The organism is Kangiella aquimarina DSM 16071 (assembly GCF_000374105.1).
Lineage (GTDB): Bacteria > Pseudomonadota > Gammaproteobacteria > Enterobacterales > Kangiellaceae > Kangiella > Kangiella aquimarina.
In genome coordinates this window covers 459,915-517,585 of the sequence record NZ_KB893651.1, presented here as the reverse complement: position 1 = coordinate 517,585, position 57,671 = coordinate 459,915, and the positions used below count along the sequence as shown (strand labels likewise).

Genomic DNA, 57,671 nt, shown 5'->3' with positions numbered 1-57,671 from the left:
TTTCATGAATCTTTGAACCGTCTACACCTTCCTTAAGAAGGTTTTCGATTGATGTTTTTGTTGGAGCAAAATGCAGGTCTGCAATAGCTCCTGTGAGTTTACGGTTGCCTTCTTCAGGCCAGGGTGAGTAAATGTTCCCAGTTCTCAAGCCAGCCTCAACATGCCCAACTTTAATTTGTTGATAATATGCAGCCAATGATGCCGACAGTGTTGTTGCTGTGTCTCCGTGAACTAATACGTAATCAGGTTTAAAATCCTTGAGAATACTCTGCATACCAGAGAGTATTCCGCATGTAACACCGGTAAGGTCTTGCCCTGGTTTCATAAGATCCAAATCGTAATCTGGATTAATTTCAAATAGCTCAAGAACCTGATCAAGCATTTCTCTGTGCTGAGCTGTCACACATACTTTTGATTCAAACTTTGTTGAACTTTCAAGTAATTTGACTAGTGGTGCCATTTTTATTGCTTCAGGTCTAGTCCCAAATACTACTAAAACTTTCTTATTCATATTAACCTAATTCATTATTAATGATTGTATGAGATCATTTACTTATTTCGTGTATTGTTGAATAAATTATTTTTCCAATCCCGAAAAGCATTAATAGAACCACTGCTAAAAGGGCTAAGTTATATAATACTTTGGGGTAGGTTTTTTCTTCTGCAAGAGTAGGGCTCTCAACGACTACTAAGTACTTGATCTGTCTATAAGCTTCCACTCTTGATTTTTCAAGAGAAATTTGAGACGAAGCATAAGCTTTCAGGGCAAGCTCCATATCGACTTTAAAATCTACAAACTTAGATAGAATCTCACTAACCGATTGACCGCTTTCAGAGTCTGTCAACCGACTTCTCTCAGATTTCAGCTGTTCCTCTAGTGCATTAATTTCATTAACAATTGATGTGACCTGAGGTGCAGTATCGCTCATAACACCTTTTAAAGCTTTGAGCTCGGCTTGTCTTTGCGCAATCAGGCTCTCTATCGAGTAGGCGATTTTCTGTATTGCCATTCCTTCAGCCTCAGGGTCAAGAAGGCCATACTTATTCTGAAACTCCAACAATTGTTTTTTTGTAGACCTGATTCTTTCTTCAACTAACGCATGCTCATTTTGTATGAATTTTAGTTGCTCTTTTGCTAACTTGTTACCAATCTGATTAATGTACCACTCTGCTCTCTCAACTATTAACTTATTAAGAGCTTGAGCAAACTCAGGTGTGAACCCTTGCGATTTAACACTAATCACCTGTGATTTTTGGTCCACATTCACTTCAACATGATTTTCAAAGTACGCATAGAATGATTCTTTAGAGCTATCTCTAGACAACCTCGAAATATAATCAGCATCAGACGATGAGTAATGCTTTTTTAAATCTAACTGTTCATCTAGATAGTTAATTAAATCTGCGGAGTATATAAATGCTTTGACCAACTCTGCATCGGTTCCAGTTGGTTTAACACCAAGACCGGAGAGTAGAGCCATGCCTGTATCCATAGTAGCCATACTGTCAGGTTGCTCTACAATTATTTGTGACTCACTAACATATCTTGGAGAAGCGATTATGGTTTGATAGATGAAGAACACTAACCAAGGCAGTAAAACTATCATAAAGAAGGGTTTCTTATGTAACTCCATGCCCAGCAATATTCTTATTATAGATTTGTCACTAGATGCTTGTTGTTTAGTTTCACTACTCTTATTCTGAAACTTAAAAGAACCCTCAGCCCTGTCACTCATAATAGCTTTATTAGAGTCACCTTCTTTAATATTTTGTTTATTAGCGCTAGAGTTACCATTATTTACCTTTTCCAACCTTCGTTCGACGCTTTTAGCATATTTATTATTAAGATTTTTGACTCTTTGCAATATCCTTAATGATAAAGCAGGATGGTTATCCTCATAGTCATTTGCTAGCTTAAGTAAATGTTGAGCATCATTCCATTGCTGTTCATTCATTGAAGCTTTTAACTCAAGAAATTCTTTTTCTATTTGTTTTCGATCATTAGTATTCATTAAAGCTTCCTATATACGGATATTGCATCTTCAAGATCTTCATAAAACTTTAATTGACCTTTCTCAATTATCACAGCGCTGTCACAAAATTGCTTTATTTCTTTGATATCATGACTAACCATAATGATATTCGCATTTTTACTCTTATTCATAAGTGATTGCTTTGCTTTTTTCTTGAATCGTTGGTCTCCAACAGATGTTGCCTCATCAATTAGGTAAATATCAAAATCAATGGCTATACAACATGCAAATGCTAACCTTGCTCGCATACCACTTGAATAAGATCTAACCGGTAAATCATATTTATGTTTAAGCTCAGTAAAGTGCTGTACTTTCCTTTCGTACTCTTCTAAATCTAGAACTCCATTCACTCTTCCAATAAAACGTGTATTTTCCCTACCAGTCATTTGGGGATGAATACCAGTTGCTAAAGCTACCGGCCATGATATCGATGCGGAAGAGGTTATAGTGCCACTATTTGGATATTCACTTCCCGCTAACATTCTAAAAAGAGTAGACTTACCAGCTCCATTTGCTCCTAAGATTGCTAAGTTTCGATTTTCTGGAAATGAAAATGAAATATTCTTAAGGATGTACTGATTCCCTAAAGAGGACGGGTAATATTTGGTAACGTTATTAAGCTGAATCATACGCTTATTGCTTGCTTCCAGTAGCGCTTATATATGACCAGTGATAGAAAACAAATAACTAAAGTGCAACCATAAAGATATGACTGGCTAACACCAACAGCCCCAAAGCTAGGATAAGCAGCTTGTCGGGAAAGTTCTATTGCATGCAAAAGCGGATTCCAGTCCAAATAATGCCAATATTCCTGTGGTACGTCCTGTAAGCTAAAAAATACGGCTGAGATAAAAAGCATTGGCCTTTGAGCCATTTCTCTAAACTTATCAACTTCTGGAAAAAAAGCAGTCGAAATCGCAAAAATTATTCCAATACTTAATGCAAGCAACCAGAGTAAAGTAAAGTTAATAATCACTGTTAAGGGATCTTTTAAAACAAGTTCAATTCCTAAAAACCACATAATTATAACTAAAACAATAATAACAACGAGCTTAACTATGTATTCAAATAATGCAGTAGCTATAAACGAACTAATTGGAACGACTTGCCTGAATGCAAAAAGAGGCTTATCTTTTTTTAGAGCTTTTGAGGATGAGCTTAAAGTGGTTATAAAAAACTGAAGAGAAACAATTCCGTACACCATAAAAACGAATGTTGGCATTGTATGTGTTTCAGAGCCATTCATCACACCTCTAATAAATGACAAAATAAAAATAAACGAAACTGGTTGAATTATTGCCCAGCTAATTCCAAATTTATCATTGAATCTGCTTTGCATTCCACGGATAAACAGAGCAAAGATAACATCAAGCCATATTCCAAGCCTACTTCTATGCTGTACTTGTGCCATATCTAGTCTATTGCTACGTTTGCAGCTACGGCAATCTGGTAAATGATTTGCGTCATGTCTTTAACTGCTTGCATGATTTTCGCATCAACTTTAGGTAGCACTAAGACTTGATCGCCCGGTTTAATTTTATTTTCGTTTTGCGAGTGGATCATCCAGCTAGATGATGACTGCTCAAAATAGCTGACTAAACCATTTGCGTGAACAACTATAATTCTCTCATGGTTGGCTCTTTCAGTATAACCACCCGCCCAAGCGATATAATCCTCAATGCTTGCATTAGGATTAAAGACAACTGATTGCGGTAGTAACACTTCACCACCAACATGAACAAGGTCTGATTTTTGCGGGATAACAATTTCATCACCCTGCTCCAGAAGAATATTTGCAATGTTGCCATTTTCAGAAACTATGACTTTACCAAGTGGCTTAATTTGCTTTGCTCTGCGTACAAAATCGGAAACCAACCTAGCTTCCTGGGTTCTGATTGCACCTTCTCCACTAGATTGGACAGGAGCGGTATAAACACTTCGTTCTAATCGATCGAGTGCTTGGTCTATCATTTCTTTTTGTTTTTCGGCGACACTTTTTCTTAATAGATAAATATTTTCAAAGTCCGCTAATTCGGGATCGATTTCTACATGGCTCAAAAGATCATGCAGTCTGGTTCGTTTTTTGACAGTGTAATGTGATGGTCCTAAATGACTGCCACTGACCTTGATGTCATATATTTGTGCATGCCAGTCATCATTAAATAATAATTTATCGCCATCCATCAGTTCAAAATCTGAAAACTGTTCGAATGGTAAGTAGACAGAGAAAGGACCATCTGGACGTGTGCCTGCAACCCCGACATGGCTTATGCTGGATAAAGGTCTTGCGTAATGAGATAACTCCTTACCTTTTGCACTATCATCTTTAAACTCGAAGCGGAAAGAGTTTCTTGCTCCAGCCATTACGGTAACTGTTGATCCTTGTTGGGAGACCAGGATCACATCTTTATCTTTAAAACTAAATTCTGGTAATACGCCATTTCGTAGGAACTCGTAGAGATCAAACTTAATAACTTCTTTTTCATCTCTGATTACAGAAATTTCTCGATAGCTACCACGATCAGCATCGATTCCCCCTGCACGCTTTAAATAGTATAGGATGCTGTCGGATGCCATCCCTGCATACTGACCTGGTCTTATAACCGGCCCCGTAACATATACGCTAACAGGTGTTGGACTCAGCAGATTGACGTACACCTCTACGTTTGATTTATAAACTTTTCTGATATGCGAAGTTACCAAAGAATTAACTTTGCTGGCTGGTGTATTACTTAACTTGATAGGTCCAATTTCAGGTAGAAAGATATTACCTTGATTATCAACGGTTACCACTTGTGACAAGTTTACCGCACCCCACATCCATATAGATATCTTGTCTCCTGGTGCTACTAGATAGTCTTCGTTTAAACCATCAACTCGCTCACTTTCATAGCCACCAGCAAATAGATTTGCACCATATGGTGCTGGAAGCCCTGCTTCAGATGGTGGAAGTAATTTTTCTATTCGTTGTTCACCAGGAAGCAATTGACCGTTTCTATTTTGGTCTAAATATGTCTTAGGGTTAACTTGTTGTACTGAGTTAGCGTTATCAGTCTGGTTCGAGTTAAGTATAGAGCTTCTTAATTCGAACTCATCGAGGAGCATAGCCTCTTCCTGGCTTGCTGAATGGCCAATACTGCCAGTAAGAGCAATTGCTAATAAGAAAAGCAATCGGATGTGGAGTTGTTTTGTATCCAAAAGATAACTATTCATTATTATTGCCCTCCCACAGTTGAGGTGTCGGGCTTTTTACAGTTAGTGAAGAGGCCATAAACCAGCCACTGGTCGTCATACAAACAGTACTATCGTATCCAGTATAATTTTTTTCGAAAACTCTTACGGACTTGCAATTCAACCCAAGTGCTGAAGTATATTCTTTGCCAACTAATATGGTGTCGCCCTGATATTGCAGCGTATCTCCTTCAGTGGCACCTTGAATAATGCGAGAGAAATCTTCCGATAAGTAATTTCCAGAATAAACTTTCTGATCTTGAATAAGTGGTATAGATGCAGATACTTCCGGAGGAGCACTAACGCACCCCTGGAGAGCAAGCAGTGTACCTATTAGCAAGAGACCTTTACGCACTGAGTTTTTCATATTATTTGTCTTCATTAACAACAATCTTTATAAATATTTATTGAGCAACTCTAAAGATTAAAATGTCATTTCCCAAGAGAGCCCGACGTTGTAACGTTCCTTCTGATAGCCAAAGGAATCGATCACTTTATCCTTAATGTCAATTTCAAAACCAATCACACTATCGCCAATTGGATACTGATATTGTAGCTCCAGCTGACGAAAGTTAACGGCGTTACTAGAAATGCTATGATTTCCGTCAACGCCATCACTATTCATGTCGACTCTAGCAAACCGAACCTTGTACCGATGACCGTTTTTGTGTGATGCCAAAATACCCAAAGCAATGCTTTGAGTATCATTATCATAAGTAGAACCAATACTGCGCCCCTCGGTACGGTATCCCGTTTGATAGATACCATGGTTATAGGTCAGGTTTGGTCTGTACTCATTTTCGGTATCAGAATACTCGATATATCCGAGTACGGCAAAGTCGCCAGAATACAGATTGTTCTTATAGCCTAGTTGGTGAAACTTTCTAGAAGGAGCATAACCAGCCTCATCTTCACCTACAAGCTGACCATAAATTGAACCCAACTTTGCTTCTGTAGGTATTGTCCAATTAAAATCTATGCCTGCTAGCTGATTACCAGCTTCATTAGAATTCAGACGATCATCACAGCCATCATCAATTTCGTCGCAATTCGTTCTTCCTAGCAGTAAGTCTGTGAAGCTTGAAAGTGACTCTGGGCGACCTTCTCCACCCCACTGAGCCGTTCTGCGGAGCCCTATTTCCAATGAGTCGAAAGGTTTAAAGGTCACACTCATTCCCAGTAATTTAGTGTGCGGGATAAAGCGATCGCTTTCCAATTGCCCTGCAAACGCATTCAAACTCCAAGGGCCTATCCAGGATAACCATGGACTTTCAAAAGGATCGCTATAATTTCTTTGTATAGAAATACTGGGGACTGGCCTTGCATTGTTACTTAAAATCAAAGACGTTTCCCAACCTGGGCCATACCAACGCTCCTGCGCCCCAGCCGAAATTATCCAGTTACCTGCGATGGCTGCAACATAAGAATGGTCTAGCCTATCTTCTTCACCATCAATAGGGTCTAGAACTTTGGTTGCCTCGACATTCCAGGCGAGTGTTTTGCCAAGTCCTGAAGTCCGGACTGAAAGCTCTGCTTCTTCACGTCTTTCATCTCCAAACTGGCGCAAGACTTTATTTTGATTGCCGGCTCTTAAAGATATGGACGTTTGTCCGTTACTACCCATCTCAATGCCAGCTTTACGCTTCAACCTTAAAAAGGCGGGAACCATATCCGGGTCCATATCTTCCTCAGAGGCAGCCTCTAAATCTTTAATAATAGAAGCCCAAGGTAATGGCCAGGTAGTAATTGGTGCTTTAATTATGCCTTCGCTTGCCAATTGCTCAATATCCGCGCGCAACCAGACATCACGAGTATCTAGCCATGGCTCGGCTAAGGCATTAGCAGAAAAAAATAACAATAATAATATTGAATATACCTTCATTTGTTTCTTATTCCCTTGTTTTTCTAATTTATATACAGTCTCATTTTTAAGATGGTGTAAATAGACACCAAAGAACTACTTCTGCTCAATAACAGAGCACCTAAATAGTAATTTCAGGACCTTTAACGATAAAATAAGGATTCAATAAGGATTCTTTGGTGTTGTAAGCAAGAGTCTCTAGCTCAGTATTTTTGTCTATATCGAATACGACACAAGCTCCACCAGCTGCATTGACCACCGAATGAGCAGCAGCAGTATCCCATTCGCTGGTAGGGCCTAAGCGAGGATATAAGTCTGCCTTTCCTTCAGCAACCAGGCAAAGTTTAAGTGAGCTACCCATAGGGATCATGTCATAGCTAGGGTACTGATTTAAGTAGCCAACCATGGCATCTGATTGATGCGAGCGGCTACCAACCACTCTAAGTGGAGTTTCTGCCTTATCTGATACCCTTATTTGCTTAGTCTCACCAGCTTCTTCTTTCCAGGCACCAATTTCTTCTGATGCAAAGTATAAAACATCTATTGCTGGTGCATAAACCACTCCCAATACAGGTTTATTTTGGTGTATAAGAGCTATGTTAACTGTAAACTCACCATTCTTTTTAATGAATTCTTTGGTGCCGTCGAGGGGATCAATCAGCCAATAAGTTGACCAGGACTGCCGCTCCTTCCAGTCAATATCAGCAGACTCTTCAGATAATACCGGAAATCCAGTTTTTAATGCTGCAAGCTCATTGATAATGTGGTGATGTGAAGCAAGATCGGCTTCAGTGAGAGCGGATTCATCCATCTTTTCGTAAATATCGAAGTCCTTCTCATAAATTGCCATGATTTCATTTCCTGCATCGATGGCTATCTTATTAATTTTATTAACAAATTCTTGATTTAAAAAATTATTAGTATCCATATTATCTATATCTCTCAGGTACGCTACCGCCCGTGGGTTTTCGGTTCCCAAAGCACCTTCCTGTTCGGTAAAGCTCGAACTATTTGTCCAAAATTTTTACAATTTCTAAAAGCGCGCGCCATTATAGTGGGATAGCGCAAACAATGTAACCTGCCGTTTTAATTAATTTTGCCTTTTAACACCTAGGCTTTTCTTAGCTTGTTATTTTCAAGCTCCATCTCTGTAGCTTTGCCCAAAATAGTCAATAAGACGATAGAGCGCTCTTCACCGTTACTTATTTTGAAAACCCCTTCTAAATCCTTGAAAGGACCATCGGTTATTACTACTTTATCACCAGCTTTTGGAGCATTAGTTTCAATAGCTGCATCCCTTATTTCCAGTATCTTCAAATGCTCCAGAACGGACTCTGGGACTCTGCCAGGAACTCCACCAAATCGCACAAAATCACGAACGCCTCGCGTCGAACGAATCTTGGACCAGTCCTGTCCATTGGTCTGTAACTCTACAAATAAATATCCAGGGAAAAGTGGTTCGGAAATTAATTGCCTTTTACCACGGATAATCTTTTCAATCTCTATCAAAGGTAAAACACAATTAATCGCTTGATTTTTAAGATGTTCTTCAGCTCTAAGCTCTTGTCTAGGCTTTGAATGAACTAAGTACCAGCCCTTATTGTTGTCAATCACTTCTTGGCAACCTTCAGTTTTTCATTAAATTCCTGATTTTTTCTATTAAGATCGGCCAACACACCCTCAAATCCTTTTTCATCAAAGGTTGACTGGAAGTAGTTTTGCTTCATTTTGACGAAGCTAATTCCTTGAAAACTAAAGTCATATATAGTCCAAGCGCTGTCTTCTTTGTATATTTTCAAGTCTATGGACAGATCAGGCAAAGATGGGCTATCAAGCACCACTCTTAACCAGCCCTTATTCTGCTTGTCGTTCAAGCGTATAGAGTCAACCGTGGCGGTTTGCCCCTGATATTGGCGCATGACCTCATACAGATAACGACGCATGGTCTGTTCGTATGCAGCAATCAGTTGTGATTCTTGTTCAATTGTAAGTTCAGACCATCGCTGAGCTCCAAACATGGCGCGAATGGTATTTTTAGCAGACCATACGGTAAGCAAATCAGTGTTAACGAAAGTCATTAAAATAGAGGGGTTTTGCAGGGCATTGTTATGGTTTTCCTGCATGAAGTAATTAATGCGGTCTAACTTAGCCTGGAAAAACTGCTTCAGCTCCTGATTATCGACACTCGCATTCGCAAGTTGAGAAAATAACCATAGCAACACAAGCAAGCTGTATTTGACTGTCTTTGTCATTTCTTCTCCCAGACCTTCACCTATAAAATCAATAACTTAAACAATATTCTAAACTTCTCAAACGACCTTAACCGTTTTTGCCTTAATCTTGGCTTAATACTCTATTATGCGGTTGTTAAACAACCTTGAGCTAAGCGGCATATTGTAGCATCTGAACACCGACTGAAACAAAGGTTCAATTGCTGATTCCAAGGTGTTCTGCTAATGTGAAATGGCTCTCTTTGGGCTGGTTATGTGGTTAGCAAAGCACTGTGTATAAGTCGCTTCACTAGTATAGAATTGATGATAAGCAGGTGGGACAGGACCCACCTATATGAGCGTAAGTTGCAGTATTCTCAGGTCGCCAAACTGGCATCACGTAGCTTTTCGATTTCATCTCTAAGTTTTGCAGCTTTTTCGAACTCGAGGTTTTTAGCGTATTCAAGCATCTGCTTTTCCATTTGAGCAATCTCTTTAACCGCATCGGCCAGAGATTTAACCTTATACTGATCCAGCTTTTCTGCAACTTTACGGCTTTTCTTGCTATGGCCTGTATCCATGACATCAGTGATTTTCTTGCTGACGCCAATAGGAGTAATACCATGCTTTTCATTGAATTCCTGCTGAATCGCGCGACGACGGTTCGTTTCGCCAATGGCCCTTTCCATGGAACCTGTGATTCTATCGGCGTATAAGATTGCTTTACCACTAAGATTACGTGCAGCACGACCAATGGTCTGAATCAATGAACGTTCCGAGCGCAGGAAGCCCTCTTTATCCGCATCAAGAATAGCCACCAATGAAACCTCGGGCATGTCCAGACCTTCTCTTAACAGGTTGATGCCGACTAGCACATCGAACTCACCAAGACGCAAGTCACGAATAATCTCCATTCGTTCTACCGTGTCGATATCCGAGTGCAGATATCGCACGCGGACCCCATGTTCCGATAAATAGTCAGTCAGATCTTCAGCCATCTTTTTAGTTAGAGTGGTCACCAGCACGCGCTCATTCTTTTCCACACGAAGGTGAATCTCAGACAGCAAATCATCTACCTGCGTACCTACTGGGCGAACTTCCACTTCTGGATCTATCAGTCCAGTTGGGCGCACCACCTGCTCTACAACCTGGCCAGAATGCTCTTCTTCATACTTGCCTGGCGTTGCTGAGACAAAAACAGTTTGCGGTGATATGCGCTCGAATTCTTCAAATCTTAATGGACGATTGTCTAATGCTGCAGGCAGTCGGAATCCATAATTCACCAGCGTTTCCTTACGCGAGCGGTCGCCTTTATACATTGCTCCAATTTGAGAGACAGTGACGTGAGATTCGTCGATTATCATCAAAGCGTCGGGTGGCAAATAGTCCAGTAAACAAGGTGGCGGTTCGCCAGGCTGTGCACCAGACAGGTAGCGCGAGTAGTTTTCGATACCTGAGCAATAACCCAGTTCCTGCATCATCTCAATATCGAACTTGACTCGCTGCTCAAGGCGCTGCGCCTCAACCAACTTGTTCTGCTCGTAAAACTGAGCGAGCCGTTCTTTCAGGTCAACCTTGATCTGCTCAATAGCGTCTAGAATCGTCTGACGGGATGTCACATAGTGGCTTTTCGGGAATACAGTCACACGGGTCAGCCGCTTCAATACCTCACCGGTCAGCGGATCAAATGTTTGAATGGTTTCTACTTCATCATCAAATAACTCGATGCGAATGGCATGCTTTTCTGACTCGGCAGGGTAAATATCAATCAAATCCCCACGTACACGATAAGTTGCACGCTGCAGATCGAATTCATTTCGGGTGTATTGAAGTTCAGCCAGTCGTCTGAGAATGAATCGCTGGTCTACCGCATCCCCTACTTTCAGGTGCATAACCATGCTGTGGAAAGCTTTGGGGTCACCCAGACCATAAATTGCGGATACAGAAGCAACAATAATGGTATCGCGGCGCTCTAACAGAGCTCTGGTGGCGGACAGTCTCATCTGCTCAATATGCTCATTGATCGATGAGTCCTTTTCAATAAAGGTGTCTGATGCTGCAACATAGGCTTCTGGTTGGTAATAGTCATAATAGGAAACAAAATACTCAACCGCATTATTGGGGAAAAATTCCTTCATCTCGCCATAGAGTTGCGCCGCCAGCGTTTTATTCGGCGCCATGATAATGGCTGGTCGCCCACTTTGCGCAATGACATTAGCCATAGTGTAGGTCTTGCCCGAGCCAGTTACGCCAAGCAGAGTCTGGTGCGATAAACCGTCTTCCAGGCCTTCCAGCAATTGCTTGATTGCTTTCGGCTGGTCTCCAGCAGGCGGGAACGGTGATTGAATATCAAATTGTTGGCTCATGACTTTTACTTATACACTCTTGTAAAACTACGCTGCTAAAACTTGGGTGGGCGAAAAAGTTGGAGTATCATTGCCAGATATTCTCGCACACTCATCATCGATCAAACAAATTAAGGGGATACGGTGGCTATTCAACTTTCCGAACGTGTAAAACTTGTTAAACCATCACCAACGCTTGCGGTGGCAGCCAAAGCCAAGGAGCTTAAGGCTCAAGGGCGTCCAATTGTTGGATTAGGTACCGGTGAACCGGATTTCGATACACCAGACCATATTAAGCAAGCTGCAATAGAAGCCATTAAAGGCGGTGCAACCAAATACACGCCTGTCGACGGTACTCCTGAACTCAAGCAAGCCGTTATCGACAAGTTCAAGCGCGATAACAACTTGGACTATCAAGCCAACCAGATCCTTGTATCATGTGGGGGCAAACAAAGTTTTTACAACCTTTGTCAGGCTCTGCTGAATGATGGCGATGAAGTGATTATCCCTGCTCCATACTGGGTATCTTATCCTGATATGGCAATCTTAGCAGGCGCAAAACCCGTTATTATTGAAACGACCATTGAACAACATCTGAAAATCACACCTGAGCAATTACGCAGCGCGATTACTGACAAGACAAAGCTCTTTGTCATCAACAGCCCAAGTAACCCGACGGGTGTTGCCTACAGCAAAGATGAGTTAAAAGCACTGGCTGATGTGTTAGTGGAATATCCGGATATCGTGGTCGCTACAGACGATATGTACGAGCATATCCTGTGGACTGAAGAGCCATTCGTAAACATCCTTAATGTCTGCCCTGAACTGTATGACAGAACCGTTGTGTTAAATGGCGTGTCAAAAGCTTATGCCATGACTGGATGGCGTATTGGCTATGCTGGTGGCCCTGCAGATTTAATTGGCGCCATGAAGAAGATTCAGTCGCAGAGCACTTCTAACCCAGCAGCACCCAGCCAGGCTGCAGCTACAGCTGCTCTTGCTGGCGACCAGTCCTGCATCAAGCCAATGCTTGAAGCTTTCAAGAAGCGTCACGATTATCTGGTTCATGCTCTAAATAGCATTGAAGGAGTCACCTGCTTACCGAGTGACGGCACTTTCTACGCGTTCCCCAATATGCAAGGCTTAATAGAAAAGCATGACTGTGAATCTGATCTGGATTTTGCTGAACTGCTAATCGAAAAAGTTGACCTGGCACTGGTCCCTGGTTCAGCGTTCGGCGCACCTGGCCACTTACGTCTATCCTATGCTGCAAGTATGGAAACGCTAGAGGAAGCTATCCTAAGACTCAGAAAAATGGCTTAAATTTAAAAAAATTATCACTTGGGTGTTGACCGTTAAGAGAAATATGTCTATTATCTCGCCCCGTTCAGCACACAAAGTGATGAACGCAAAATTCCCCCTTAGTTCAGTTGGTAGAACGGTGGACTGTTAATCCATATGTCGCTGGTTCAAGTCCAGCAGGGGGAGCCATATTCGAAAGGCCTTACAGCAATGTAAGGCCTTTTTTGTTGCTTGGGATAAAAGCCATGTAGTCACTGTGTAGGCAAGCAAAGATGCCAATCATATGCAGTTAAGTTTATTTAAAAGAACGCTATCCACGAAAGTAGATAGCGTTGGGAATGGAGTTTTATCGAAGCAATATTAGTGGGATGTTGCTGTTGCTGATCATGGTTTGGGTATTGCTTCCGAGGAAGAACTGTCGAACTCGAGAGTGACCATAAGCACCCATGATCATCATTTCGATACCAGCCTTTTGTCTGTAAGCCTTTAGTGATTCTATGACCTCCCCCTGTATCAGAGCGGGTTGAACCGTATGGTCATGCCTGGTCAAAATATCTGTGGCTCGACTAAGCGCATTCTTATTGGTTTCATTATCATCACCCACCATCACAATATGCCCTTCTAAACCTTTCAGTAATGGGCTTGCTGCCACACGATCAATGGCTTTATTTGCCGTTTCACTGCCGTCATAGGCAATCATGTAATTTTTAGGGGGCTGGAACTCACCTACCGTGACTAATATTGGAACATGCATGGCTCGAACGACGCTTTCCAACTGCGAACCTATAGTATGTGCAGCAACATCATGATCTTCACCCAACCGCCCTAATACCAATAACCGCATATCGGATTCCATCTCGGTTAATGATTCAAGCAGACTGCCATGTCTCTGTTGCATAAAGATATCATTAATACCTTTTTCTGCTACTCGTTGACGCGCATCTTCTAGCATGTGTTTACCGTGCTCTAAAGCAATTCGACTTCGCTTCTCATCAAGTTCAGTCAACTGTTCCAGTAAAGATTCACGAGCACCAAGTCCAATAGTTCCCGATAAGTTTTCATTTTCAGGACTGATGGCTTTTTCAAGTACATGCAACAAGCTTAAAGGTGCTTGCAATTTACTGCTCGCCCAGGCTGCTGCATCGCATACAGAAGCTGACATGGCTGAACCATCAATACAGGCAATGATATTTTTCATCTCGCTCTCCTTATACATTCAGACTAATGCCCAGACATCAGCTTTTCAACTTCTTCAGGATTATCGTAAATACTAAACTTATCGACCACAGTCTTTGAGGCTTCGTTCAGCCCGACGACATTCACATGAGTGCCCTCTCGACGGAACTTAATTACTACATTATCTAATGCTCCAACCGCTGTAATATCCCAGAAGTGTGCATGGCTTAAATCAATGGTCACTTCATCTATAGCCTCTTTGAAATCAAATGAACCAATGAATTTTTCCGCTGAGGCAAAGAATACCTGACCAATAACTTCATAGTAGCGTGTTAAATCAGTTTGTTCCGCTTTACGCTTGATAACCATAAAACGGCTGATTTTATTCGCAAAGAACAAGGCAGCCATTAAAACACCTACGAACACACCAATAGCCAGGTTATGAGTAGCCACAACAACCGCAACCGTTGTCACCATAACTAAGTTAGTCGACATTGGATGCTTGCGTAAGTCTCTGATAGATGACCAGGAAAAAGTACCTATTGAAACCATTGTCATAACGGCAACCAAAGCAGCCATCGGAATCAAACTAATCCACTCATCAAGAAACACCACTAATATAATTAGCACTATACCTGCAACAAAAGTGGACAAACGTCCGCGTCCACCGGATTTAACATTGATCACAGATTGTCCGATCATCGCACAACCTGCCATCCCGCCCATCAAACCAGCACCGATATTGGCAATTCCCTGCCCTTTACATTCACGATTCTTGTTGCTCGTAGTATCGGTTAAGTCATCAACGATTCCTGCGGTCATTAATGATTCCAATAAGCCAACTACCGCCAAAGCAGCAGAATAAGGGAAGATAATTATCAATGTATCTAAATTAAGAGGGACATCTGGCCATAAGAACACTGGTAAGGTATCCGGTAGCTCCCCTTTCCCGCCCACATTTGGAATCTCCCAGCCCAATGCAACAACGATAATTGTAAGACCTACAATACAAACCAATGGTGAAGGAATGACTTTTCCTATTACAGGGATTAATGGAAATAAATAAATGATGCATAGACCGGCAATAGCAACTGCATAAACATGCCAGGTTACATTAATAAGCTCAGGTACTTGTGCCATGAAAATTAATATTGCCAAGGCATTAACAAAACCGGTAACAACGGATCGAGATACAAAGCGCATCAAATTATCCAATCGTAAAAATCCTGCAATGATTTGCAAGACACCTGTTAAGACTGTAGCTGCTAATAGATATTGCAACCCATGTTCTTTCACTAAAGTAACCATTAGCAAAGCCATGGCGCCTGTAGCAGCAGAAATCATACCTGGGCGACCACCGACAAAGGCAATAATAACTGCAATGCAGAAGGAAGCATAAAGACCAACCTTAGGGTCAACTTCTGCAATAATAGAGAATGCAATGGCTTCTGGTATTAAGGCCAGAGCAACCACTAAACCGGCGAGCAGATCGCCTCTGATGTTAGAGAACCAATCTCTTTTTATAGTTTGAAGCATTGTAATAACCGTAAATAAGAATCGCGACAGTAAAGCCGCATTTAACCAACAGGAAATCTCGCAGCCAGCGGCGAGCAAAGTGACAACAAGAAATGTTATCTTAGAGAAATATGCGCTATGGCGGACTAATGAGCATGAAAACTCTATATCTGACTAAAAAGAGCGCGGAGTTTACCAGCGAGTGTGATTGATTACAAATCAACCTACATAATGAATATCGCATGGTAACCAGCAACACACTTGAGTAGACAGGACAGGCAAAAAAAAGCCGAGATAAGAATCTCGGCCAAATCCCACCATATAGCTGAAGGAAAACTAATTGGGGCTGTACCCCTTTTCTGAAATGGAAACTTTGTTTCGATACAATTCAATACTTTATTTGTCTTTCACTCTGTGATACAAATAGCTATCGAATGCATTTCAGAACTTGGTTTAAATAATAATGCAAATATGCATACAAATCAAACCGAATTTGCATCTTTTTTAGGAAATCTGAATGAGCGAAATAATTGATCAACTAAAACAACTTATGCAAAGCCTAGGTGAGACGGATTACTCCATGCAGCATAAGGCTCACATTAGTCAGTCGACCATTTATCGAATTTTGGAGGGGAAAACATCTGATCCAGGTGTTCACAAAATTGATGGTTTGGCTAGAGCACTAGGTTATCGACTGTCCCTGGTACCGATGAGTGAGTATTACACTCAGGTAGACTACGGTGCTGAAGTTGATACCCTCGGTAAAATTATTGCGTTGGTGGAGTCTTTATCTACCACACGTGGTATAAACCTAAGTCCTGAAGAAAAAGCTGAACTTATTCTCCAAAATTACCGCGCCAATAGTAGTAAAGAAGAGTTAGGCGTAAGAATTGCAAATTTGAAATAATCTATTTTCATTCTTTTTGCATCCTAGTAACACTTTTTCTTGATAGAAGTTTTATCTAATCAGTAACAAAAAGGCCTGCAACTGCAGGCCTTTTTTGTATTTAATAGAAAATGACTCTAGGTACGAGTGAACTCAGTAGGAGCTGGCGACTTTGCACCTTGCAACTGAACAGGCTTTAAAAAACCACGGGATTGAATAATTCGTCTATTGTTAACTTCAAACTCTTGAAGTTTCTGGTTCCACAATAGGATCTCTCTCAACTTGTCTTTCTCGGGCAAGTTGCTCGACTCAATTTGTGAATATTCCTGAAGCAAACGCAAACCAATCATATCAGCTCTTTGAAAAGCTGATAAATCAATCACGTTGCCATTTGACTCGTATTCGCTATCTAGCGAGTACTCATCATAAGGAACGTCTATTCGTCCGCGATAGGCTTTCAGGATTAGCCAGAACAGCGCTGCTGCGAACGCTGCTAACACTAAACCGTAGGCCAAAAATAGTAATGCCATTGATTTTTCTTCCTAAAGTTACCACCAGTTGCTTAGCTACTGGTGTTAATAACGCTAATATGATGCAGATGTTAACGGCAGGCATAGCATATGCCTGAAGCTCTTTAATTATTGTAAGGTCAGTAAAATGTCTTTCAATGAACCTGATTATGTTAATACTTATTGCAATTGTTGTTACTACACAAACGGCAAACTCTTCCTTTAGTACTCTTCCACTGGTAACAGCTCTGAAGGCAACGTAAAGTAAAATCAATATATCAGTTACCATCCAAGTAATGTACCAAATATATTTGGCATTAGAGTCATGCCACAAAATGGGCGACAAATTCCAGTTTAAGAACTGTATGACTAGTATCACTACACTGAACGCAACTAGTCTGGAGTTCTTAGTAAGTAACAAATGAATAAAAACGCAACCTACTAGCGACATAATAAATATGTCGCTTAATAGATTTTGTATGCTGAAGTTATTAATTAGCGTTTCTATCAATTCTCTTTCTCTTTCTTAGGGTCATCTCCCGGCTCTCCACCCATACCGCCAGTGTAAATACTGGTTATTGGTGGTTGCTCGAACTCAGGAGCTTCTAAAAATTGTGGTTCTGAGATAGATAAATAGCAGATCATAGCGATAGTTTCAAACATAATATTTTCCTCTTAAGTGGATGATTTACTAAAAAAAAGCCTATAAACTTTACTTACATAGCATTAAGAAAAACAAATTGCCTAGGGAGCTTTCCGTAACTCATTGCTTTTTAAAGGAATTCCTTACGGTTCTCATTTTCGCAATCCGTTTAGCCTGTACAAATTTTAGCCACAGTTGATTATTAAAAGTGTGAACTAAATTTTACATTTGATAAAAATATTTTATGACGCAATTTTTAAAAAAATACGTATTTGCATTACTTCTAAGTCACATTTGCATTATCAGCTATTTACTTTTGCCCCAATCTAACTTATGGATGGCATATGATCGAGTATTAGTTGATAGTGGTCAGTGGTGGAGATTTATTACCGCCAATCTCGTACACCTGGGAGGCTGGCACACCGTTATGAACTTGGCGAGTCTCTGGTTAATCAGTTTCATCTTTCAACCACTGCTACGGCCATCCTATTGGATTAGCTGGGTACTTTTGCTCTACTGCGTCAACATTTTAGCGATGCACCTTTGGACGCCGCATATCACCCATTATGTCGGAATGTCAGGCGCACTGTATGGTTTGATTGCTGCTTGTGCTACTGCAGAACTAAGACTTGGGGTAAAGATTAGTGGCGTGCTACTACTCATAGTTGGCATTAAGATATTTTTGCCTCAAATAATTGGAGTCGAAGCAGAATATGATGACTTTCTAGGCGGTGCCGTTATAGAGGAGTCACACATTATTGGCTTTATTCAGGGTATAATTCTCGGCCTACTATGGCCTAAGCAATTGCTTAATGGACCAGCACTTAAAACCATTCTTAAATCAAAAAGGTCCGATCCTTAATTTGCAAACATATTTTAAAGCCTATAAATACAACAAAGCCCAAATTACATTGGGCTTTGTTTATTGGTATCTGACTACAGCTTAATTTTGCTTTTGTTTTTCTCTACCGTTTTCTCGCCAATTCCTTTAACAGCAGTAAGCTCGTTAGCAGATTTAAATGGCCCAAACTTCTCACGATATTCGATTATGGCTTCAGCTTTTTTCAAACCTACACCAGTCAATACTCTGGAAAGTTCCTTTGCATCCGCACTGTTAATATTAACAGTTAGTACCTGCTCGGTAGCTCCTTTACCGTTTGCTGCGGACAATCCGCCTCGTTCCTTTGCAATTAGTGTTTGAGAAGTTACAGCTAATAATAGTGAAAGTATTAAAGCGATTTTTTTCATGATTATCTCCTTGTTTTTAATATCCTTTTTTGCCGCTGTCATGCGACAGGATGGAGAATATTATTTGGAGATAATGAAAACAACTAGCTCACAATGCTTTCAGAAATGTCGTACAGTGCTTTTAGTGGATCGCTAGCTTTTGTGATTGGACGACCAATGACCAGGAAGTCAGAGCCAGCGACAACAGCCTGCTCAGGCGTCATGATTCGACTTTGATCGCCTATTTCACTGCCAGGTGGACGAATCCCTGGTGTTACTAATTTAAACTCGTCTCCTAGCTGAGTTTTTAGTCGTCTCGCTTCCCAAGCGGAGCAAACAACACCATCAAGTCCGGCGGACTTAGCAATACCGGCAAGATGCTCAACCTGTTCGGGCAGGTCTCGTTTGAAACCGATTTCACTATAAGCAACTTCATCCATACTGGTTAATAATGTCACAGCGATCAATAAAGGACGATTATCATATCCCTCTAGCGCCTCACGAGCTGCGTGCATCATTTTACTGCCTCCGGAGGCATGAACGTTAACCATCCACACTCCAAGCTCAGCAGCGGCCTTACAGGCCTTTGCGACAGTATTAGGTATATCGTGAAATTTCAGGTCTAGAAAGACTTTGAAGCCTTTGTTTACGAGTGTCTTAACGAACTCAGGGCCAAACAGGGTAAACATTTCCTTACCCACTTTGAGCCCACACAGTTCTGGCTTTAATTTATCAACCAGCTGCAACGCTTGCTGCTGGTTATCGTAATCAAGTGCTACAAGAATTTTGGGGTCAGACATTACATTACTCGCCTTCTATGCCTTTTATGGGTTTAACAGAACTCCACTCTTTACAACTTGGGCACTGCCAATAAATTGCTTTGGTGTGGAATCCGCAATTTTGGCACTCATAACGTGGCTTTCTTTGTAATAACTTTTCGACAATGCCATCAAGTAACTGCAAGCTTGGTTTTGCAGATTCCTGAGCGTGCTCAATATGGAGTGAGATTAATCGGTGTAAGCCTTTTAGAGAAGGCTTATCCTGAAGATATTCGCCTATCAGTAATGCAGCAGCCTTGTCACCGCTCTCTTTCTGAATAATCTTTGACAGTTCAATGAGCAAGGAGACGCCAGCATCATGCTGCAAACTCTCATTCAGAAATTGCTTATAACCTTTCAGGTCGTGTTGAGCATTATACGCTTCTGCGATTTTTGGCAATGCTTCTGGCAAAAAAGCGATATCCTGCTTGAGAATTCGCTGATAGGCCTTAATTGCCTGCTTAAAATTACTTTGTTGTAAGTAAATATCACCTTGCAAGATACTGGCTCTAACCGAGTCAGGATTGATCGATAGAGCTTTTTTTAAGTTTGCTAATGCTGCTTTAATATCACCTTCAATTTGCTTCTGATCGGCTAATTCGCAATAAAAATGAGCTAAAGGCTTAGATTGCTCCTCCCCTAATGATGACTGGAGCTGCTCGGCTATTTTTGCTGCCTGATCCCAGTCTTTTGTGAGCTGATAGATATTAAGGAGCTGATGCAAAGACTCAGACTTATGTTCAGGATCGGAAAGAAGTTCATTAAACAGGCTTACAGCACGGTCATACATACCAACTGCGTTATAATCTAGACCCAGTTGATATAGGGCAGTATTACGATCCTCTGTTTTAAGCTGGGGACGTGCGATAAGATTTTGGTGAAGTCTAATCGCGCGGTCTACTTCACCTCGTTTGCGGAATAAATTGCCTAGGGCAAGATGCGTCTCAACAGTATCGGTATCTACGGTAAGAAGATCGATAAAGGTATCAACCGCCTTATCTGCCTGTTCATTCAGCAGATAGTTTAATCCCTTAATATAGTTGCTAGATAAGCTGCCATTGGAAGATTTCTGTTCTTTTCGTTGTTTACGGCCCAGGCGATAACCAGAATAAGCTGCAATGGGAAGCAACGCTAGCACCCCATACAAAAACCAATCATTCATTTCAAACCGTATCCTTGACCGGCGCAGTCCTCAAATTCTTCAATTCCTGTTCAGCTTTACTTAGCCTGTTTTGACAGCGCTTAAGCTGCACTCTAAGTTTCAATAGTGCAATGGTCATAGCCAAAATTCCAAGTAACAGTCCAATTAATGCTACCCAAAATATCAGGGTCGATAATGCCAGCTCAGATTCCCCAAAAAGGTAGTCCACCACAATCGGTTGATTGTTATTCAAGGCAAATACAGTACTGAGAATCAGTAAGGCAATAAATAGTATGATCGCGAAAAGTTGTCGCAAGGTAATCTCCGCTATTGGTCAGAGTTTAATTATTTAGAGCACCTATGGCTTGATAGGTTTATCCTGTCCGTCGTTTACCCGCTCTCTTAACTCTTTACCTGGTTTGAAGTGCGGAACGTATTTACCATCTAGCTTAACCGATTCTCCAGTTTTAGGATTACGGCCTACGCGTGGCGCTCTGTAGTGTAGCGAGAAGCTACCAAAGCCACGGATCTCAATGCGGTCTCCATCTGCCAGAGACTCCGACATTTGATCTAACATGGATTTTACTACCAGTTCGACATCACGTACTGATAGCTGTGGATTCTTCTCCACTAAGCGCTCTATCAATTGCGATTTTGTCATGGGCATTATCCTTACGTCGTTAAACCTTGTGGTTACAGTATGGTGGATTTTAACTGAAAATGCACCTAACTGTTTTAATTATATGATCTTTTTTACACTTTTTCTAAGCACAAAAAAGCCCGACCTGAGTCGGGCTTGATTTGGATCATGATGCTAAAAGCAATTATTATGCGATTATTCGTCGCCTAATTGCTCTTTCAACAAGTCACCTAATGTTGCTGGAGCAGAAGCGTCGTTGCTGAATTCTTTAATTGCAGCAGCTTCTTCAGCAGCGTCTTTCGCCTTAATAGAAAGGTTCAAGTTGCGGTTTTTCTTGTCAACACCCATAAATTTAGCTTCTACTTCATCGCCAACGTTAAGGTGTTTGCTTGCATCTTCAACACGGTCAGTGCTGATATCTGAAGCACGAACGTAGCCGTCAATGTTATCAGCTAATTCAATCAATGCACCTTTTGCATCAACTTCTTTAACTTTACCTTTAACAACGCTACCTTTTGGATGCTCAGATAGGTATTCAGCTAATGGGTCTGAATCAACTTGCTTGATACCTAGAGAGATACGCTCACGCTCAGCGTCAACTGCTAGAACAACAGCTTCAACTTCGTCGCCTTTCTTGTAATCACGTACGGCTTCTTCACCTGGAACTGTCCAAGAAATGTCAGACAAGTGAACAAGACCGTCGATACCACCGTCAAGACCAATGAAGATACCAAAGTCAGTGATAGACTTGATGCTACCAGATACCTTGTCGCCTTTGTTATGAGTTGCAGCGAATTCGTTCCAAGGATTTGGTACGCATTGCTTGATACCTAGAGAGATACGACGACGCTCTTCATCGATATCAAGAACCATAACTTCAACTTCATCACCCAAGTTAACCACTTTAGATGGGTGGATGTTTTTGTTAGTCCAGTCCATTTCAGAAACGTGAACCAAACCTTCAACACCGTCTTCGATTTCTACGAAACAACCGTAGTCAGTCAGGTTAGTTACACGACCTTGTAGACGTGCACCTTCTGGGTAACGGTCATTGATATCAACCCATGGGTCTGAACCCAATTGCTTGATACCTAGTGATACACGGTTACGCTCACGGTCGAATTTAAGAACCTTAACGTCGATTTCGTCACCAACTTGTACCACTTCGCTTGGGTGCTTAATGCGTTTCCAAGCCATGTCAGTGATGTGTAGTAAGCCATCAATACCACCCAAGTCAACGAACGCACCGTAATCGGTAAGGTTCTTAACGATACCTTTAAGCTCTGAACCTTCTTCCAGATTCTCAAGAAGCTCTTCACGCTCAGCACTGTTTTCTGACTCGATAACAGCACGACGAGAAACCACTACGTTGTTACGCTTTTGGTCTAGTTTGATAACTTTAAAGTCAAGCTCAACACCTTCCAGGTGTGTTGTATCACGTACAGGACGAACGTCTACTAATGAACCCGGCAAGAAGGCACGGATTGATTGTACGTCAACAGTGAAACCACCTTTAACTTTACCAGTGATAACACCTTTGATTGTTTCGTTCGCTTCATGAGCAGCTTCCAAAACACCCCAAGCCGCAAAACGCTTAGCGCGCTCACGTGATAGGCGTGTTTCACCAAAACCATCTTCTACAGCGTCCAAAGCTACTTCAACTTCATCGCCAACAGAAACTTCAAGCTCACCCGAATCATTTAAGAATTGATTACGTGGGATAACGCCTTCTGATTTCAAACCAGCGTTTACAACAACAACTTCGTTGTCAATATCAACCACCACACCAGTGATGATTGCACCTGGACGCATTTCTACGTTTGCTAAACTTTCTTCAAAAAGTTGTGCGAAATTTTCGCTCATTCGTTAGTACCTGATATTCTTTGCCGGCTGATCGAGTATTGATCTACCAAACAAAGGCTTGTTTAAATCACCACACTATGGTCCTATAGTCATGGGTCAGTTAGTTAAGCCAACTCATTCATCCATGTGAGCCAGCAATAAAAAATTATTCAGAAAACCCTATAAAATCAAGAATTTGCTGAACCACTTCATCAATAGATAAATGCGAGCTATCAATAACAAAAGCACCCTCTGCTGGCACCAAAGGAGCCACAGTTCGAGTGCGATCACGCTCATCTCTATCGATGATGCTTTTTAAAAGGTGCGAAATATTAGCATCTACGCCCTTTTCGATCAACTGTTTATGCCGTCTTTCAGCCCGTATTTCGGGGCTTGCAGTCAAGAAAACCTTGTAATCAGCATCGGTAAAAACAACGGTTCCCATGTCTCTGCCATCTGCTACCAGTCCCGGCTTTTCTCTGAACTTTCGCTGACGAGTCAACAAAGCTTCTCTAACCGCTGGTATTGCCGCGACTTTTGAAGCCATTGCACTAGTCTCGTCCAGACGCAGTTTTACTCCCACATCCTGAGCATTTAGCAGCACTTTTTGCTCGCCATCTAATTGAGGCTCAAATACTACATCTAGATTAAGAGCTGCCTTAGCAACAGCCTCAGTATTATCAGGATCGATACCCTGCTCAATGACTGACAGAGCAGTTAAGCGGTATAAGGCACCACTATCCAGCAAATGATAGCCGAGTTTTGTTGCAAGAATTTGACTGATAGTACCCTTGCCTGAGCCACTAGGACCGTCAATGGCAATAACCGGTATATGTTCATGGGTTTCTGTCATAGGATCACTACTTGGTCATTTCGCGCAAGACACGAATAAACTTGGCGTTTTCTTCTTCAAGCCCAATACTGATACGCAAGTGATTTGGCATTTCATAATTGGCAACTGGACGAACAATAACGCCCTGCTCCAGCATCTGTTGGTACAAAGGACCTGCAGCCTGTTTCATGTCTACAGTAATAAAGTTTGTGACCGAAGGAATGTATTCATAACCCAATTCATTAAACGCGCTGATAAGCTGCTGCATACCGGATTTATTGACATCTAGGGCTTTTTGCAAATATGCATGATCATCAAGAACGGCTTCTGCAGCTGCCAACGCCAATGAATTCATATTGAATGGCTGACGTGGACGATTAATAAGGCCAGTAACTTCTTCATTGGCTACGGCATAACCAGCACGAACACCCGCTAAACCGTACGCTTTAGAGAAGGTGCGGGTCACGATAAGATTCGGATATTCTTTGATCCAAGGAATCGTTTGCGGGTATTCCGAGTCTTCAACATACTCATAATACGCCTCATCAACCACCACGATGACATCTTGCGGGACTTTATCCATAAAGGCTTTCAGGTCGGTCTTATTGACCCAAGTTCCAGTTGGGTTGTTAGGGTTAGCGATGAAAATCATACGCGTGTTTGGCGTTATGGCAGCTGCGGTCGCTTCCAGGTCGTGGCCCCAGTCTTTTGCAGGGATAACTACTTTCTTGGCCCCAATCGCCTGGGTCACAATTGGGTAAACCACAAACGCGTGCTGTGAAAAAATCACCTCATGCTCAGGAGCGACAAAGACACGGGCTATTAGCTCAAGAACATCATTTGAGCCATTACCAAGCGTAATCTGATTAATACCAACGCCCGTACGCTCTGCCAGCTTGGCCTTCAAATAATAGCCGTTTGCGTCAGGGTAACGTGCTAAATCAGCAAATTCCTTCTCCATAGCTGCCTTCGCTTTGGCACTGATACCGATAGGGTTTTCATTACTTGCCAATTTAACGATATTGGTAATGCCGAGCTCTCTTTCCAGCTCGGAAATTGGCTTTCCAGGCTGATAGGGGTGTAACTCCTGAACACCTTTATTGGCCAAAGCGATAAAATCACAACTCATAACTTACTCCACTCTAATGACTTTTTAGCAGCATCATTTCAATCGATGCCATTCAATTCTTGAAATGGCCGACATTATCCTTGAAACGCGTCCGATTTTCACCCCTTAACCTGCAAATGCTGCTCTAGAGTCTCAAAGCTGGATTTTCATGATTTTATTGGTATATAGTGAGTGCCTCAAAAATCACATCTAAAAAACGAAACCAAGGAAGACTTAGCATGAAGTACCTTCTGGCCTTAGTTAGCATTGTTTTGATTGGTGTAGGTGTCTATTTCGCTACCAGCGACAAAAACACTACGCCTCAACCGACAACTCAAGAGGTTGGCATGACAGAGTCTCAGTCAGATTCTCAACCAGATACAAGCCCACAACCACCGGTTGCCAAGAAACTCGCTCATGAGATGACCATTCATGGCGATACACGCGTCGATCACTACTATTGGATGCGCGATGACAGCCGCACTGACCCAGAGATTCTTGCTCATCTGGAAGCGGAGAACACCTACAAAGAAACCATGCTTGCAGATACCAAGAGTCTGCAAGAAAAGCTGTATAACGAAATGGTTAGCCGGCTTGAAAAGGATAAGTCTACTGTGCCTTATCGCCAGGGAGACTATTTCTACTATGTTCGTTTTGAGGAAGACGGTGAGTACCCGATTTATGCACGAAAAAAAGGCTCACTGGATGCAGAAGAAGAAGTATTACTTAACGTTAATGAGCTTGCTAAAGGGCATGATTACTTTAATGTAGCTGATACAGAAGTAAGCACGAATCAGCAAATATTAGCCTACTCCGATGATACCGTAGGTCGCCGTATTTACACCCTACGCTTTAAGGACTTAGCCACCGGTAAACTGCTAGACGACACACTCGAAAATACTAATGGCGGTGTAGTTTGGGCTAACGATAATCAGCACCTCTTTTATATTCGCAAAGACCCACAAACCTTATTGGGATACCAGGTTTTCCGCCATAAGCTAGGCACAGCCCAAGGCGAAGATGTTCTGGTATATGAAGAAACTGACCCGACTTTTTACACTGGTCTGGGTAAAAGTCTGGATGGCTCTCTCATTAAAATAGGCCATTACAGTACTGAAACAAAAGGCGAAAGATTGCTGGATGCAAACTCCCCTACTGAAGGTGATTTCCAACTGTTTTACCCTCTTGAGGAAGGACACGAGTATTCAACCGTTAAATCCGGTGATTATTTCTATGTCCTTACCAATAAAGATGCGAAGAACTTCCGCTTAATGAAAGTACACCAGGATAAGCATCAGGATATGTCAGCCTGGCAGGAAGTTATCCCTCATCGAGACGATACCCAAATTACCGGAGTGGTTGCATTTAAAGACTTTATTGCTGTTACCGAACGCAGTAATGGATTAACCAGTATTCGCGTGATGGAGCTTTCAGATAGTTCTTTTAAATCGGTCAGCTTTGACGATCCTGCCTATGCAGCCCGCTTTTCTACCAATAAGAATTTCACTAGCAACACGCTAAGATATACTTATTCAAGTATGACGACTCCTGACTCTATCTATGATTTTGATATGGTCACTGGCGAAAGTACGCTACTTAAACAGGACAAAGTTTTAGGCGATTTTGATCCAAATAACTATCAGAGTGAAAGACTGTTTATTGAAGCAAAAGATGGAGCAAAAGTGCCCGTATCCTTGGTTTACCGTAAAGATATGTTCAAGAAAGATGGTACAAATCCATTGTACCAATATGGGTATGGTTCTTATGGAGCAACCATGGATGCAAACTTCCGCTCCAACTGGTTATCACTGGTAGATCGAGGCTTCGTTGTTGCCATTGCTCACATACGAGGTAGTCAGATGTTAGGACGCCAATGGTATGAAGATGGAAAAATGTTCAATAAAATCAATACATTCACTGACTTTATTGACGTTACTGATGGTTTGGTAAATCAAAAATATGCCGCCAAAGATAAAGTCTTCATTGCAGGTGGTAGCGCTGGTGGATTGCTAATGGGTGCCGTGATAAATATGGCTCCTGAAAAATACCGTGGAGTTGCTGCCCATGTACCATTTGTCGATGTTGTAACCACGATGTTGGATGAATCAATACCGTTAACCACCAACGAGTACGACGAGTGGGGTAACCCGAATAACAAAGACTCCTACGAGTACATGCTATCTTATTCACCTTATGACAATGTCAAAGCTCAGGACTATCCCAATATGTTGGTAACTACGGGGCTTCATGACTCGCAGGTGCAATACTTTGAACCAATGAAGTGGGTTGCGAAACTTCGTGAATACAAAACGGATAACAATAAGCTGCTGTTCCATACCAACATGGAAGCTGGTCATGGTGGAGCGTCAGGTCGATTTAAAAGACTTGAACAAACTGCAATGGAGTACGCGTTTTTCTTAGATTTACTGGGAAGAAACGACTGAAATGATTTGTGATTGTAAGGGCGACAATCTGTCGCCCTTTTTTATTAGAGGAGATCTTTAGTGCTGGAATTAAGACCAACTTGCGAGAACTGTAGAAAGTCTTTACCCCCAAATTCGACGGAGGCCATGATATGCACTTATGAATGTACTTTTTGTCGAGATTGTGTCGAAAAAATATTACACAATGTTTGCCCGAATTGTGGCGGAGGTTTTGTTCCACGTCCGATTAGACCAAAATCAGCTTATTTAGATGGCGTCTCACTTGAATATCAACCTGCGACTCATAAAGAGGTTTACGCGCCAATTGATAACGAGTCACAAGCAAAATTAATAGAGAAACTTGCTCATATTCCGCCAGAAAAACGCTAAGAATATACATCATAGCAATAAAAAAAGGCAGTCAATCGACTGCCTTTTCTAGATTTATCACCAATTTGATACTAAACCTTTCGCTCAAATTCCTGCATAAAATCAACCAATGTCTGCACTCCTTCCAACGGCATTGCGTTGTATATACTGGCTCGCATACCACCAAAATCACGATGCCCTTTTAAAGCCAGAAGTCCCTGCTCTTTTGCCTGTTGAAGAAACATTGAATCAAGCTCCGGATTGCTGAGGGTGAAAGCTACATTCATCACTGAGCGAGAGTTTTTGGCTACAGGACAGTGAAAAAAGTTTGAAGCATCAATCGCATCATAGAGCAGCTGCGCTTTCTGTTGATTAACCTGTTCAATGGCTTCCACTCCCCCCTGCTCTAACAACCATTCAAACACCAGGCTGGCAAGATAAATGCCAAAACTAGGGGGCGTGTTGTACATGGATTTATGCTCTGCCATTAATGGATACTGGAATAATGATGGCACACGATGAGTTTGCATTTGCTCGAACAGATCTTCACGTACGACAACGACCGTCATCCCCGATGGACCGATATTTTTCTGTGCTCCAGCATAGATTAAAGCGTACTGCTCAATATCAATCGGACGCGACAAAATATCAGAACACATATCGCAAACCAGCTTACCGGCAAAAGCTTTTGGCTCTGATTTGAACTGCACACCGACAATGGTTTCATTAGATGTGAAGTGTAGGTATTTTCCAGCATCATCAAGCTGCCATTCTGATTCAGGAACTATTGCCAGCCCTTCTTCAGTCTGATGAAAGCCTTTCTGCACATGGATATTGGCGAAGTTCTGTGCTTCTTTAATCGCTTTTTTAGACCAGTGCGCCTGCTCAAGATAATTAGCTGTATCATGGGCAGCCAAAAAATTCATCGGCACCATGGCGAACTGATGGGAAGCACTACCATGCATGAATAAAACACGATAGTGGTCCGGTATATTGAGAAGCTTTCTAAAATCGGCTTCCGTTTGCTCAAGCAGCTCAGTGAACTCTGGCGTTCGATGACCAAACTCCATAACCGAACAGCCATTGCCATTCCAATTAAGCAACTCTTCCTGCGCTCGCTCTAACACTTCTGTCGGCATCGCCGCAGGGCCAGCGCTAAAATTAAAACCACGGTTCATGTCGTAGCCTGTTCTCTCACCTGTTAAGAAAACAAAGGAGCAAGCTTAACGCTTACTCCTCATCACCTGCTTCGTCAGTCTCACTCTCAGTATGAGCCTCAGACTCATTCGACTCAGCTACATCAGTTGCTTCGTTATCAAGCTCTTCACCATCAAGGATTTCATCTTCATCATCCTCAATTTCAACAATGCGCTGCAAGCCAACTAAAGTTTCACCGTCGTCCAACTTGATTAGACGAACACCTTGCGTGTTACGCCCCATCACTCGGATATCATCAACTCCAGTACGGATTAGAGTACCACCTTTGCTGATCAGCATAACTTCATCGCCATCAATAACCGGAACAGCACTGACAACAGCACCGTTACGATCACTCATTTGGATAGAAATCACACCCTGGCCGCCACGACCACGTAATGGATGGTCTTCCATCGATGTGCGCTTACCGTAACCATTTTCAGTAGCCGTTAAAACTGAGCCATTTTCTTCGGCAACGATCATCTGTATGACTTTAGCACCTTCAGGCAATTTCATGCCTCTTACACCACGAGCGGTACGGCCCATTGGGCGAACATTGGCTTCATCAAAACGAATCACTTTACCGGCATCACTGAACATCATAATGTGACTTGAGCCATCTGTTTCAACAACACTGATCAACTCGTCATCATCTGCAATAGTTAAGGCGATAATGCCGTTTGAACGTGGGCGCGAGAACTGTTCAAGCGATGTTTTCTTAACGGTACCGTTCGCTGTGGCCATGAATACAAACTTGTCTTCAGAGAACTCGCGGATCGGTAGAATTGCATTAATTTTTTCGTTCTCTTCAAGTGGCAATACATTGACGATAGGTTTACCACGAGAACCACGACCAGCATTTGGTAATTCAAACACTTTTAGCCAATAAACTTTACCTGTAGAAGAGAAACAGAGAATCGTGTCATGGGTTGAAGCAACCAATAGTTTTTCGATGAAATCTTCATCCTTCATTTTGGTTGCAGACTTACCACGACCACCACGTCGTTGCGCTTTGTATTCTGACAATGCCTGATATTTCACGTAGCCTTCATGAGATAAAGTAACTACCACATCTTCTTCTGTGATCAGATCGGCAATGGTCAAATCCAGCTTGCTTTCAAGAATCTCAGAACGACGTGCATCACCAAAGTTTTCTTTCACTTCCTCTAGCTCTTCGCGAATCACTTCAAGCAATCGCTCAGTGCTCATCAAAATGCGTAACAACTCTTCTATAAGACCTAATAAGTCTTTATATTCACCAAGAATTTTATCGTGCTCAAGACCTGTTAATTTATGTAAACGCAAATCAAGAATGGCTTGTGCCTGGGCATCAGAAAGCTTGTAGTAACCATCATGGAAGCCGAATTCCGCAGCAAGCTCTTCTGGGCGACAGGCTTCGGTGCCGGCACGCGCCAGCATGGTGCTTACCTGGCCAGGTTCCCAGCTGCGATTCATCAACTCTTCTTTAGCTTCTTTTGGTGTTGGCGACTGCTTAATGAGCTCAATGACTTCATCAATATTTGCAAGGGCAATCGCCAGACCTTCTAAAACGTGTGCTTTTTCGCGTGCTTTACGTAACTCAAAAATGGTACGGCGAGTAACGACTTCACGGCGGTGAGTCACGAAGGCATCAATCGCTTCTTTCAAGTTAAATAAGCGTGGCTGGTTGTTATCCAACGCCACCATGTTGATACCGAAAACATTCTGCATTTGAGACTGGGCATATAGGTTATTCAGCACCACTTCTGGCACTTCACCTTTGCGTAACTCAATCACCATACGCATACCGTCCTTATCGGACTCATCGCGCAGACCGGTAATGCCTTCAATCTTTTTATCTTTGACAAGCTCTGCAATTTTCTCAATCAATCGAGCCTTGTTCACCTGATAAGGAAGCTCTGTAACTACGATTGATTGCTTGCCTGATTTCTCATCCGTTTCAACATGACTACGGGCACGCAGATAAATTTTACCGCGGCCAGTATTATAGGCATCTATAATGCCTGCTCGACCGTTAATGATTGCCGCCGTTGGGAAATCAGGACCTTTGATGTATTCCATCAACTCAGAAATAGTGATGTCTGGGTTATCAATTAAGGCCAAACAGCCATCAATCACTTCTGTTAAGTTATGAGGTGGGATGTTAGTCGCCATACCCACCGCAATACCGGACGAACCATTAATTAACAGGTTCGGTACGCGAGTAGGAAGTACCGTGGGTTCTGATTCGGAGCCGTCGTAGTTGTCTTCAAAATCGACCGTTTCCTTTTCCAGATCAGCCAACAACTGATGAGCCAGTTTGTCCATTCTGACTTCGGTGTAACGCATCGCAGCCGCAGAGTCGCCATCAATCGAACCGAAGTTACCCTGACCATCGACCAGCATGTAGCGTAATGAGAAAGGTTGCGCCATACGAACGATGGTGTCGTATACCGCGGTATCACCGTGAGGGTGGTATTTACCGATAACGTCACCGACAACACGGGCGGATTTTTTATAGGGCTTGTTATAGTCGTTTCCAAGCACGTTCATGGCGTATAAAACACGGCGGTGAACCGGTTTTAAACCATCTCGGACATCCGGTAATGCACGTCCGACGATAACACTCATTGCATAATCAAGATAGGAAGTTTTCAGTTCATCTTCAATATTGATCGGGAGGATCTCTTTGGCAAGTTCACCCATTGTAAAAACCCTTTAAAATCTGATAGTTATAATTAATTATCACAAACGGTATGGTTTATGTTTTTAAGCGCAAAATTGTAACACAACGCCCTCTTTCAAGCTAATTTTATTCCACTAAATATCACGCTATAAGCCCCGCCATGACAGCATTTTGACGCGCTTTTCACTCTGACTGAAACAAACTGACTAAAAGGTGAGCTTTTAGCACTTGTTAGGTATAATCCTGAACCCTAAGTCATTGAAATATTGAAGAGCTGGCTGTGAGTCAAACTGTTGAACAAATAATAAGCGCCAAGTGGGTCATCCCGGTAAGCAAGGATGGCAAAAAGTCGGATAAGGTTCTGAACGATTACTCCGTGGTTATCGACAAAGGACAGATTCTGGAGCTGCTGCCTACCTCGGATGTACTCGTCAAATACAATACTGACCAGCACTTTCAGCTAACCGATCACGCCCTGATTCCGGGTCTTGTCAATATCCATACTCATGCAGCCATGAGCCTGTTCAAAGGGCTGGCTGATGACCTACCACTCATGATCTGGCTGGAAAATCACATTTGGCCCGCTGAACGCCAATGGGTCAGCGATGAGTTCTGTGAAGATGGCTTAACATTGGCGATAGCGGAAATGCTTCGCTGCGGTACCACCAATTTCAATGACATGTATTTCCAGCCCAATATGACCGCGAAAGTTGCCCATAAATTAGGCATGCGTGCAACTGTCGGCATGTTGATGTTTGACTTTCCGTCGGTATGGGGTAACGGTCCTGAAGACTACCTCAAAAAAGGTCTTCAGTTGCGTGATGATTATAAACATCATGACATGATTCAGTTTGCTTTTGCCCCTCATGCGCCTTACACCGTTTCTGATGAACCGTTGAAAAAGATTGCCACGCTGAGCAATGAGCTTGCTATTCCGGTTCACATGCATGTCCATGAAACGGCACATGAGGTTAAAGAAGCTCTGAAAGCCACCGGCAAACGTCCTATTAAGCGCCTGGAAGAACTTGGGCTGATCACTCCAAACCTGATTGCAGTACATATGACCCAACTGCAGCGCGGAGAAATGGAGCTGCTTGCACAAAACGGTGTTTCGGTGGCTCACTGTCCTCAATCAAATATGAAACTGGCCAGCGGAATTTGTCCGGTACAGGAGTTAATGACCGCTGGCGTCAATATTGCCATAGGAACGGACGGCAACGCCAGTAACAATGATCTCAATATGCTGGCCGAAATGAAATCTGCAGCCCTGCTAGGAAAAGTCTTTACTGGCTCGGCGCAAGCTTGTTCAGCCCATGATATTTTGCATGCTGCAACTTATGGTGGCGCCAAAGCATTAGGACAGGAGGATATTGTTGGTTCAATCGAAGTTGGCAAGGCTGCTGACTTGACTGCCATCAACCTCAATACCATCGAATCGCAACCTGTCTATGACCCGGTATCACAAATCGTTTATACTGCAGGCCGCGAACAGGTCAGCCATGTCTGGATTAATGGTGCGATTAAACTCAACAACCAGCAATTGGTCGGCATCGACATTGATGAAGTCATTAACCGAGCCAACCACTGGAAAAATGCAATTCAAGGTCAAACCAAGTCATGAGTAATACTACAGAAAATCAAGCCAACGTCGATCAACACGAGATCAACAAGTTCGAACAGATGGCTTCCCGCTGGTGGGATAAAGAAGGTGACTTTAAACCGTTACATGACATTAATCCTTTGCGTCTGCAATTTATTCTAGACCAGGCAAATGGCCTGCAGGGGAAAAAAGTTTTAGACATAGGCTGCGGCGGCGGAATCTTAACTGAATCGATGGCCAAAGAAGGCGCTCAGGTTAGCGGCATTGATATGGGCGAAATGCCGCTTGAAGTTGCCAAACTGCATATGCTCGAATCTGGGCTAGATATCGATTATCAGAAAATTACCGCAGAAGAGTTTGCAGAAAAACATGCAGGGGAATTTGATGTCGTGACCTGTTTGGAAATGCTGGAGCATGTCCCCGACCCGTCCTCAATAATCCAAGCCTGTCGCAAATTAGTTAAACCTGATGGTCATGTATTCTTTTCAACCATCAACCGCAATCCCAAAAGCTTTTTATTCGCCATCGTTGGTGCCGAGTATATTCTGCAAATGCTGCCCAAAGGCACGCATGACTTTAAAAAGTTCATACGCCCATCGGAACTTGAAGCCTGGAGTCGTCCAGCCGGGCTACCGTTTCAAAGCATTATTGGCATGCACTACAACCCATTAACCAAAAAATACTGGTTAAGTGACAATGTGGATGTGAATTATCTGGTGCATACCAGACCGGAATAAACTGAACTTGAGACCTATATGTTAAACAATTTGCGCGCTGTTTTTTTCGATCTGGATGGTACTTTACTGGATACGGCTCCGGATATGGCTTTGGCCCTGAACATTCAGCGCGAAGTTCACGGCAAGGAGCCATTACCCTTCTCGGACATTCGCCCTTACGTTTCCCATGGCGCAGCTGCCATGCTCAGAATTGGTTTTGGGCTAGAACCAGGACACAAAGACTTCGACGAGTTTCGTAAACAATATTTGAATATTTACGCCGACAACATTGCCGTTCATACAGAACTGTTTGCGGGATTAAAAGAATTACTTAATACTCTGACTGAATCTGATATTGCATGGGGTATAGCAACCAATAAACCTGAGTTTTTAACCATTCCACTGTTAGAAGCTTTAAACTTACGAGAGTCCTGTAGCGGCCTGGTATGTGGCGATACCGTAAAGCCAACTAAGCCACACCCGAAACCACTTTTCTTTGCTGCGCAGCAGGCGGGTGTAAAGCCAGTCCAATCGGTTTATGTTGGCGATGCCTGGCGTGATATTGCAGCGGGACGCGCGGCGGGAATGAAAACGGTCGTTGCTGAATATGGCTATATTCAGCCTGAGGATAAAATTCTTGAATGGAAAGCAGATGCAGTTGCAAAGGAATCTACAGACTTGATTAAAATGCTGCTTAATCGTTAACGCTGGGTTTGGCAATTTTGAAAATGTCCATATCGATATAGCCTTTTCGCAGTAGTGGCTCAATATCTTTTGCTGATTTTGGTTTGCTGAACAGATATCCCTGGCCAAGATCACAATTGTATTTTTGTAATAAACGACATTGCTCAATCGTTTCGATACCCTCAACTAATGACACTAGTTTAAAACTCTCAGCCAGACGAATGATATTCTTTATGATTAGCTGATTGTCTTTGACCGCCTGTTCCGATGCCTGCTTTAACCCTTGAATAAAGGTCTGATCAATTTTAACCAGATCCACGGGCAGACTTGCCAAATAACTAATTGAAGAGTACCCCGTCCCAAAGTCATCCAGACTTATGCCAATCCCTAAGTCCGACAATTGGCGAAGTGTGTGAACTGAGTGCTCCATATTTGCCATCGCTGCACTTTCAGTTATCTCGATATCAAGAAGCGTACTGTCGACCTGATACTTTTCAAGCGAGCTTCTGATGTCAGCTTCAAATCCTTCTCGTTGGATATCTCTCGCTGATAAATTAACAGCGATTCGAGTATTTAAACCTTTTTCTGCCCAATCCTTAATTTGCTTAACAGCATTCTCTACAACCCAACTGGTCAGTTTGTAGATAAGGCTATTGGCCTCTGCAATGTTAACGATGGTTTGCGGTGAAACATATCCATTTTGCGGATGATTCCAGCGCAATAAAGCTTCTACCGACTCGATGACTCCCGTTCTTAAACAGACCTTTGGCTGGTAAAACAACTCCAGTGCTTCATCATCTATCGCCTGAACAAGCTCTCTCTCAAGGTTTATTCTATAGCGGATGCTCTCGCTATCCTGCGGTTGGAAGAAGGTATACTGTGTACTCAGGTTTTTAACTCGACCTACTGCTACTTCCGCCCTGCTCAACAAGTCTTCAGCGTTATCAGCATCCTCAGGATATCTTGCAATGCCTGCTCGTAAAGATACTTTAAGATCCAGATCTCCTATCCGAATAATGTTGTCAAATGAATCTAAAATTCGTTCTACCAACTGTGAAATTTCAAAGGGGTTCTGCTCGGTCAACACTACTGCAAACTCATCGTTACCGGAACGTGCAATCAAATCAAACTCATCCAGGTTCTCACGAATGATTCGCGCCACATAATGCAATACCTGATCACCAACCCAGTGCCCCATAGCATTATTAATACTATTCAATTGCACAATATCAAAATAAACTAGGCTTATTGATAATGGTCCATTTTTGGATTTTTTAATTTGTCGCTCAATCTGTTGTCGCAAAAAATTACGGTTCGGCAACTCGGTTAGTGAGTCATAATTTGATATTTTATAAATCGATTGTTCTGCGCTTTTTTTGTGGCTGATATCTCTGAAATTACTGATAATGCCATTAACCACTGGATCACCCAGCAGGTTTATTAGAGTGTTTTCAACCCAGATTACATCACCATCTTTTTTTACCAGACGATAATCAGGAATCCGGTAAATCTGATTGGGATGAGCTATAACCCAATGCCATGCTTTACGCACCAGCTCAACGTCACTTGGAAAGATAAAGTCAATCCCAGTTTTGTGTTTCACGTCTTCTGACTTATAACCCAGTAGCTTCTCTACGCTGTTAGAGAGAAACTGAACCTTGCCCTTTTCATCATAAAGCACAATACCATCAAAAGCATTTTCAACCAGAGCCCGGTAATATTCTTCTTTATTTATGAGTTCGCGTTCCATGGCTTTACGATGGGTGATGTCACTGATTGTTCCAACCTCAATCAATGGCAACCCCTGTTCGGTACGCTTAACAATTTTACAATGATTTTTTAACCAGACCCATTCGCCATTAGCATTCTTAAACCGACCCTCTGACTTAATCACTTCATCAGAGTTTGAGTTCATGATTTTATCACTACGAGTTTCCAAGGTATGAGAATCGTCAGGGTGAATAATTTCCAGTATAGAACTCCAGCTTTCGAATCTGTCCTCTTCATAGCCAAGGTATCGGGCAAAGCGATCGGCACCATCAATGATTAGATCTCTCTCAAAATCATAAACATAGATGACGTCCGGTGAAGTATTGATAATATCCTGCATGAAGCGTTTTGAAGTATCCAATTCATTCAGAACTTGCTGACGCTTTGACACATCTCGCGCTACCGCAATAATATTGTCATCGGTAAGTAAACCTACCTTTACCTCGACAGGGAAAACGCTGCCATCTTTTCTCTGATGTTTACATTCCACCACGACAGGCTCACCGGGTCGCAAGCGTTTGTAAAATTCAGTCCCACTGTTGATTCCCTGGCCACTTTCAATATCGATATCTTTTACCCGCATCTGCAGTAATTTTTCTCGTGAATAACCGAGAGATAAAACTGCTTGCTGATTTACATCAAGAAATCGACCGGATTGATCATGTATAAAAATACTGTCACTGGCCTGCTCCATTAAATTACGATAAAAAACCTCTTTGTCGCGCAGTTTTTTCTCGTCAAATTTTAGCTTCTCGATAGTTAGATGGAGTTTTTCTTCAGTCTTGTGTTGTTTAATGAGGTAGGAAACCATTGATGCGATTGTTTCGACATACTGGGCATCTTCTTCACTAAAAAAGGATTTGTCTGGATGCTCCAGATCGATAACACCAATCAGCTCGTCTGCCAAAAGAATAGGAACACAAAGTTCTGAATAATTCTTTTGAAGATCCTGCACGAAAATACTGCTCTGATCGGTGTCATCTACTTTCGTAGTGCGCTGAGTCTGTGCAGTATGACCAATAATGCCAGCACCAAGCTTTACGGGTTTGAGTTTAAAGGATTCTTTTTCGCTGACACCCTGTTTACGGTAGGAATAACAGATTAGCTCCTGATGACTGGACTCATAGATAAATAGCGCGCAATCAAAACTTTTCAGCTGGGAATAGATATGATCAACAATACAATCAAGCATAGCCTGCAAGTCATTAGCCTTAGCGATGCCTGTTGCAAGTTGTTGAATTGATATTAGATGATTGGTTTTAATTGACTCAAATTCCATACCCTACCCTCATCCCCATCATAATACCTTAGGGAGATGCGGTAAAATGTTTATTTCTCCAGACAATATTAATGGTTACCCCGGTTCCATCAATCTGATTTTCAGCATTAACTTTTGCCCCATGAAAACTGGCAATCAGCCGTGCAACATATAAACCTAGCCCCAGATGTTGGTTGCTATGCTTACGGCTGGAGTGCATGAGACTGAAAACATCATGCAGATGCTTACGCGCTATAGTTGGCCCACCATTACTGACACTTAGCACTAACTGCCTATCTTTGCGCTTTAAGGCAATTTGTATTGGCCGAGTTTTATTATCAAAGTCGACCGCATTTGAAATCAATTTATCCAGCATCTGAACAAATAAGTCCTTAGAACCTAACACCCGGGCTTCCTCTAAGTCACTTACCAGCTCAAACTCATGTTCATGCCAGTTGGTACGATAGGCCAGCACCAGATCTTTGAGTACTGGTAACATATCAAAAGGCTCTTTATCTGCACTGCGAATCGCCTGTTCTAATTTATTGGCTTCGCTTAATCGGCTGATTGTCTGACTCATCCGCACTGCGCCAGACTGTGCATTATCAATAAGTTGCAGCTCATCTTCAGACAAACTGTCACGATTTATGTTATCCAGCGAGCTTCGAATGATAGCGATAGGCGTTCTAAGCTCATGATTAAGCCGCGATACCAGTTTTTCCTGATAATCATGATACTGCTTAAGACGATTGGTCAGGAGCGAGAAACTATTGGTCAGATCCGACACTTCATCATCGAATTCTTCATCCATATCAATAACATAACGTATCTGACCTTCTTCGCTGATTGAGCCTTCAGTTAAATCCCGAAGCTCCATGATTCTGCGACTATAGCGACGACTTTGCTTAACCAACCACCAGACAAAAAGCCCCCATACTAATCCAAGCAACAACAGGAAGCGTAGCCAGAAATCTCTCAGCTGTAGTTTTTCATTAACAGGAGAAGACTCCAGGATCATGGCTCCAACCAACTGATTATTGCTGTAAAGCGGTTTGTAGACGCGGGAAAACGCCGATAGTTGAGAACTATTAACCACTTCGGTCTGTGTACGGCCTGTGAAGGCTAAATCAAGGCTGACGCTGGAGATACTTTTCTTACCAAGCAAGCTATCACTTAACTTTTCCTGAGTTGCCGATGACCAGATCCGATTTCGCCAGTTGGAACGAATATCAGTATGCAACTGACCAAATTGATAAAGAACTTCGCCCTGATTATTGGTCAATGTCAGCCGATACATCTCAGGCTCAAGCAGACTAAGCACACCGCTTTGCAAACGGCTATGCAGACTTAAGGACTCGAAATTGGTAAAGGAATAGATACCCTGCAGTGCCACACCGCTTTGTGCGCGATCAATATCAGTAATCTCAGCTGAAATGGTTTTACCTACCAGACTTTGCGGGATCCTAAATTCTAACTGGTACCCTTCCGTCCTTTCCTGCCAGACGGCATAAACCGGGGTAACTTCTCGATAACCATCAGCGGTTTGTCTGAGGGCAGGCACTTTACCTGGTGCCATTGGTAAAAACTGCATCTGATAGGCGCCAAGCACTAGCGTAATTTTGTCCGACAAGCCAACCAGATCTAATCTTTCCCGATAAACAATGGAGTTATCTTCGACTTCAAACAGCCCATAAACAAAATCTTTGTCTTCAATCAGAGTCAGGCTGGCATTTTGTCCAAAGTTACGGATGACAGTACTCGCTGACTGATAGGGATACCACTCATCGGAATAACCGTCGACCAATAGCGCGGTTTCTTTTAAGGCTATTGGGAACTGCTTTTGCTGGTTAGTATTGAGAAACTGCTGCTGGAGACTGCGGTCGGTTTGCAACAACTGATTAATAAAGCCCGACATGATCTGGGCCTGTTCTTCAGTCTGTGTCAGAGCATTACGCTCTATATCTTTTTCAAACTTTGCCAATAACAGCCAGCTGATCAGCGGAATCAATATAAATAAAAGACTCAGCAGAAGCAGACGACTGGTTAAGGACAAAGAATTCATTAACGATGATTCCAGCGGTACCCCATTCCATATACTGTCTCAATTGCATCAAACTCCTTGTCGATACGCTGAAACTTCTGACGGATTCGCTTGATATGCGAAGTTATCGTACTGTCATCAACCACTGCTTTTACCGCCTGCATTAATTGATCTCGATTCTTAACGTGGCCAGGCTTCTGTGCCAAAGCATTTACAATCCAAAACTCACTGACCGTTAAGTCGACCGGCTGACCTTTCCAGCTAAGCCCTAAGCGCTCATTATCAATCTCAAGATCACCGACCGTTTGCACGCTATTTCCAGCACCCGGCGTATTAATGGTATCAAGGCGACGGAACAATGCCGATATCCTCGCCAGCAGATGCGGCATGCTGATATCTTTGGTTAAATAATCATCAGCCCCCAGGCGTAATCCTGAAATAATGTCAAAGTCGCTATCTAGGGCAGTCAGGAAAATGATAGGCAATTGTGATGATTGTTGGCGCAAATTACGACAGACTTCAAAACCAGCTTCAGGCTCATCTCCCAGTCCAATATCCAATAACACCAGATCTGGCAAGCGTGTACTGAAAGCAGTAGTCGCCTCTTTCTTAGTGCCATAAACCATGACTTCATAGCCAGCTTTCTTCAAAGCCATGCTGTAGTTTTGCTGTAAAATGGGTTCGTCTTCAACTAAAGCGATACGTTTTGCCATATTGCGCTGAGCCTTATTTTCGCAGGTTACTGCGGACTATTCGTTAAACATTAAGTAAGGTAGAATACCTGAATTCCTTAAACCAATCTATTGTAAGAAGATTTCATGCAAGATTATCAAGCCGCACCTGATTTATTAAAGAATAAAGTGATTTTAGTAACAGGCGCAACTGCTGGTATTGGCAAAGAATTAGCCATGACCTATGCCAAACATGGAGCCACAGTCGTTCTCCTGTCGCGAGATACTCGCAAGCTGGAGAAGGTTTACGATGAAATTGAAGCTGCAGGCTATCCGCAACCTGCATTCCTGCCGGTCAATCTGCAGAATAATGACCCTCAACAGTATCAACAAATTGCAGAAGTGATTGAAAAGGAATTTGGCCACCTTGATGCACTTGTCCACAATGCCGGTGATTTAGGTTTACTAGCTCCAATTGAGCATTTTGATGAAGAAACCTGGTTTCGTGTCATGCAGGTTAATGTTAATGCAGAGTTCCTGTTAACCAAATATTGCATTCCATTGCTGCGAAAATCAGACGATGCATCAATACTATTCACTTCATCAGGTGTCGGTCGCCAAGGACGCGCATACTGGGGAGCTTATGCAGTATCCAAGTTTGCCACAGAAGGTATGATGCAGGTTTTGGCAGATGAGCTGGAGAGTGCACACATTCGTGTTAATAGCATCAATCCAGGAGCTACTCGCACTAAGATGCGAGCGAATGCCTACCCAGGTGAAGACCCCAATACACTACCAACACCAGCAGACCTGATGCCAGCATACTTGTGGTTAATGGATAGCAAAGCTTGCCCCAAGACCGGACAGGCTATCAATGCTCGGGATTTTATTAAGTAACTATCGTTAAGGACTTCATTTGACTTTCGAGGGACTCACAGAAGAAGCCATCAAGGAGCAGTTCGAATCTGCGGAACAGGCTCAGCCAGTTCAATATGCAGCTATCGACCTTGGCTCAAACAGCTTTCATCTGGCCATCGCAGAATACGATGGCCACTCCTTCAGAGTCATAGGACGCCTAAAAGAAAAAGTTCAACTGGCCAATGGTCTGGATGACAACGATATATTATCCGAAGAAGCTATCGAGCGCGGACTGAATTGCCTGAAACTATTCCAAGAGCGCATTAAAAATATTCCAGCAAAGTTCACCAAAGTAGTCGCCACCTATACCCTGCGTGAAGCAAAAAATGCTAAGGCCTTTGTTGAACCCGCAGAGATGATTCTAAACAACCCAATCGAAATTTTACCGGGTAAGGAAGAAGCGCGATTAATATATGACGGTGTCTCACATTATCATCCTGATATTGAAACTGCTTTAGTTGTGGATATTGGGGGCGGTAGTACTGAAATTATTTTAGGTGACAAGTTTGAACCTATTAATCTGGATAGCTTATCTATTGGCTGTGTGACCTATCAACGTTACTTTCCCAATGGTGAAATTAGCGAAAAAAACTTCAAGCAGGCGATATTGGCCGCAGCTGCAGAAATTTCACGCATAGAAAAACGCTATCTTTCGAGCAGTTGGAAACACTGCCTTGGTTCTTCTGGAAGTATTGAAGCGGTTTATAAGGTTCTCGTTGAGCTGGGGTTTGATGAAGGGTTTATCCGGTCTGAGCACCTACAGTTAATTAAAGATAAACTGATTGAAATGGGGCATATTGATGATATTAATTTCAGTAGCCTCTCCCTCAGCCGACAAAATACATTTGCAGTTGGCCTGGCCATTCTCATAGCGCTGTTCCAGGAATTGAACATTGATAAGATGTATGTGGCGAATGGCTCGTTGCGCGAAGGGATTCTGATTGAGCTTGCAGAAGAACTTAAGGGTAATGATAATCGACATCATACTGCCCTGTCTCTGATGAGCCGATTTAACGTAGATCAGGAATATGCCATTCAGGTTAAGAACGCCGCTCAGCATATTTTTGACCAGGTTGCTGATATTTGGGAAATTAACAATCCTATCTACAAAAATTATCTGGATTGGGCCTGCCTGCTTCACGAGATTGGTCTATCCATCAGCTTCTCTAAGTTACGCCTGCACAGCGCATACATTGTTCAATACGGTGATATGCCGGGCTTTAGTCAGCAAACCAAAGAGTCCCTTGCAGCAGTAATCGCCAACCAACGAAAGAAGCTTTACCCTGAACAATTCGACAATAAATATGACCCAGCATGTGCCCTGTTAGCTATTACGCAAATTTTAAGGCTAGCAATATTATTGAACATTAAGCGAGACCATGTGGATATTTCTGAACTGCAGTTCGAAGCTATTAGCTGTAACCAACTGACCATCCGCATTCCACAACAATGGGCATACAAGCACCAATTACTATTGGCAGAATTAAGCAAAGAAAAAGCCTATCTGGAATATCACAAGATCTCACTAGACTGGACTATTGAGTAGCGGTTTCAATTTTTTTCAGGATAGTTTGGATAAAAGAAGATCGTGTAACTTTTTACTGTTTTTAATATGACTGAAATGATATTGACCATCAGCATGCAAGTGCCAACTTTGAACCCTTTCAGAAGTCATTAATTTTAACTCTTTTATAACCTGCTGTTTCGCGGAATCAGACAGTATAGGAAAACAGGTTTCTACTCGATAATACAAATTACGTTCCATCCAGTCGGCTGATGCGGCATAAACATTTTCACTACCATCTGCATAAAAATAATAAATGCGTGAATGCTCAAGGAAGCGACCAATGATGGAGATAACCTCAATATTGTCAGAAATGCCTTCGATACCCGGGCGTAAACAGCACACACCACGAACTATTAATTTCACTTTAACACCTGCAACTGACGCTCTGTATAAAGCTTCAATTAAAGACTGGTCGGTTAAAGAGTTAACTTTGATGATGATCCCACTTTTCTTTCCAGCAAGTGCATTTTCAGTTTCTATCTGGATGGCCTGCATGATGTTGTCATGAAGAGTAAAAGGCGCATGCCACAGCTTATGCAGCTGATACACTTTACCCATACCCGTTAACTGCTGGAAAACTTTATGAACATCTTCGCAAATCTCAGGGTCACTGGTCAGTAAACTGTAATCGGTGTATAGCCTTGCATTTCCCGCATGATAGTTACCGGTGCCCAGATGAGCAAAACGTGTTAAATGTTTTTTCTCACGCTTAACAACCAGCGTCATTTTGGCATGAGTTTTATAACCTACGACGCCGTAAACAACCAGTACACCAGCTTCCTGTAATTTCTGAGCCAGCTCAATATTGGATGCTTCATCAAAACGAGCCCGCAACTCAACAACGGCTGTGACTTCCTTACCTGATTGCGACGCTTCTATCAAAGCCTCCACAATGGCAGACTGACTTCCGGTACGATACAGCGTTTGCTTTATTGCCAGCACTTCTGGATCGCTTGCTGCCTGACGCACAAAATCAATGACTGGCTGAAAACTTTGATAGGGGTGATGCAACAGGACATCACGTTCTGTGACAACATCAAAGACACCACGACGCTGGATATCATCAGGAACTTTCGGAGTGAAACCACTAAACTTTAAGTCAGGACGTTCCACTAGATCTGGAAGCGATATCAATCGATTTAAATTTACTGGGCCGTTAACGCGGTATAAATCATCAGCAGTTAAATTACATTTTTGTAATAAAAAGTTGACGATTTTATTTGGGCAAGACTCTCCAACTTCCAAACGGACTGCCGCGCCAAAATTTCGCGATTGTAGTTCACGCTTGAGAGCACTGGCTAAATCTTCTATCCCCTTTTCCTCTAACAGCAAATCACTGTCACGAGTGAGGCGGAATTGATAACATCCACTAATTTCCATGCCAGGGAAAAGGTCTTCTGCAAACTCGGAAATAATTGCAGACAAGTAGACAAAGTTATGGCCGTCGCTGCCACCAATCTTTTCTGGCAATTCAATGATACGTGGAAGCGAGCGAGGCATGTGCAAAACCGCGAACTCAAGATCGCGACCAAAGGCATCATTGCCATGAAGGTGCAGCAGAAAGTGTAAACTTTTATTGACCAAACGTGGAAATGGATGCGTAAGGTCTAAACTAATTGGACTGATTACTGGAGTGACCTGCTGTTTAAAGTACTTTTTTAGCCACTTGTATTGCTCATCGTCCCAATGTTTCGGAGACAGAAAGTGAATATTTTCTTCCGCAAGCTTGGGCAATAATTCCTGATTGAAAATTCGATACTGCTCTTCAACAAGCTTATGGGCCTGTTCATTGACCTGACGCAATACTTCTTCTGTTGAAAGGCCGTTAAGTCCAGGTCTTGCTTCACCACGTGCGAGACTATGACGCAAACCCGCCACGCGGACTTCGAAGAATTCATCCAGGTTATTACTACAGATAAAAATAAAGCGCATCCGCTCTAGCAGTGGAATCGATTGATCTAAGGCCTGTTGTAAAACACGCCAATTGAATGCCAGCAAACTAAGTTCCCGGTTTAGATAATACTCAGGATTGTTTAAAGACATTTTGTTTAAATCATCCATAGACAAGGCAGTCTGTTGTGCCCTGTCATCGATATTAACGGTGGATGATTTACCTGCTGCGGATCCCATAGCTTTCCTTGAAATACATTAGCTTGCAGTAACTTCTTCATATTACCTGCAATCTGCAAGGAAAAGCTAGGGACTAATATGACATTTTGACGATATCGAAATCGGTAATAGTAGTTATCGTTTTTTCCAGACGTTCTTTTGTTGGCGTTTTTTGACTTCTGGCTGCGCGCGGCGAGGAGTAACTTCTAGCTGAACCAGTTTTGCCAAATCCCTGATTTCTTGTTCGTCCAGGTCAATCCAACGCCCACGACTCAATCGTTGTGGCAAGTTTATTGGCCCATACTGAATACGCATGAGTCGAGAAACTTCCAGGCCTTGTGATTCCCACAATTTACGGACCTCACGGTTCTTACCTTCGGCTAAGCCAACCTCGTACCATGTATTGGCACCTTCACCACCTTTTTCCTGCACATAGGTAAATTGGCACATATCACCTTCAATCAAGACACCTTTCTTGAGGTTATTGATCATTTCAGGAGTCACTTCACCATGTACACGTACGGCATATTTACGCTCCACCTGATATGAAGGATGCATCAAGCGATGTGCCAACTCCCCATTATTGGTAAACAATAAAAGTCCTGTGGTATTGATATCCAGTCGACCGATACTAATCCAGCGACCAAAACTGGTTTTCGGTAAATTATCGAATACTGTTGGACGTCCTTCAGGATCTTTCTTGGTTGAAACTTCTCCTAAAGGCTTGTTGTAAGCCAATACTCGGGTGTAGGTTTCTTCGGATGATTTAATATTGATAATACGGCCATCAACTCGAATCGTATCCTTGTCCGTGGCACGCTCACCCAACTTTGCAATTGAGCCATTAACACTAACACGACCACCCTCAATCCATTTTTCAATTTCACGACGTGAGCCTAAGCCAGCATTAGCAAGAATTTTCTGTAGTTTTTCAGACATGATGTTACCGCTTCAAGAATATAGCCGCATTTTAAGGGCTATAGAGGTATCAGTCGAGGGATATCAAGAAACAATTGTTCTTAAAAGGTGGTTATGGACTTGCCTTAAACTTAAAAAGCCTAACGTTTAGCAACAATTACCCCTTATATTGAGCTAAGACACGTACAAAATGTAGCAATCAAAATCGTGGATGATTTTGATAAGAATTTTCAGCACAAGGATGTGGTGTAAATTCTGGTGCGTTAAGTATTTTGGGAGTGGCGCGGGAAGTCACACGAAGTGTGGCCTCAATATCGGGGTGGTCTTCTTTTGGTTACTTTTCTTGACCACGCAAGAAAAGTAACTCGCCGAGTGGCGAAACTTTGAGCATTAGGAATGTACTAAAATAACATGTATTCCCGCCTTCGCGGGAATGACAACTTGAGAATCAAAACAATTGCTAAGCTTAAACAGCGGCTTTTGCTCTAAATCCTGTGCGTCTTAACACGCAATCTTCATCTAGTAGTCGTTCTATGCGTTTAAAGACTTCAAGACGATTGAAAGGTTTGCGCATAAAGTCATCAGCACCGATGCGTTCTGCGTAGTAGGTTTCAGTAGCCTGAACGTTGCCACTGATCATGATGACTGGGATATCTCGGGTACGAGGATCTTTGCGTAATTGGCGTAACGCAGCAAAGCCATTGATGCCAGGAAGTACGATATCCAAGAAAATTAAATCTGGTTTTTCTCGAAGTGCTATTTCAAGACCTTTCTCTGCATCCAATGCTGGATAGACATCGTAATGGTTCTGAAGAAGCATTTTGCGAAGGGTAACCTGAATGGTTTTAGAGTCATCAATGACCAGGATTTTGCTACCAGGTGCAGCGTTGCGACGACGTCTAGTGCGACGCTCAACGGTTAGACTTCCGTCTGCAGCCTGCTTTAATACTTGTTGATTATCCGAATCGTCACTGCGCCCTAATCCACCAATTTGACGGTGATCTACCAAAGTGCGCAATCTGTTTATAATGTTCAATGTTACCCCCGACTTGATTTACATGGCCACTAACATTTTCGAAAGTGGCTGTAAAACTTGGGGCCATTATAATTTTTAGAAATATTAAAAACCTAGATCCAATTATCAATTAGGCTAATTAATGGATCGAATAAGTTGATTTTTGTTCCGAATCTGTGTCCAAACTCTCATCTTCCAGCTCGTCATTGAAGCTGTCAGCCTGATCATCATCTTGATAGTCATCCTCGTAGCCAATGCCCTCAACTGAATCTGATGTGGTATCTGTGCCATCAATCTCTGTCCCATCAAACTCAGACTGTAGGTCGTCTACTGACTCTATTCCTTCCGAATGACCATCCTCAGCCAATGTTTCTTCGGCTTCTTCAATACCTTCGTAACCTTGCTCGCCTGCATCTGGATCGACAGCTTCCGGACCAACAGTCTCAGGATCGGGATCAACAGCAACTGTATCTTCAGCATTATCATTATTGCTAGTAGCGTCAGCAGAATCACTAGCGCTATCAGTCTCGTCATCACCATCAAACTTCAACTCTGGGTTGAGATTATCCAAATCTTTAAGTTCGGACAATGAAGGTAACTCATCGAGGCTTTTGAGATTAAAGTAATCGAGGAAACTTTTTGTGGTCGCGTAAAGAGCTGGCTTTCCGGGGACATCGCGATGCCCTACCACTCTAATCCACTCACGTTCCAATAAGGTCTTGATAATAGAAGAACTAACACTGACGCCGCGTACCTGCTCAATATCACTACGAGTGGTTGGCTGACGGTAGGCAATCAAGGACAAAGTCTCTAGCAATGCACGTGAATATCTAGCTGGACGCTCTTCCCATAAGCGGGCAATCCACTCGGCATACTCTTGGCGAGCCTGGTAACGATAGCCACTGGCCACTTCGACCAGCTCAATACCTCGCCCTTCTGCTTCCTGCTGAAGTTGCTCAAGAGCTTTCTTAATTTGCTCTGGCTTGATTTTTTCATCTTCTGCGAACAGCTCCATAATCTTGTCTTTAGACAAAGAGCTACCGGCGGCAAGAAGCGAAGCTTCAATAATGCGAACGATTTTTTCTTGATTCATACTCACTGCCAATCAATCCAATTAGTCGACCGTTGGCTCAATATCAGCCAACCTGTCCTCAACCGTTTCAGAGTCATCTTCCCCTTCGACACCAGAGCTGATCTTAGCTCTGACATGAATTGGGCCATAACCTTCGGTTTGTATAATTTCTAACAATGATTCTTTAGCCAACTCCATAATGGCCAGGAAAGTCACCACCACACCCATACGCCCTTCTTCGACATTAAACAATTGAGAAAAGTCACAGAAGCTCTGCGCTGAAAGGCGTTCAAGAACATGTCCCATCTTCTCTCTGACTGACAAGGCCTCGAACTGAATATGGTGGCTGGAAAACATTTCTGCACGACGTAAGACATCACGAAGGGCGAGCAGAAGCTCTTTCATCTCTACATCAGGATCAGGCTTTACGATATTGAGCTGTGGCTTTTTAGCGCTGACCGCAAAATTATCACGCCCCATTCGCGGTAACTCATCAATATCCTCTGCCGCCTGCTTAAACTGCTCGTACTCCTGTAATCGACGTATCAAGTCTGCGCGCGGATCATCTTCGTCTTCATCCTCATCTTTTGGACGCGGCAATAATACACGACTTTTGATTTCTGCCAGCATCGCTGCCATAACCAGATATTCGGCAGCCAATTCAAGGTGTAGAACCTTCATCAGCTCCACATACTCCATGTACTGCTCGGTAATATGAGCAATCGGAATATTAAGAATATCGAGGTTTTGGCGCTTAATCAGATAGAGCAATAAATCGAGCGGCCCTTCAAAAGCTTCTAGAAAGACTTCTAGTGCATCTGGAGGAATGTAGAGATCTTTTGGGAAATCTTCGACTTGTTGACCGTCAACCAGCGCAAAGGGCATCTCTTCCTGAAGATGTCCGGCTTCTGGTGAATGCTCGTTGGCATCCGTAAGCTGTTCGCTGGTTGGTTCGCTCATAATGACCACTTCATTTGTTATTTGTAAGAAAGGCCCATCGATTGACGGACATCGTCCATCGTTTCCCGCGCCACATCTCGTGCACGCTCAGAACCTTCAGATACGATATTACGCACTATTTCAGGACTTTCCTGGTATTCCTTGGCACGCTCAACAAAAACCTGCTGCTCTGCACATACCGCGTCAATTACCGGTCCCTTACAATCAATGCATCCTATACCTGCACTGGTGCACCCTTTCTGTACCCACTCTTTGACTTCATCTGAAGAGTAGATTTTGTGGAATTCCCACACAGGGCAGTTTTCAGGATTACCCGGATCAGTACGACGAACTCGCGCAGGGTCAGTCGGCATGGTTTTAATTTTCTTCTCAACAGATTCACGCGGCTCGCGCATGGCAATCGCGTTGCCGTAAGACTTGGACATTTTCTGTCCATCCAGACCTGGCATTTTTGAAACCGGCGTTAACAAAGCCTGTGGTTCAGGAAGAATAATCTTCCCTTCGCCATCGAGATAACCATAGAGTCGCTCACGGTCATTAATCGATATATTGGCCTGAGACTCTACCAGTGCCTGAGCGGTTTCCAGCGCTGACTGGTCACCTTCCTGTTGGAACTTCTTACGCAAGCTGTTGTAAAGCTTGGCGTTTTTCTTACCCATCTTTTTAATGGCTTCGGTGACCTTTTCTTCAAATCCAGGCTCTTTGCCATAGAAATGGTTAAAACGACGAGCTGCTTCACGAGTCATTTCAACGTGCGGCACCTGGTCCGCACCAACCGGCACATTGCCTGCACGGTAAACCAAAATATCAGCTGCCTGTAACAATGGGTAACCCAAAAAGCCATAAGTGGATAAGTCTTTGTTTTGTAACTTTTCCTGCTGCTCTTTATAGGTCGGAACTCGCTCCAGCCAACCTAAAGGCGTTACCATCGACAATAATAAATGTAATTCAGCATGCTCGGGGACTTTAGACTGTACAAAAATAGTCGCCGCAGTCGGGCTAATACCCGCAGCCAGCCAATCAAGAACCGTATCCCACACATATTCTTCTATGCGAGCCGTATCATCGTAATTGGTGGTCAGGGCGTGCCAGTCGGCAACCATGAAAAAGCACTCATACTCATGCTGCATTTGTGCCCAATTCTTTAAAACCCCGTGATAATGTCCCAAATGCAAAGGGCCGGTAGGACGCATTCCAGATAAAACGCGCTTCTGGCCAACAGTAATAGAACTCAAAGAAATACCCTTATAATTATGTCGAAATAGTAAAAATAATAAGACTGCCCATTATAACGAGATCGTTAAAAAAGGCCATGCATAATAAGTTGTAGCGCTACTCAGCCAAACTTACTCAAAAACTGTCGCATCACCTGCACCATAGCGAATGATTTCCGGATAGCCGCTAGTCATGTCGACAACGGTTGTTTCTTCATGACCACAATAACCGCCGTCAATAACCGCATCAACGCGGCCGTCCAACTCATCGAAAATTTCATGAGGTGCAAGCACTGAACCTTCGTCCTGCCCGGGAAGAATCAAGCTGGTGTTCATCATAGGTTCGCCAAGTGCTTCAAGAATTGCCTGAGCAATGGCGTTGTCTGGCACACGAATACCTATAGTTTTCTTTTTTGGATGCTTAAGTCGGTTTGGCACTTCTGCAGTTGCACGCAGGATAAATGTATAAGGCCCTGGCGTATTATTTTTAATCATACGAAAAGCAGTATTATCAACTCGCGCATAGAAAGCCAGTTCCGATAAATCCCGACAGACCAGAGTAAAGTTATGGTTCTTCTCTAGATCCCGAATCTGGCGAATGCGATCAAGAGCCCTCTTATCGCCAATGTGACAACCCAGCGCATAACCTGAGTCGGTTGGATAGACGACAACACCGCCATTACGGATGATAGCAACGATCTGGCTGATGAGTCGTGGCTGTGGGTTTTCGGGATGTATTTCAATCAGTTGCGTCATAATTTATCTTAAGAGTCTGTTGACCATAGTTGTTCGGTTACTGCCACGCTTCCCATACAGGTGTGACATTATCAGGCATCGGAGGAAATTTCCCCAGTAAGGCCCAGGGCTTATCCGGCGAATGGAAGTCTGACCCCTGTGAGGCAAGCAGGTTATACTTTTGCACCCAGTTTGCCAATAGGTTTTTCTTGCCCGGATGTATATTAGGATAACACACCTCAATTGCCTGGCCGCCCATTCGCTGAAAGGCTTGAATCAGCTCATGCAGTTGGTTTGAGCCCATCTTATATCGCGTGGGGTGGGCCAATACAGGAACGCCTCCCGCCTGCTTAATAATGGCAATGGCGTCTTCCAGCTCAAACCAGTCATCTTTGACAAACGCCTTGCCACCTTTAGCCAGATACTTTTTAAAGGCGTTAGTAAAATTGTTGACGACTCCTTTATCCAGTAAGTACTGAGCCAAATGAGTTCGGCAGACCATATTCTGTTCTTGTAACATGGTTTCAACATCTTCAACCGCCTGTTCTACGCCAGCTTTTTGCATCTTATGGGCCATTTCCAGCGCTCTTGTATGACGTTTCTGCTGCTGAAGCTTTAAAAATGAAGATAAGCCTGAGTGTTCAGGATCAATATTTAAGCCAACAATATGCAGGGTATGTTTGCCCCACCCCGCGGAGATCTCAACGCCTTCAATGATTTTTAGGTCGAAGCCCTGAGGCTGCTTGCGCAACGCCAAAACACCAGCCACAGAGTCATGATCCGTAATTGCCAGCTCATCGACGCCACGCTCAACGGCCAGCTCAACGAGCTCCAATGGCGAGAGACTGCCGTCAGATGCATGAGTATGGTTATGTAAGTCTCTTAACACGTATGAATACCACTATTGAATCTGTTACCAGTTTGCCTATCTTTTGCATTCAGGTAAACTTGGCGGGCACTTTTTTGGAGCCCACTATGACCTTTTTGAAAGAAAATTATCCGCTGGTAGCCTTTATTGCGGTTTATCTCATTACAAAAAACCTTATTCTGGCCGCTGCAGTTTGGAGCGCCGGATCATTAGTACAAATATTAACCAGCGTATTCACCAAACAACCAATCAAAAAAAGTCACATCGCCTACTTTATTCTTGGCGTTTTATTAGTGGCTTCCGCTTACTACTTTGATGACGAAAACTTCATCAAATGGAAAACCAGCATTATCCTTTGGGCTGGTGCCTTATTCATACTATTCCGACAGCTGTTCAGTAAAAAGTACATCATTCAGGATTTGCTGAAAGCCAATAATGTGCTTAAAGATACAGCCCCACAAAGCCTGCTGGCGAAAATCAATTGGTTGTGGATTGTATACCTGACGGGTTTCAGCTTTTTGAACCTCTATATCGCCTACACCTTTAGCACCGATGTCTGGTTCTGGTTTAAAATTATTGGGCTCTTTGTTTCAACCTTTTTGCTGTTTATCATCAGCATCATCATGCTCAAAGAACATGTTAATCTTGACGACCCACAAGATTCCAATCCTCACAATAAAGACTCGCAGGAATAAATTATGCTGTATGTCATATTCTCACAAGACGTTGAAAACTCACTGCCACTAAGAGCAAAGTCTCGCCCCGCACACGTTGAGCGGTTACAGGCACTAAAAAGCGAAGGTCGTCTAGTGCTGGCTGGCCCCTGCCCTGCCATTGATGCAGAAGATCCAGGCGAAGCAGGTTTCACCGGCAGCATGATCGTCGCTGAGTTTGAATCACTTGAAGACGCCCAGGCCTGGGCCGATGCCGATCCTTATATTGAAGCAGGCGTTTACCAGTCGGTTATCGTCAAACCGTATAAAAAAGTATTGCCGTAAATAGTTAACGAATTTTGGAGCTTATAATGGATAACTCACAACGCCTTGAACGCATGCAACAGCTTATTCAAGACGCGCTTAACCCATCGCAACTGGAAATCATTGACGACAGTCATAAACACATTGGCCATGCTGGTGCGAAAGAAGGTAAAGGCCACTTTACCGTTATTATTCAAAGTGAAGCGCTAGATGGTAAGCGTATGCTGCAGCAACATCGAGCCATTTATGATGCATTAGGCGATATGATGGAAACGGATATTCATGCTTTGGCGATTAAGGTGATCAAATAAAAGCAGCCCTTAATGGGGTTGGCTCTGTCTCAAGACGTATATTCTGCCCCTGTACCCTCATAGTGCGATAACTCTACTTAAAGAATCTCAAGCAAATTAATTTCTTTAGTGGTTTCGCACCCCATAAACCCACCTTGTACTTCCTGTTTATAGGATATGGAGAGGTTAACATGGTTGAGTTTAGACTTGTCAGGAGCAACAAAGACCACCATCGAATATAACTCAGGATCAGCAACGTAGTCGACTGCCTTAGAAGTATGTAATTGAGTTACAAGAAAGCGTTCACCATTCTCATCATTAAGAGTTAGATGTACATAATGAAGTTTTTCGTCTTGGTAGTGATTTGGAATATATACAATAATCCATTTACCATCCTGTTCCACAATAGGATTATAGTCATTTTCCTCTGCAAAAGAGCTTTGAGATGAAAAATAGAGAATTAATAAAATTAAAAATTTTCTGAGCATAGAGTTCTACCGCTTTGGCAAGTAACGCATAGGATCGACTGGCTTGCCCTTGAAGCGGATTTCGAAGTGTAGCTTAGGAACTTCACTGTCGGTGTTGCCGACTTCGGCGATTTTCTGGCCAGCTTTGATGATTTCGTTTTCCTTGACCAATAAAACTCGGTTGTGGGCATAGGCACTGATGAAGTCGTTGTTGTGTTTAACGATCACGAGATTACCGTAACCACGCAAGCCTCTGCCTGCGTAAACAACTCTGCCGGCTGCGGCGGCTCGTACTGGGTCTCCAATATTTCCGGCGATATCGATGCCTTTGGAACTTTTACTTGCTCCCGAGAACCCCTGCAGAATTTGCCCCATGGTCGGCCACATCCAGTACTTAACCGGGGAATTAGGTGTATAAGCGATTGGCTCTTTACTGCCACCGGAAGTATTGGAGTTGGTAACAGGCTCTTTCTTGGGTTCTTTTTTAGGCTCCTGCTGCGCCACGGGTTGTGTTGGTTGAGTGCTTGGTTGAGACGTTGACTGAGTTTGATTGCCGGTTGGTGTTCTAGGCACTTCAGTCACCGGTCTTCTTGCAACCGTGACTGGAGTACGACGCGAAGCATCTGTTGACTGTTGTGTACCAGGAGGTTCTGTACCAGCCACTTCATAGTCTTCCGCCGGGGTTATATCACGTGCTCTCTGCAGGTTCAGGCGCTGGCCCGCATGAATGGTGTAATTGCTGTCGATATCATTGGCTTGCGCGAGAATGTTGTAATCAAGGCCATATCGGAAAGCGATGGAGTATAAGGTGTCTCCCGGGCGAACGTAGTAGTATTGCTGACTGTTATCGACTTCTGACGGAGGATAGAAACTATGGAGCTGCGCCTTATGATTATTGGCTTCCCGCTCTTCAACGGGCGCCAGACGCTCATTGCCACATCCCTGCAGCCAGAAGACCACGAAAACAATGGCAACGATCCAAAGTGAACGGATGGCCGAGCGTTTTAGTATGTCTTTCGTTTCCTGTCGCATGCCTTCGATGAAAATCCTTGCTTTACAATGAGTTATTTGTGTTTTGGTCTCACACGTATTTATAAATAATATAGGCGATGACGGCAAGGATTAAGAACCCCCAGCCAATCCAGTCTACATATTGACGCAATTTATGGCGCATTGGTTCCCCGCCCCACTTCACTAATCCACCAATTAAGTAAAATTGTGCGGCACGAGCAATAATTGAGGCCAGCACAAAAGGCAGGAAAGCCATGCTGAGCGCGCCTGCGGTCAGGGTAAAGATTTTATAGGGAACCGGTGAAAATCCAGCGATTAAGACTACCCAGACGCCAAAGTCGGCGAACCAGACTACCGCTTTTTCATAAGTCGGCAGATAGCCAAACTCTTCGATGGCCGGCAATACCCAAGACTCGAAGGCAAAGGCTCCAATCAAATAACCCACAATGCCGCCAAGGACGGAGGTTACCGTTGATAATCCAGCCAGACTTAAGGCCCGGTGAGGCGTTGATAAGGCCATTGGCGCCAACATGGCCGCTGTAGGTATTGGGAAAAAGATAGATTCAATAAAACTGATAAAACCTAAAATATAAACTGCGTATTTATGACGAGCCCAACGCATACAGGCGTCGTACATCTTGGTGAAAATATTCATCGAGCAACGCCACTAACTAAAGGTACAAATTTAACTTTCTCAATCACGGTTTGTTTGAACTCATCACCCTGACGCTCCACCAGAACCAGCTCCTGAGCGGTCTCGGTCTGGCCAACTGGAATAATCATACGGCCACCATCAGCAAGTTGTGCCAGCAATTTTTCAGGAATCTGAGCCGGAGCGGCGGTAACAATAATCGCATCGAAGGGAGCATTCTGCAGCCAGCCATTAAAGCCATCGGCAAACAGGTACTGAACATTATGAATGCCCAATTGACCGAGTGTTTTTCTAGCCTGCATATGGAGTGCACGAATACGCTCGACAGTAAAGACGGTTTTGCAGAGTTTAGACAAAATGGCTGTTTGATAACCACAACCGGTTCCAATTTCCAGCACTTTATTCATTGGGCCTGATTCAAGCAGAGCCTGAGTCATGCGTGCGACAATATAAGGCTGAGAAATGGTCTGCCCCATGCCAATCGGTAGCGCGGTGTCTTCATAGGCACGATGGGATAATCCCTCATCAATAAATACATGACGAGGCGTATCTTCAATGGCTTTCAAAACCTGCTGGTTGCTAATGCCTTCGGCCATTAAACGCTGCACCAGGCGGCCACGCGTTCTTGCTGAAGTCATTCCTATGCCAGAAAAATGAGCTGCATTCATAGTTGTCTGTCTGTTCTATATTGTTGTTATTACTAAAATAGTTATGGTTTTGCGCCAGCTATTAATGAATTAGGTGCTCGAGGTTAAAGGCGAATCAAAGGCCTCCAGAAAATCTTCCACTTCATCAAAGCTGTTATACGCAGTTAGATCCACATTCACAGGCGTTATCGAAACGAAACCATGCTCAACGGCATGAAAATCCGTTCCTTCCCCAATATCTTGCCCGCTGGGTAAAGGGCCAAGCCAATAAACCTGGCGACCTTTTGGATCCTTATCCGGAATAATAGTATCAGCACGGTGGCGATTTCCCAAGCGCGTTAACTTAATTCCTTTCAATTCATTATAGGGCAGGTCTGGAACATTGATATTCAGTACTCTGTCCTTACCCAAAGGATGCTCTATTAAACCCTCAATAATTTCGACGGCAACTCGGGCAGCGGTATCATAATGCTGGCAATTATGGCCCACCAGTGACACGGCAACTGCGGTATAGCCAAGAGCTCGCCCCTCCATTGCTGCGGCAACCGTACCGGAATAAAGCGTATCATCGCCCAGATTTGCACCAGTATTGATACCTGCAACCACCATGTCAGGCGCCGCGCCCATTAGATGGTGAGTGCCCAGGTGCACACAATCGGTTGGAGTTCCAGTGACGGCATAAAAACCACGCTCGGTTTGCCATGCGCGAATAGGATGGTCCAGCGTCAGAGAGTTACTGGCGCCACTTCGATTACGGTCAGGCGCGACCACAGTAACCTGCGCAATACGCTGTAAATGGTCGTATAAGGCATTAATTCCCGGCGCAAAAAAGCCGTCATCATTACTCAGCAATATTTTCATAACATTCTTTGTTTAATCGTTAAAAGTATCTGGTTTATCAATATTCAGTTCAAATAATTCGCGCAACAGACTGGTAGCAAACGCTCCCTTGGGCAAACTAAAGCGCATTTCAAGAGTTTGTTCATTATGCCATTGCAAGATGACATTTTGAGGGAATACACGAATGGCACGTCGTTCCCCATTGAGACCTTTCCGTTCCAGTGCATCAATGATCGGCTGAAACGGCTCCAAAACAGCACTCTCGAACTCAGCTGCTTTCGCTAAAACCTGCGAACGGCCACGACCCGGCATGGGTGCTGTGGGATGAATATCCTTTGCGGTAAAGCGCGGTAACTCCTGTGATAAGTCCTGAACGGTAAAACCACTTTCTGAGCCATCAAGCTGGACATAATCACCATCCAGCAGTTCGCTGAATTGTCCTGCTTCAATACGTTTAGCAACAACCTGATTAAATAGGAAAGAGCGAACCGCAGAAAAGAGTAGGCCCTGTAGGTTTCGATTCTTGAGCTTTTTATTGGCCAATAATAAATCGACGCCACGCGCCAAGTTATCGCCATTGCGCCCAAAGCGCTGCTCACCAAAGTAATTGGCGAAACCATGTTGCTGGATCTTAGCTATTCGCTGCTCAAGCGAATTCTTATCCGCTCCTTCTTTAAAGCCAATATCACGTAATGTTA

At 43.1% G+C, this 57,671-nt stretch carries 55 protein-coding genes and 1 tRNA gene (2 of these 56 cut by a window edge); 14 read left to right on the top strand and 42 right to left on the bottom strand.

Annotation, left to right across the window (positions count from 1 at the left end):
- The 11 genes from wecB to uvrB all read right to left on the bottom strand — a co-directional run.
- Positions 1-511: the 5' end (the start) of a non-hydrolyzing UDP-N-acetylglucosamine 2-epimerase gene (gene wecB, locus B158_RS0111765; protein ID WP_026309383.1), read on the bottom strand. Its footprint begins 611 nt before the window's first position; only the first 511 of its 1,122 coding nucleotides appear in the window; its start codon is at positions 509-511; the stop codon falls past the left edge of the window.
- A gap of 34 nt (positions 512-545) precedes the next feature.
- Positions 546-2,012, bottom strand: a complete 1,467-nt coding sequence (locus B158_RS0111760) for a hypothetical protein (RefSeq protein WP_018625584.1) — start codon at positions 2,010-2,012, stop codon at positions 546-548.
- A complete protein-coding gene (locus B158_RS0111755) occupies positions 2,012-2,662 on the bottom strand; it encodes an ABC transporter ATP-binding protein (protein WP_018625583.1) in 651 nt (216 codons plus the stop codon). Before B158_RS0111755 ends, B158_RS0111760 begins: the two co-directional genes overlap by 1 nt.
- Complete coding sequence (locus B158_RS0111750; RefSeq protein ID WP_018625582.1) at positions 2,659-3,444, bottom strand: ABC transporter permease; 786 nt, start codon at positions 3,442-3,444, stop codon at positions 2,659-2,661. Before B158_RS0111750 ends, B158_RS0111755 begins: the two co-directional genes overlap by 4 nt.
- A gap of 2 nt (positions 3,445-3,446) precedes the next feature.
- Positions 3,447-5,246 (bottom strand): polysaccharide biosynthesis/export family protein, encoded by a 1,800-nt coding sequence (locus B158_RS0111745; RefSeq protein ID WP_018625581.1) that lies wholly within the window; start codon positions 5,244-5,246, stop codon positions 3,447-3,449.
- Positions 5,239-5,646, bottom strand: coding sequence for a hypothetical protein (locus B158_RS0111740; RefSeq protein ID WP_018625580.1), 408 nt, complete (start codon positions 5,644-5,646; stop codon positions 5,239-5,241). The genes B158_RS0111745 and B158_RS0111740 overlap by 8 nt, the downstream gene beginning before the upstream one ends.
- Positions 5,647-5,688: 42 nt before the next feature.
- Positions 5,689-7,146, bottom strand: coding sequence for a capsule assembly Wzi family protein (locus tag B158_RS0111735; RefSeq protein ID WP_018625579.1), 1,458 nt, complete (start codon positions 7,144-7,146; stop codon positions 5,689-5,691).
- Positions 7,147-7,246: 100 nt separating this feature from the next.
- On the bottom strand, positions 7,247-8,053 hold the full coding sequence (gene cysQ / locus B158_RS0111730; RefSeq protein ID WP_018625578.1) for a 3'(2'),5'-bisphosphate nucleotidase CysQ: 807 nt from the start codon (positions 8,051-8,053) through the stop codon (positions 7,247-7,249).
- 182 nt (positions 8,054-8,235) lie between these two features.
- The gene (gene rfaH, locus B158_RS0111725) at positions 8,236-8,739 is read right to left on the bottom strand and encodes a transcription/translation regulatory transformer protein RfaH (RefSeq protein ID WP_018625577.1); all 504 of its coding nucleotides are present in this window, start codon (positions 8,737-8,739) and stop codon (positions 8,236-8,238) included.
- A complete protein-coding gene (locus tag B158_RS0111720) occupies positions 8,736-9,377 on the bottom strand; it encodes an MlaC/ttg2D family ABC transporter substrate-binding protein (RefSeq protein WP_018625576.1) in 642 nt (213 codons plus the stop codon). Before B158_RS0111720 ends, rfaH begins: the two co-directional genes overlap by 4 nt.
- 335 nt (positions 9,378-9,712) lie before the next feature.
- Complete coding sequence (gene uvrB, locus B158_RS0111715) at positions 9,713-11,701, bottom strand: excinuclease ABC subunit UvrB (RefSeq protein ID WP_018625575.1); 1,989 nt, start codon at positions 11,699-11,701, stop codon at positions 9,713-9,715.
- Positions 11,702-11,824: 123 nt separating this feature from the next.
- Between uvrB and B158_RS0111710 the strand changes: the two genes are divergently transcribed.
- Positions 11,825-13,003 carry a pyridoxal phosphate-dependent aminotransferase gene (locus B158_RS0111710; protein ID WP_018625574.1) on the top strand — a complete coding sequence of 393 codons (1,179 nt, stop codon included), beginning with the start codon at positions 11,825-11,827 and terminating at the stop codon, positions 13,001-13,003.
- 92 nt (positions 13,004-13,095) lie between these two features.
- A tRNA-Asn gene (locus tag B158_RS0111705) sits at positions 13,096-13,171 on the top strand.
- Positions 13,172-13,328: 157 nt separating this feature from the next.
- Here B158_RS0111705 and B158_RS0111700 read toward each other — a convergent pair.
- A complete protein-coding gene (locus B158_RS0111700; RefSeq protein ID WP_018625573.1) occupies positions 13,329-14,180 on the bottom strand; it encodes a universal stress protein in 852 nt (283 codons plus the stop codon).
- Positions 14,181-14,203: 23 nt separating this feature from the next.
- Positions 14,204-15,694 carry a SulP family inorganic anion transporter gene (locus B158_RS0111695; protein WP_018625572.1) on the bottom strand — a complete coding sequence of 497 codons (1,491 nt, stop codon included), beginning with the start codon at positions 15,692-15,694 and terminating at the stop codon, positions 14,204-14,206.
- A gap of 496 nt (positions 15,695-16,190) precedes the next feature.
- Here B158_RS0111695 and B158_RS0111690 point away from each other — a divergent pair, with 496 nt between their 5' ends.
- Positions 16,191-16,580, top strand: coding sequence for a helix-turn-helix domain-containing protein (locus B158_RS0111690; protein ID WP_018625571.1), 390 nt, complete (start codon positions 16,191-16,193; stop codon positions 16,578-16,580).
- Between the two features lie 116 nt (positions 16,581-16,696).
- Here B158_RS0111690 and B158_RS0111685 read toward each other — a convergent pair whose 3' ends face one another.
- Positions 16,697-17,089: a hypothetical protein gene (locus B158_RS0111685; protein WP_018625570.1), complete on the bottom strand. Its 393-nt coding sequence runs from the start codon at positions 17,087-17,089 to the stop codon at positions 16,697-16,699.
- A 486-nt stretch (positions 17,090-17,575) separates the two neighbouring features.
- On the bottom strand, positions 17,576-17,731 hold the full coding sequence (locus B158_RS13480) for a hypothetical protein (protein WP_018625569.1): 156 nt from the start codon (positions 17,729-17,731) through the stop codon (positions 17,576-17,578).
- A 317-nt stretch (positions 17,732-18,048) separates the two neighbouring features.
- Here B158_RS13480 and rrtA point away from each other — a divergent pair, with 317 nt between their 5' ends.
- Positions 18,049-18,573: a rhombosortase gene (rrtA, locus tag B158_RS0111675; RefSeq protein WP_265596419.1), complete on the top strand. Its 525-nt coding sequence runs from the start codon at positions 18,049-18,051 to the stop codon at positions 18,571-18,573.
- Between the two features lie 74 nt (positions 18,574-18,647).
- On the opposite strand, the gene B158_RS0111670 is transcribed toward rrtA, so the two are convergent.
- The 8 genes from B158_RS0111670 to hisC all read right to left on the bottom strand — a co-directional run bounded on the left by B158_RS0111670 (position 18,648) and on the right by hisC (position 25,340).
- Positions 18,648-18,959: a ComEA family DNA-binding protein gene (locus tag B158_RS0111670; protein ID WP_018625567.1), complete on the bottom strand. Its 312-nt coding sequence runs from the start codon at positions 18,957-18,959 to the stop codon at positions 18,648-18,650.
- An 83-nt stretch (positions 18,960-19,042) separates the two neighbouring features.
- Complete coding sequence (pyrF, locus tag B158_RS0111665; protein ID WP_018625566.1) at positions 19,043-19,738, bottom strand: orotidine-5'-phosphate decarboxylase; 696 nt, start codon at positions 19,736-19,738, stop codon at positions 19,043-19,045.
- A 4-nt stretch (positions 19,739-19,742) separates the two neighbouring features.
- Positions 19,743-20,918: a lipopolysaccharide assembly protein LapB gene (gene lapB / locus B158_RS0111660; protein ID WP_018625565.1), complete on the bottom strand. Its 1,176-nt coding sequence runs from the start codon at positions 20,916-20,918 to the stop codon at positions 19,743-19,745.
- A 1-nt stretch (position 20,919) separates the two neighbouring features.
- The gene (locus B158_RS0111655; RefSeq protein WP_228127109.1) at positions 20,920-21,150 is read right to left on the bottom strand and encodes a lipopolysaccharide assembly protein LapA domain-containing protein; all 231 of its coding nucleotides are present in this window, start codon (positions 21,148-21,150) and stop codon (positions 20,920-20,922) included.
- Positions 21,151-21,255: 105 nt separating this feature from the next.
- Positions 21,256-21,558 carry an integration host factor subunit beta gene (gene ihfB, locus B158_RS0111650; protein WP_018625563.1) on the bottom strand — a complete coding sequence of 101 codons (303 nt, stop codon included), beginning with the start codon at positions 21,556-21,558 and terminating at the stop codon, positions 21,256-21,258.
- Positions 21,559-21,732: 174 nt separating this feature from the next.
- Entirely contained in the window at positions 21,733-23,400 is a 1,668-nt protein-coding gene (gene rpsA, locus B158_RS0111645) for a 30S ribosomal protein S1 (RefSeq protein ID WP_018625562.1), read from the bottom strand.
- 145 nt (positions 23,401-23,545) lie between these two features.
- Positions 23,546-24,232 carry a (d)CMP kinase gene (cmk, locus tag B158_RS0111640; protein ID WP_018625561.1) on the bottom strand — a complete coding sequence of 229 codons (687 nt, stop codon included), beginning with the start codon at positions 24,230-24,232 and terminating at the stop codon, positions 23,546-23,548.
- 7 nt (positions 24,233-24,239) lie between these two features.
- Positions 24,240-25,340, bottom strand: coding sequence for a histidinol-phosphate transaminase (gene hisC / locus B158_RS0111635; protein ID WP_018625560.1), 1,101 nt, complete (start codon positions 25,338-25,340; stop codon positions 24,240-24,242).
- Between the two features lie 218 nt (positions 25,341-25,558).
- Here hisC and B158_RS0111630 point away from each other — a divergent pair, with 218 nt between their 5' ends.
- Together B158_RS0111630 and B158_RS13335 are read left to right on the top strand one after the other, a co-directional pair.
- Complete coding sequence (locus tag B158_RS0111630) at positions 25,559-27,763, top strand: S9 family peptidase (protein ID WP_018625559.1); 2,205 nt, start codon at positions 25,559-25,561, stop codon at positions 27,761-27,763.
- 60 nt (positions 27,764-27,823) lie between these two features.
- Positions 27,824-28,132: a DUF1272 domain-containing protein gene (locus B158_RS13335; protein WP_071989670.1), complete on the top strand. Its 309-nt coding sequence runs from the start codon at positions 27,824-27,826 to the stop codon at positions 28,130-28,132.
- 71 nt (positions 28,133-28,203) lie between these two features.
- Here the strand turns inward: B158_RS13335 and serC are convergent, their stop codons facing one another.
- Complete coding sequence (serC, locus tag B158_RS0111620) at positions 28,204-29,289, bottom strand: 3-phosphoserine/phosphohydroxythreonine transaminase (protein ID WP_018625556.1); 1,086 nt, start codon at positions 29,287-29,289, stop codon at positions 28,204-28,206.
- Positions 29,290-29,341: 52 nt separating this feature from the next.
- On the bottom strand, positions 29,342-31,993 hold the full coding sequence (gyrA, locus tag B158_RS0111615) for a DNA gyrase subunit A (protein ID WP_018625555.1): 2,652 nt from the start codon (positions 31,991-31,993) through the stop codon (positions 29,342-29,344).
- Between the two features lie 260 nt (positions 31,994-32,253).
- Between gyrA and B158_RS0111610 the strand changes: the two genes are divergently transcribed.
- From B158_RS0111610 to B158_RS0111600, 3 genes are read left to right on the top strand one after another with little or no spacing between them, the layout of a single operon-like run.
- Positions 32,254-33,594, top strand: a complete 1,341-nt coding sequence (locus B158_RS0111610) for a TRZ/ATZ family hydrolase (RefSeq protein ID WP_018625554.1) — start codon at positions 32,254-32,256, stop codon at positions 33,592-33,594.
- The gene (ubiG, locus tag B158_RS0111605; protein ID WP_018625553.1) at positions 33,591-34,310 is read left to right on the top strand and encodes a bifunctional 2-polyprenyl-6-hydroxyphenol methylase/3-demethylubiquinol 3-O-methyltransferase UbiG; all 720 of its coding nucleotides are present in this window, start codon (positions 33,591-33,593) and stop codon (positions 34,308-34,310) included. Before B158_RS0111610 ends, ubiG begins: the two co-directional genes overlap by 4 nt.
- Before the next feature lie 18 nt (positions 34,311-34,328).
- Positions 34,329-34,994: an HAD family hydrolase gene (locus B158_RS0111600; protein WP_018625552.1), complete on the top strand. Its 666-nt coding sequence runs from the start codon at positions 34,329-34,331 to the stop codon at positions 34,992-34,994.
- On the opposite strand, the gene B158_RS0111595 is transcribed toward B158_RS0111600, so the two are convergent.
- The 3 genes from B158_RS0111595 to pdsR are packed head-to-tail and all read right to left on the bottom strand — an operon-like array spanning position 34,984 to position 40,755.
- The gene (locus B158_RS0111595; RefSeq protein ID WP_018625551.1) at positions 34,984-38,022 is read right to left on the bottom strand and encodes an EAL domain-containing protein; all 3,039 of its coding nucleotides are present in this window, start codon (positions 38,020-38,022) and stop codon (positions 34,984-34,986) included. The genes B158_RS0111600 and B158_RS0111595 overlap by 11 nt on opposite strands.
- A gap of 28 nt (positions 38,023-38,050) precedes the next feature.
- On the bottom strand, positions 38,051-40,063 hold the full coding sequence (locus B158_RS0111590; protein WP_018625550.1) for an ATP-binding protein: 2,013 nt from the start codon (positions 40,061-40,063) through the stop codon (positions 38,051-38,053).
- Positions 40,063-40,755, bottom strand: coding sequence for a proteobacterial dedicated sortase system response regulator (gene pdsR / locus B158_RS0111585; protein WP_018625549.1), 693 nt, complete (start codon positions 40,753-40,755; stop codon positions 40,063-40,065). Before pdsR ends, B158_RS0111590 begins: the two co-directional genes overlap by 1 nt.
- A 105-nt stretch (positions 40,756-40,860) precedes the next feature.
- On the opposite strand from pdsR, the gene B158_RS0111580 reads away from it, so the two are divergent.
- On the top strand, positions 40,861-41,610 hold the full coding sequence (locus B158_RS0111580) for a YciK family oxidoreductase (protein WP_018625548.1): 750 nt from the start codon (positions 40,861-40,863) through the stop codon (positions 41,608-41,610).
- Positions 41,611-41,629: 19 nt separating this feature from the next.
- On the top strand, positions 41,630-43,177 hold the full coding sequence (locus tag B158_RS0111575; RefSeq protein ID WP_018625547.1) for a Ppx/GppA phosphatase family protein: 1,548 nt from the start codon (positions 41,630-41,632) through the stop codon (positions 43,175-43,177).
- Between the two features lie 15 nt (positions 43,178-43,192).
- On the opposite strand, the gene ppk1 is transcribed toward B158_RS0111575, so the two are convergent.
- The 8 genes from ppk1 to B158_RS0111535 form a co-directional block, all read right to left on the bottom strand.
- Entirely contained in the window at positions 43,193-45,328 is a 2,136-nt protein-coding gene (gene ppk1 / locus B158_RS0111570; RefSeq protein ID WP_018625546.1) for a polyphosphate kinase 1, read from the bottom strand.
- A 114-nt stretch (positions 45,329-45,442) separates the two neighbouring features.
- Entirely contained in the window at positions 45,443-46,246 is an 804-nt protein-coding gene (rluB, locus tag B158_RS0111565; protein ID WP_018625545.1) for a 23S rRNA pseudouridine(2605) synthase RluB, read from the bottom strand.
- Positions 46,247-46,691: 445 nt separating this feature from the next.
- Positions 46,692-47,261 (bottom strand): response regulator, encoded by a 570-nt coding sequence (locus tag B158_RS0111560; protein ID WP_026309382.1) that lies wholly within the window; start codon positions 47,259-47,261, stop codon positions 46,692-46,694.
- A gap of 118 nt (positions 47,262-47,379) precedes the next feature.
- Positions 47,380-48,333, bottom strand: a complete 954-nt coding sequence (scpB, locus tag B158_RS13120) for an SMC-Scp complex subunit ScpB (RefSeq protein WP_018625543.1) — start codon at positions 48,331-48,333, stop codon at positions 47,380-47,382.
- A gap of 21 nt (positions 48,334-48,354) precedes the next feature.
- On the bottom strand, positions 48,355-49,272 hold the full coding sequence (locus tag B158_RS0111550) for a segregation and condensation protein A (RefSeq protein WP_018625542.1): 918 nt from the start codon (positions 49,270-49,272) through the stop codon (positions 48,355-48,357).
- A 17-nt stretch (positions 49,273-49,289) separates the two neighbouring features.
- Complete coding sequence (locus B158_RS0111545; RefSeq protein WP_407635770.1) at positions 49,290-50,465, bottom strand: tryptophan--tRNA ligase; 1,176 nt, start codon at positions 50,463-50,465, stop codon at positions 49,290-49,292.
- A 153-nt stretch (positions 50,466-50,618) separates the two neighbouring features.
- Positions 50,619-51,242: an L-threonylcarbamoyladenylate synthase gene (locus B158_RS0111540; RefSeq protein WP_018625540.1), complete on the bottom strand. Its 624-nt coding sequence runs from the start codon at positions 51,240-51,242 to the stop codon at positions 50,619-50,621.
- A 37-nt stretch (positions 51,243-51,279) separates the two neighbouring features.
- Positions 51,280-52,110 (bottom strand): PHP domain-containing protein, encoded by an 831-nt coding sequence (locus B158_RS0111535; protein ID WP_018625539.1) that lies wholly within the window; start codon positions 52,108-52,110, stop codon positions 51,280-51,282.
- 86 nt (positions 52,111-52,196) lie between these two features.
- On the opposite strand from B158_RS0111535, the gene B158_RS0111530 reads away from it, so the two are divergent.
- From B158_RS0111530 to B158_RS0111520, 3 genes are read left to right on the top strand one after another with little or no spacing between them, the layout of a single operon-like run.
- A complete protein-coding gene (locus B158_RS0111530; RefSeq protein WP_228127098.1) occupies positions 52,197-52,784 on the top strand; it encodes an inner membrane-spanning protein YciB in 588 nt (195 codons plus the stop codon).
- Between the two features lie 3 nt (positions 52,785-52,787).
- On the top strand, positions 52,788-53,087 hold the full coding sequence (locus B158_RS0111525) for a YciI family protein (RefSeq protein WP_018625537.1): 300 nt from the start codon (positions 52,788-52,790) through the stop codon (positions 53,085-53,087).
- Between the two features lie 26 nt (positions 53,088-53,113).
- Positions 53,114-53,377 (top strand): BolA family protein, encoded by a 264-nt coding sequence (locus B158_RS0111520; RefSeq protein ID WP_018625536.1) that lies wholly within the window; start codon positions 53,114-53,116, stop codon positions 53,375-53,377.
- 77 nt (positions 53,378-53,454) lie between these two features.
- Here B158_RS0111520 and B158_RS0111515 read toward each other — a convergent pair whose 3' ends face one another.
- From B158_RS0111515 to truD, 6 genes are all read right to left on the bottom strand, one after another.
- Positions 53,455-53,844, bottom strand: a complete 390-nt coding sequence (locus B158_RS0111515; RefSeq protein ID WP_018625535.1) for a hypothetical protein — start codon at positions 53,842-53,844, stop codon at positions 53,455-53,457.
- Positions 53,845-53,850: 6 nt separating this feature from the next.
- Positions 53,851-54,855 (bottom strand): peptidoglycan DD-metalloendopeptidase family protein, encoded by a 1,005-nt coding sequence (locus B158_RS0111510; RefSeq protein ID WP_018625534.1) that lies wholly within the window; start codon positions 54,853-54,855, stop codon positions 53,851-53,853.
- Between the two features lie 49 nt (positions 54,856-54,904).
- On the bottom strand, positions 54,905-55,489 hold the full coding sequence (locus B158_RS0111505) for a YqaA family protein (protein ID WP_018625533.1): 585 nt from the start codon (positions 55,487-55,489) through the stop codon (positions 54,905-54,907).
- Complete coding sequence (locus B158_RS0111500; protein WP_018625532.1) at positions 55,486-56,154, bottom strand: protein-L-isoaspartate(D-aspartate) O-methyltransferase; 669 nt, start codon at positions 56,152-56,154, stop codon at positions 55,486-55,488. Before B158_RS0111500 ends, B158_RS0111505 begins: the two co-directional genes overlap by 4 nt.
- A 69-nt stretch (positions 56,155-56,223) precedes the next feature.
- Positions 56,224-56,994: a 5'/3'-nucleotidase SurE gene (surE, locus tag B158_RS13115; RefSeq protein WP_018625531.1), complete on the bottom strand. Its 771-nt coding sequence runs from the start codon at positions 56,992-56,994 to the stop codon at positions 56,224-56,226.
- A 12-nt stretch (positions 56,995-57,006) separates the two neighbouring features.
- Positions 57,007-57,671, bottom strand: partial view of a tRNA pseudouridine(13) synthase TruD gene (gene truD, locus B158_RS0111490; protein WP_018625530.1) — the 3' portion only. 400 nt of this gene lie beyond the right edge of the window; the window shows 665 of its 1,065 coding nt (coding positions 401-1,065); the start codon falls outside the window, past its right edge — the gene reads right to left on this strand; the stop codon is at positions 57,007-57,009.

Bases quoted from the DNA above. Each gene is read 5' to 3' on its own strand.
- gyrA (WP_018625555.1), bottom strand. From the start codon at position 31,993: ATGGGTGAACTTGCCAAAGAGATCCTCCCGATCAATATTGAAGATGAA.
- rluB (WP_018625545.1), bottom strand. From the start codon at position 46,246: ATGTCTGAAAAACTACAGAAAATTCTTGCTAATGCTGGCTTAGGCTCA.
- cysQ (WP_018625578.1), bottom strand. From the start codon at position 8,053: ATGGATACTAATAATTTTTTAAATCAAGAATTTGTTAATAAAATTAAT.
- B158_RS0111530 (WP_228127098.1), top strand. From the start codon at position 52,197: ATGACCTTTTTGAAAGAAAATTATCCGCTGGTAGCCTTTATTGCGGTT.
- B158_RS0111500 (WP_018625532.1), bottom strand. From the start codon at position 56,154: ATGAATGCAGCTCATTTTTCTGGCATAGGAATGACTTCAGCAAGAACG.
- lapB (WP_018625565.1), bottom strand. From the start codon at position 20,918: ATGAATGATTGGTTTTTGTATGGGGTGCTAGCGTTGCTTCCCATTGCA.
- B158_RS0111520 (WP_018625536.1), top strand. From the start codon at position 53,114: ATGGATAACTCACAACGCCTTGAACGCATGCAACAGCTTATTCAAGAC.
- pyrF (WP_018625566.1), bottom strand. From the start codon at position 19,738: ATGTCTGACCCCAAAATTCTTGTAGCACTTGATTACGATAACCAGCAG.
- B158_RS0111545 (WP_407635770.1), bottom strand. From the start codon at position 50,465: ATGCGTCCTACCGGCCCTTTGCATTTGGGACATTATCACGGGGTTTTA.
- B158_RS0111630 (WP_018625559.1), top strand. From the start codon at position 25,559: ATGAAGTACCTTCTGGCCTTAGTTAGCATTGTTTTGATTGGTGTAGGT.
- B158_RS0111755 (WP_018625583.1), bottom strand. From the start codon at position 2,662: ATGATTCAGCTTAATAACGTTACCAAATATTACCCGTCCTCTTTAGGG.
- B158_RS0111740 (WP_018625580.1), bottom strand. From the start codon at position 5,646: ATGAAGACAAATAATATGAAAAACTCAGTGCGTAAAGGTCTCTTGCTA.
- ihfB (WP_018625563.1), bottom strand. From the start codon at position 21,558: ATGACAAAATCGCAATTGATAGAGCGCTTAGTGGAGAAGAATCCACAG.
- B158_RS0111590 (WP_018625550.1), bottom strand. From the start codon at position 40,063: ATGAATTCTTTGTCCTTAACCAGTCGTCTGCTTCTGCTGAGTCTTTTA.
- B158_RS0111685 (WP_018625570.1), bottom strand. From the start codon at position 17,089: ATGGCATTACTATTTTTGGCCTACGGTTTAGTGTTAGCAGCGTTCGCA.
- B158_RS0111510 (WP_018625534.1), bottom strand. From the start codon at position 54,855: ATGCGACAGGAAACGAAAGACATACTAAAACGCTCGGCCATCCGTTCA.
- rpsA (WP_018625562.1), bottom strand. From the start codon at position 23,400: ATGAGCGAAAATTTCGCACAACTTTTTGAAGAAAGTTTAGCAAACGTA.
- ppk1 (WP_018625546.1), bottom strand. From the start codon at position 45,328: ATGGGATCCGCAGCAGGTAAATCATCCACCGTTAATATCGATGACAGG.
- B158_RS0111595 (WP_018625551.1), bottom strand. From the start codon at position 38,022: ATGGAATTTGAGTCAATTAAAACCAATCATCTAATATCAATTCAACAA.
- B158_RS0111760 (WP_018625584.1), bottom strand. From the start codon at position 2,012: ATGAATACTAATGATCGAAAACAAATAGAAAAAGAATTTCTTGAGTTA.
- scpB (WP_018625543.1), bottom strand. From the start codon at position 48,333: ATGAATCAAGAAAAAATCGTTCGCATTATTGAAGCTTCGCTTCTTGCC.
- B158_RS0111700 (WP_018625573.1), bottom strand. From the start codon at position 14,180: ATGAAAAATATCATTGCCTGTATTGATGGTTCAGCCATGTCAGCTTCT.
- rrtA (WP_265596419.1), top strand. From the start codon at position 18,049: ATGGCATATGATCGAGTATTAGTTGATAGTGGTCAGTGGTGGAGATTT.
- B158_RS0111550 (WP_018625542.1), bottom strand. From the start codon at position 49,272: ATGAGCGAACCAACCAGCGAACAGCTTACGGATGCCAACGAGCATTCA.
- pdsR (WP_018625549.1), bottom strand. From the start codon at position 40,755: ATGGCAAAACGTATCGCTTTAGTTGAAGACGAACCCATTTTACAGCAA.
- B158_RS0111720 (WP_018625576.1), bottom strand. From the start codon at position 9,377: ATGACAAAGACAGTCAAATACAGCTTGCTTGTGTTGCTATGGTTATTT.
- B158_RS0111670 (WP_018625567.1), bottom strand. From the start codon at position 18,959: ATGAAAAAAATCGCTTTAATACTTTCACTATTATTAGCTGTAACTTCT.
- B158_RS0111750 (WP_018625582.1), bottom strand. From the start codon at position 3,444: ATGGCACAAGTACAGCATAGAAGTAGGCTTGGAATATGGCTTGATGTT.
- B158_RS0111695 (WP_018625572.1), bottom strand. From the start codon at position 15,694: ATGCTTCAAACTATAAAAAGAGATTGGTTCTCTAACATCAGAGGCGAT.
- B158_RS0111525 (WP_018625537.1), top strand. From the start codon at position 52,788: ATGCTGTATGTCATATTCTCACAAGACGTTGAAAACTCACTGCCACTA.
- serC (WP_018625556.1), bottom strand. From the start codon at position 29,289: ATGAACCGTGGTTTTAATTTTAGCGCTGGCCCTGCGGCGATGCCGACA.
- B158_RS0111540 (WP_018625540.1), bottom strand. From the start codon at position 51,242: ATGACGCAACTGATTGAAATACATCCCGAAAACCCACAGCCACGACTC.
- hisC (WP_018625560.1), bottom strand. From the start codon at position 25,340: ATGAGTTGTGATTTTATCGCTTTGGCCAATAAAGGTGTTCAGGAGTTA.
- B158_RS0111515 (WP_018625535.1), bottom strand. From the start codon at position 53,844: ATGCTCAGAAAATTTTTAATTTTATTAATTCTCTATTTTTCATCTCAA.
- B158_RS13480 (WP_018625569.1), bottom strand. From the start codon at position 17,731: ATGTTTGAAACTATCGCTATGATCTGCTATTTATCTATCTCAGAACCA.
- B158_RS0111600 (WP_018625552.1), top strand. From the start codon at position 34,329: ATGTTAAACAATTTGCGCGCTGTTTTTTTCGATCTGGATGGTACTTTA.
- surE (WP_018625531.1), bottom strand. From the start codon at position 56,994: ATGAAAATATTGCTGAGTAATGATGACGGCTTTTTTGCGCCGGGAATT.
- B158_RS0111745 (WP_018625581.1), bottom strand. From the start codon at position 5,246: ATGAATAGTTATCTTTTGGATACAAAACAACTCCACATCCGATTGCTT.
- B158_RS0111735 (WP_018625579.1), bottom strand. From the start codon at position 7,146: ATGAAGGTATATTCAATATTATTATTGTTATTTTTTTCTGCTAATGCC.
- uvrB (WP_018625575.1), bottom strand. From the start codon at position 11,701: ATGAGCCAACAATTTGATATTCAATCACCGTTCCCGCCTGCTGGAGAC.
- cmk (WP_018625561.1), bottom strand. From the start codon at position 24,232: ATGACAGAAACCCATGAACATATACCGGTTATTGCCATTGACGGTCCT.
- B158_RS0111580 (WP_018625548.1), top strand. From the start codon at position 40,861: ATGCAAGATTATCAAGCCGCACCTGATTTATTAAAGAATAAAGTGATT.
- B158_RS0111505 (WP_018625533.1), bottom strand. From the start codon at position 55,489: ATGAATATTTTCACCAAGATGTACGACGCCTGTATGCGTTGGGCTCGT.
- ubiG (WP_018625553.1), top strand. From the start codon at position 33,591: ATGAGTAATACTACAGAAAATCAAGCCAACGTCGATCAACACGAGATC.
- B158_RS0111690 (WP_018625571.1), top strand. From the start codon at position 16,191: ATGAGCGAAATAATTGATCAACTAAAACAACTTATGCAAAGCCTAGGT.